The following is a 57,671-nucleotide window of genomic DNA, read 5'->3' as shown; positions in this document are numbered from 1 at the left end:
AAAAAAAGAGCCGCTTTACTGCGGCTCTTTTTTAATCATTATTCACCTTTATATGCTTCCATATAAATTTCTTTCAGCTCTGAAATAAGCGGTAACTTTGGATTAGCAGTTGTACATTGATCTTCAAAAGCTCTTTCTGCTAATACTCCAACAACCTCTTCAAATTGCTCTTTATCTACCCCTTGTCCTGCAATACTCATATTAATATTTAAGCTTTTTCCAAGCTCAATAATTGCTTTGACGAGTGATTCCACACCTTCTGCTACTGAGCTTGCTGGAAGCCCGAGCATTCTCGCAATATGTGCATAGCGTTCATCTGCTACAAAGTGCTCATATTTTGGGAACAATGCGTGTTTTCTTGGCTTAATAGCATTATAGCGGACTACATGCGGCATAAGAATTGCATTTGCACGTCCGTGCGGAATATGGAATTCTGGACCAATTTTATGTGCTAAGCTGTGATTAATACCTAGAAAAGCATTTGCAAATGCCATCCCTGCAATTGCAGAAGCGTTATGCATTTTTTCCCGTGCTTCTTCATCATTTCCATCTTTATATGCTCTCGGTAAATATTTGAATACGAGATCAATAGCTTTTAATGCTAATCCATCTGTATAGTCATTTGCCATAACAGACACATACGCCTCAATTGCATGTGTTAAAACATCCATACCAGTATCTGCTGTTACATGTGGTGGTACTGTCATTACAAATTGTGGATCAACAATTGCTACATCTGGTGTTAATTCATAATCTGCGAGCGGATACTTTATATTATTTTTCTTATCTGTAATAACCGCAAATGGTGTCACTTCTGATCCTGTTCCTGATGTTGTTGGAATCGCAACAAACTGCGCCTTATTTCCTAATTCCGGATATTTACATGTACGTTTTCTTATATCTAAAAACTTCTGTTTAATGCCATAGAATGTCGTTTCTGGATGCTCATAGAATAACCACATTCCTTTTGCTGCATCCATAGCTGAACCACCACCAAGTGCGATAATTACATCCGGCTTAAAGCTTCTCATCATTTCCGCACCTTTAAAGACAGTTTCATCTGATGGATCTGGTTCGACCTCAAAGAAAACTTCAATTTTCACATCATTTGCATGCTTGTTTAAATAGTGCGTGACTGTATCCACATAGCCATGTTCAACCATTCCAGGATCCGTTACAATAAATGCACGTGAAATGTTAGGCATATTTGCTAAATACGCTGTAGCATGTTTTTCAAAATAAATTTTTGGTGGCAATTTGAACCACTGCATATTCTTTTTTCTATTTGCCAGCCTTTTTATATTTAATAAATGAGTCGCTGTTACATTTTGGGAAACTGAATTTTTTCCGTAAGAACCACAACCAAGTGTAAGTGATGGAATAAATCCGTTATATATATCCCCTATTCCACCTTGTGATGAAGGTGCATTTACAATGAGACGGCAAGCTTTCATACGTAATCCAAATTGCTTTTGCACTTCTTTATTTGTAGAATGAATAACTGCTGAATGTCCTAAACCACCGAGGTTCAACATTTCTTCGCAATATGTAAATCCTTTTTCTAATGAATTCGCCTTCACACAGGCTAATACTGGGCTCAGTTTCTCACGAGATAACGGGTATGCTGCTCCGATACCTTGAATTTCAGCTACAAGCATTTTTGTATGTTCAGGAACAGTAATCCCAACTAATTCGGCAATATACTGTGCTGATTTCCCTACAATATCACTATTTACTGCACATGTATTTTCATTTATAACGAGCTTTTCTAATTTTTTTCTTTCTTCTTCTGTTACAAAGTAACAATTGTTTTCGATCATTTCTGTTTTAACATCATCATAGATTTCTTTATCGACAATGATTGCTTGTTCCGATGCACAAATCATACCGTTATCAAATGTTTTCGATAAAATTAAATCATTAACAGCTCGTTTTACATGTGCTGATTTTTCTATAAAACACGGTACATTACCAGGACCTACACCTAGCGCTGGTTTTCCAGTAGAGTAAGCTGATTTCACCATACCAGCGCCTCCAGTTGCTAGAACGAGTGCCACACCCTCATGGTTCATTAATTGTTTCGTCGCTTCGACAGACGGTCTTTCAATCCATTGAATACAATGTTTTGGTGCACCAGCTTTCATTGCTGCATCATATACGGTTTTCGCTGCTGCCACCGAACAATTTTGTGCAGAAGGATGAAATGCGAAAATAATTGGATTTCTCGTTTTTATCGCAATCAAAGCTTTAAACATTGTTGTCGACGTTGGATTCGTTACTGGTGTTACCCCAGCTACTACACCGACAGGTTCTGCAATTTCTATTATTTCTTCATGAGGATCTTCGTGAATAATTCCTACCGTTTTATCTTGCTTTATACTATGCCAAATATATTCAGTGGCAAAAATATTTTTAATGCATTTGTCTTCATAGACACCACGGCCTGTTTCTTCAACAGCCAATTTTGCAAGTGGCATATGTTGATCAACACCTGCTAATGCCATTTCATGAACAATGTTGTCAATCTGCTCTTGTGTAAAACTTTCTAATGCTTGTAAAGCTTGTTGACCGTTATTTACTAACGTATCAATCATCTCTTTTACCTCTTGCATTTCATTGACAACTTTCTCTTTGACTACCATGTAAATTTCCTCCTATTCTGTTATCACGGTCTTTATAAGTCCCTATAGGTCATGATAAGTCCCGATTAGCGAAAAAAAATAGAGTTACCGTCCTACATGAATCCCATTGTTTGTGAAACATTTCACAAATTTACTCGTGAATAACATTTCATGAATTCAATATACATGAAATCATTTCATTTGTGTATGTCTAATTTGTGAAATATTTCACAAATTAACATAATAAAAAATGCACTGCTCCACATTAGCAGTGCATTTTTTATTACGCTAGCGCTTGTGCTAAATCTTCAATTAAATCTTCACCATCTTCAATACCGACAGAAATACGAATTAATGTATCTGTAATTCCTAATTCTTTACGGCGATCTGCTGGGATTGATGCATGTGTCATTTGAGATGGGATAGAAATTAAACTTTCTACTGCTCCTAAGCTTTCAGCAAGTGTAAAGTATTGCAGTTTCTCAAGTACTTTATTTAATGTTTCCTCACTATCTACATCAAACGAAATAATAGCACCAAATCCATTTGCTTGTTCTGTTGCTAATTCGTGGTTTTGATGTGATTCAAGACCTGGGTAATATACTTTATTTACTTTTGGATGATTATTTAAGAATTCAGCAATAGCGCGTGAATTCGTTTCATGTTCTTCCATACGAATTCCTAATGTTTTTAAACCGCGAAGTAGTAAGAAGCTATCTTGTGGTCCAAGAATACCTCCTGTTGAGTTTTGTACAAAGTGAAGGTCTTCTGCTAGTTGTGGGCTATTTACCACTACTAGACCTGCAACTACGTCACTATGACCTCCTAAATATTTCGTTGCACTATGAAGTACAATGTCTGCTCCTAAAGAAATCGGCGACTGCCAATATGGCGTCATGAATGTATTATCAATAATTGTTAATAAATCTTTCTCTTTAGCAAGAGTAGATATTTTCTTAATATCAGTAATTTTTAGTAATGGGTTCGTTGGTGTTTCCACATAGATCGCTTTCGTATTTGGACGAATTGCTTCTACAACTTCCTCTAAGTTTGTTGTGTCTACAAATGTATGTTCAATACCGAAGCGGTTTAATACTTTCGTAATAACACGATACGTTCCACCATAAACATCATCTGTTAAAATAACGTGGTCACCTTTTGAGAACAACATAATTGTCGCTGTAATAGCAGCCATTCCAGAACCGAATGCAAATCCAGCATGACCATTTTCTAATACGGCAATCATTTCTTCTAAAGCTGCACGTGTTGGGTTGCCTGTACGTGAATATTCATATCCTTGATGCTTACCAACCGCTTCTTGTTTGTACGTACTTGTTTGATAGATCGGTACGTTTACAGATCCAGTTGAAGGTTCTCCTATGCGAATACCATGAATTAACTTTGTCTTTGCTCTCATTTTTTATTCCCATCCTTTGTATATGTCTTTACTTAAATAGCGCTCACTGCTATCAGGAAAAATGGTTACAATATTTGTACCTGGTGCTGCCTTCTCTGCCTCAAGTAAGCTCGCATGAAATGCTGCTCCTGAAGAGCTCCCAACGAGAAGTCCTTCTTTTTGCGCTAATTCTTTCACTCGTAAAAATGCATTCCGATCAGAAATCGTATGAATTTCATCAAAATAAGATGTCTTCAAAAATGGCGGGATAAATTCCAGTCCAATTCCTTCGGTCTCATGTGAACCAGCCTTACCACCATTTAAAATAGATCCTTCTGGCTCTACGATAACTGTTTTAATATCTATATTTTTTTCTTTCAAATAAGATGCAGTCCCCATAAACGTACCGCCAGTTCCTGCTCCAGCAACAAATATGTTAATCTCTCCATTCAGTGCATCCCAAAGTTCAGGACCTAGTGTTTTGAAATAAGCACGCGGGTTTGCTTCATTCGCAAACTGACTTGGAGAGTATGAATTCGGTATTTCATTTACTAATTCTTTTGCTTTTGCAATTGCACCGGTCATTCCTTGCTCAGTCGGTGTATGCACGACCGTTGCACCTAGTGCTTTCATTAATTCTTGTTTTTCAATACTAAATTTCTCTGGTACACAAACGATAACACGTAAATCATGTTCTAATGCTGCAAGTGCCAGTCCAATACCAGTATTCCCAGCAGTCGGTTCAATAATTGTTCCACCTTGGGTAACAAGCCCTTTTTCTAGCGCATCTTCGATTAATTCTCTTCCTAAACGATCCTTAACGCTTCCGCCTGGGTTATAAAATTCAAGCTTTGCAAATAAGCGGACCCCTTTCGGAAGTGAAAAACGAGTAATTTCTACAATTGGTGTATGACCAATTAACTCATGAACTCCACGATATACATTCATCGTGTTCTCCCCCTTGTTTGCCAATAAAGAAAAGGCAACTGTATGTATTTTCTTTATATGAGACAGTTGCCTTTTTGTTACATTACTTTAACTCTTCTAACACTTTTACGATAAAGTTTGTAGAATGAAGAGCTGCTTGATCTAAAAACTGATCAAATGAAACATTTGATTCTTTACCAGCAATATCAGAAAGTGCGCGAATGATAACAAACGGAACTTCATATTGGTGGCATACTTGTGCGACAGCTGCTGCTTCCATTTCTACCGCATAAAGATTTTCAAATTTATCACGGATGGCTGCAACGCGGTTCGGATCACTCATAAATGAATCGCCTGTTGCAATCATGCCTTTTACAACTTGAATATTTTCTTCAGTTTGCATACATTTCTCAGCTAATGCAACTAACGCCTCATCAGCTTTAAATCCAGGCGGCATTCCTGGTACTTGACCATATTCATAGTTAAATGCTGTTACATCTACGTCATGGTGACGAACTTCAGTGGAAATAACTACATCACCAACGTTTAGAGAATGATGGAATCCACCAGCTGAACCAGTATTAATTACTTTTTCAGGCTTATATTTTTCTAATAAAATTGTCGTTGACATCGCTGCGTTTACTTTACCAATACCAGACTTTAACAAGATTACTTCATGTCCTGCTAATAGTCCTTTCGTAAATTCACAACCTGCAACCGTTTCTGTCTCTGCTTGTTCTAATTTGTCACGTAAAATACGTACTTCTTCTTCCATTGCTCCAATTACAGCAATTCTCAATCTAATCCCTCTTTCTATTGCTTAGTTGCCTCCATTACCCAAACGAAATGATTTAATCTCGTAAACGTTACATGGAAGCCATTGTTTTCAAAAATAGTCTGCATAACTGGAATGCGTGTATAGTATTCCGTTTGCAAATCGTTTGCTAACTGGTGAAAACCTCTTTGTTTTGCTGTTTCAACAGTTTTATCATATGCATCTTGATCTGCAAATATCGTATCAGCAAACACTATTTTACCACCTTTGTTTAGCAATTGACTATACTTCGCAACCGCTACATTTTTTTCATCATCTGTTAAATGATGAAATGCATAGGTGCTTACAATGGTATCAATTGAATTTGGGACTTCAAACGAAAGAAAATCACCTTCTGTAATCGAAAATTCTTTTGGCAATTTCTCTTTTGCAATCATACGCATTTCACGCGACGGTTCTATACCGTAAACTGTGCGGCCAGCAAGTAATAATTTATTTGTTAAATTACCTGTACCGACACCAAATTCTAATACATTACCAAATGACTTGTTAACTACATCCTCTAGAATATCCTCATAATGGGCGAAAACTTCTTTATATTGTATATCTTCGCCTTGTACGAATGAGTCGTACGTATGAGCCCACTCATCAAATAAACCATTAAATTCTGTGCCCATAAAAATTCCCCTTTTTCTTATCGGTTTTATCAGTATGATATTCCCTCTTTCTAAAAATGTCAATTGAAATGTACATGGTATTTCCTTCTTTTCTTTGTTACACTATAGTTGATTACATAGGAGAGGGGCCGTCTTCATGTCATTTACCTTTGAAATGTTAGAAGATAAAGTAGAATTTTTTGAAGCGGGAGACTTAGCTTCTTTAGAACGAAAAATTAGTGAACAAATCGATAATAATAAAGCACTTATGCTTGAAGTTCATCACATCTCACATCAAATGGTTATGGATCCTGAAAGCAAAAGACCGTATTATAGCGCGGTTGTTCATTTTAAATTAAAGAAATTGCGTTAACTAAAAAAGAGAAGCTCCTAAGGAGCTTCTCTTTTTTAGTTTAGAGTTTGAACAAGTACTGGTTTCCAGCCCTCATTGTCTACCCAATCAATATTTACGTAATATCTTTTTCCACTTTGCTTATCTTGAACGTCACCATAAGCTTTACTCTTTCCAGTTTTGTCTCTTCCAACAAAATGGAATACTAATTGCTCCTTCGGTACTTCAATACCTGCAGCAATTGCACTTTGCATCTCATTCCAATCTGATGACCCCTGTTTAAACGTCATCGCTGGTGATGAACCTTGCTCTGTTCCTACAGCTTTCCAAGAAGGTTTTGTATAAGCCTCTTTTGCCTTGGATACAGTTTTTTCAGCTGATACTTTCTCGTTAGCTTTCGCTTCTTCTTCAGCTTTTTTCTTTTCTTCCTCAGCCTTTAACTTCTCTTCTTCAGCTTTTTGCTTAGCTTCTGCTTGCTCTTTTTCTTTTTCTTTTTTCTTAGCAGATTCTTTATCTTCTGATTTTCCAGCTTTCTCATTCTTTGTTGTTTGTTGAGAGACTTTCTTATCAGTAGAAGATGCTTGCTCTTTCGTACTAGGAACGAACAATTGATATGCTACAATAGCTACTAATAGTAATACAATAGCGATTGCAATATTTAAAACACCGTTTTGACGACGTTTTTGTTGTTTCTGTTGGAATCTTGATCCTCCTGCCATTCTCCAAACCTCCATGCAGTTTTTCCTAATTGCTATTGTAACATTAAATCTAGAAAGGTTGAACATTTACAATGATATTTTCATGAAATGAAAACAATTCACTATAAATTGCAAGATTACTTTTCATTCTCCAATTGATAGATTGCTCCTACCATATCTTTAAAAATAGGTGTGACTTTATTCACTTTGTTATCAGTCTCTAGATCAACAACAACTAAAGCATATCTTGGATTCTCATACGGAAAATAACCTGCAAACCAGCGATTCACCCTCGTCCCTTTCCCTGTTTGCGCTGTCCCGGATTTTCCAGCGACACTGAGCGGTAACGAGCGGAATGCCGTTCCTGTTCCTTTCTCCCTTGTTACAACGCCTCTTAATAACTCTTGTAATGTTTTCACTGTTTCATACGAAAGCTGTTTTCCATGTAACGTATGGTTCTCAAATGTAAAAAAATCCGCTCCATTTTTATATACTATTTTTTCAACAGCTTTCACTTCCATCTTTTCTCCATTCCTCGCAATCGTCGCCATCATATTAGCAATTGCTAGAGGTGATATACGTACATCTTTCTGTCCAATCGCTGTTTGCTCTACCGCTTTTTTACTATTTTTGTTTTCTTCATTCCCCCAAATAGTAGAGCCTTTTTCTTCTGGCATTTGCTCGAAATGAGGTGTATGAAATACAGAACCTTTCCATCCGACCTTTTCATTTGCTCCTAAAGCTGCTACGTATGTTTCTAGCACCGTCCTATCCTTTTGTAATAGCTCGTTACCTAACTCAGAAAATGTCCTGTTACAGCTCCTAGCAAAGCTCTCTTTGAAGTTAAGTGTACCCATCATAACTTGTGGGTCGTTTTCACCATATAAATCTTTATTACAATTAAATGTCCGATTAAACAAATTTACTTTTTGATCAATGACTGCAGCTGCAACTACTGTTTTAAAAACAGAGCCTGGAAAATGCGGCGTTAACATTTGATTTTCAAGTGTAGTCTTATATAAATTCTTATCTCTTACTTGTAAAGACGGCTTACTGACCATCGCTAATATTTCATTTGTCTTTACATCAAGTAATACTAATCCCCCCTTCTTTATTTCATTTGCTTCAATCACTTCTTCTGCTTTTTGCTGCAACCCTTTATGTAAAGTAGTTTGAATCCTAACGGGGTAAAATGGATTTCCTGGTGAAGTATATTTCGCTTGCTTTCCGAAAATCGGTTCTCCTTGCCGATCTACTTGATACAATACTTTTGCCTCTCCATCAGTCAATAAAAATTCATCAAATGATTGCTGTAATCCTGAAATACCTATCGGCGTTTGTTTTGAAATTTTTTTCACTTCTCCATATCGCTTTTGAAATTCTCTTTCGTTCTCCCCTACATCACCAATTAAATGATTTATCTCCCCAGTTTGTTTTAATCGCACTTCAGCTGCTACAATACCTAATACATGTAATTGATTCACCTTCTCCATCTGCTCTCTTGTCACTCGAAATGGAGCAGTTTCCCCTTGCAGTATAAATGCATTTTTTTTATTTTTCATTTGTCTTCTGATCTCTTGTCTCGACACACCAATGATATGCGCGATTTTCTCTAACATGTCATTTTTTATTTGTAAAAATGGAAAAACAATTAAAACAGGATACTTTTCCTCACCTATTTCTTTACCACTACGATCTATAAACTGCCCACGTCCATCGTCTACTGCAATGGATTGCGTACGTTGCGTAACACTTTTTTCAATTAAATTTATTTTGCGATCAGTAAATGATTCTGTATCTATAATTTGAATTTGAATTAAACGACAAAGCAATAAAAACATAATGCCCATAAAACAAATTAAAACAATTGTAATTCTCCGTTTTATTTTCATAAAAAAACACCTCGTCTATTATAGTTTGGACGGAGTGTTTCATCTTTTATACAAATAAAAAAATCACTCGTTTTTACACGAGTGATTTTTTTATTATTTTACAGAGACAATCTCTACTTGCATTTCTCCGCCTGGTGTTTGGATTGTTACTTTCTCACCAATTTGCTTACCTAATAAGCTTTTTGCGATTGGAGAATCGTTAGAAATTCTTCCTTCAAATGGATCAGCTTCCGCACTACCTACGATTGTGTACGCTTCTTCATCTCCATTTGGTAATTCTTTAAATGTTACTGTTTTACCTAATGTAACAACAGTAGATACTTCGCCATTATCTTTAATGATAACTGCGTTACGAATCATATTTTCTAATTGTGTAATACGTCCTTCTACGAACGCTTGCTCATCTTTTGCTGCATCGTACTCAGAGTTCTCAGAAAGGTCCCCGAAGCTACGTGCGATTTTAATACGTTCCACTACTTCTTTACGTCTTACTGTTTTTAATTGCTCAAGTTCGTTCTCTAGTTTTTGCTTACCCTCTTGCGTCATAGGGTATGTTTTTTCTGTTGACATATTTTCCACTCCTTTTATATACCAATCCCCCGAAAAAAAGAGGAGTTCCATATGAAAACTCCTCCGCTTCCATTGTTAGCGGAGGTTTCTAGTACCCTTGCACTAGCGGAGTTGTCACATACAACCCCGTATTTCCAATTCTTCTTTATATAAAGAAGATATGTATGGAAAGTTGATATAAATATGCCCTCACCTATATATAGATGAGGTTGCATGTTTCATTGTATTCGATGGGAAGGGAAAAAATCCCTTCCTACCGTATATCTTTTACTATGCTATTACAAATTTACTTTTTGTTCAAGAATTGTTGCAATTTTTGTCACCATAATATCAATTGCAACATGGTTTTGTCCACCTTCAGGGATAATAATATCCGCAAACTTCTTAGAAGGCTCAATAAATTGATTGTGCATTGGACGTACAACAGTTACGTACTGATCAATAACTGAATCCATCGTACGACCGCGCTCTTTAATATCACGCTGCATGCGGCGCAGAATACGAAGGTCAGCATCTGTATCAACGAATAACTTAATGTCCATCAACTCACAAAGACGTGGGTCTTCTAAAATAAGAATTCCTTCTAAAATAATTACATCTTTCGGCTCAACTGGAATAATTTCTTCTGAACGCGTATGCAATGTATAGTCATATACAGGCTTATCAATTTGCTCATATGCAAGCAACTGCTGCAAATGTTCAATTAACAGATCATTATCAAACGCAAGCGGATGATCATAATTTGTTTTTAAACGCTCTTCCATTGGTAAATGGCTTTGATCTTTGTAATAATAATCTTGCTCCAAGATTAAAATGGAATGACCTTTAAAATGGTCAAAAATCGCTTTCGTTACACTTGTTTTTCCTGATCCTGAACCACCAGCGATTCCAATTACAACAGGCTTATTCGTCCCCATTCGACTACCACTCTTTCTTATTGAAGTATGCTTTTGCGCATCATATTATTCACATACACTGGTTGATCCACTTTGAATTTCACGATTTGCAACGGATGTCTCGCTGCATCTAATTCGTTTCCATCCTCATCCCAAATTTTCTCCACCGTCTGCGTAAAGTTTTCTATTTCTGGTCCAAAGAACTCCACTTCATGTCCTGGTTTGAAATGATTACGTTGCTCAAGCGTTACGATGCCCGTTTCTTCATTATAATCTAACACTAAACCAGCAAAATCATACGTTGTTTTCTTACTATGATTTCCAAACATTTGCTCTTGATGTCCTGGAACCCCTTCAAAGAATGCAGGAGCTGTATCACGATTTGCACATTTATCAAGCTCATCTAACCATTCTTGTTTAAACTCAAAGTTATCCGGATCCGCACAATAAGCATCAATTACTTTACGATATACAGTTGCTACAGTCGCTACATAATGGATTGATTTCATACGTCCTTCTACCTTTAAACTATCGATTCCAATTTCAATCATTTTCGGAATTGATAAAATTAAATTTAAATCTTTTGGACTCATCGCAAAGTGAGCATCTTCTTCTTGGAATAGAGGAAGCTCTTTTGCATCTTTATGTTGTGATACTGTTTGAACTAAATCATAATCCCAGCGGCAAGATTGGCAACAACCGCCACGATTAGAGTCACGCGCTGTCATATGGTTACTTAGTGTACATCTTCCTGAATATGCGATACACATTGCACCATGGACGAATGCTTCAATTTCAATATCCACTTTGTCTTTAATTTCTTTCATTTCTTCATAGCTTGCTTCACGAGCTAATACAAGACGATGTAAACCTTCTTCTTTCCAATACTGTGCTGCTTTCCAGTTGGATAGTGATTGCTGTGTGCTTAAATGCACCTCAACAGAAGGCGCTACACGTTTACACGTCTCAATGATAAGCGGATCAGCAACGATAATTCCCGTTACGCCAGCTTTTTCAATCCCTTTTAAATATTCCTCTAGCCCGTCCATATTTTCATTATGTGCGAAAATATTTGTTGTTACATATATTTTCGCTCCATATTTCTTTGCAAATTCAACGCCTTCTGCCATATCTTCCAGCGTAAAGTTACCTGCATTCGAACGAAGACCAAATTCTTGTCCACCTAAATATACAGCATCTGCCCCATAATGGATAGCTACTTTTAATTTTTCTAAGTTACCCGCAGGGATTAACAGTTCAGGTTTCTTCACAATAACGCGCTTGCCATCGATCACTCGTGAAATTTCTTGTACAGTCATTTCCTACACCCTCCTCGTTTAGTAAACCGTTTCTTTAAAGAAGAATCCTGTGTCTAACGGACGATTTACTGGTTGCATTTCTTCTATTTCTTTATATAGAGCATCTTTCACGTCATAATACGCATCACGATCTTCTACGCATAAATCAATCGCTTGACGATATTTCTTCGTTACTTCAATAATGTATTCAGAACTTTTTAGTACACCATCGATTTTTAAGCTGTCAACTTCAGCTTCGATTAGTTCCTCTAATTCATCGATGAAACAAATATCGTTCGGACTCATAATATGAGTACCATTTTCATCTTCATAGATTGGATATTTATTATTACGCTCTGGGTCATATAAGAACATATTCTCTTCATATTTTTTCTTTTCAATGTCAAGATTACGTCCTTGATACTCAAAGTAGTTTCCTACTAATGAACGCTTCGATTGGAACATACAAGTCATACCGTGAATTTGTACTTCTAGTTCCACTTCAGCATTTTCTTTTAAATCAACAATTTCATCTAAGCTCAGCTCACGAGCTAATACAGCACGCTTCGCTCCTCTTTGGCCCCAGTAATTACAAGTGAACCAATTGGTTGCTGTCGTTTCTGTATTCCAGTGCAACTGCATATTTGGCGCTACTTCGCGAACAGCCATTAATACTGCTGGATCTCCGAAAACAATTGCATCTACATTTACTTCATTTAAAAATGAAACGTAATCTGTTAATTCTTCTACTTTATCGTTGTGGAACATAGCGTTCATTGCTACGTATACTTTCACACCATTTTCATGCGCAATCTTCACAGTTTGTTTTACATCTTCACGTGAAAACTCCCCTGCTAAACGTAAACCAAACTTTTGCTCACCGATCATTACCGCATCTGCTCCTGCTTTCGCAAGAAGTTCGATATCCGCCACCGCTCTTGGCGTTACTAACAATTCAGGTTTCTTCATACCTTGGTCACCCTCTCTTTTTACTAACAGCTACTCCATCACCAATTGGGAAAATCGTTGTATCATATCCTTCATGGTTCATAAGCCACTCATTGTACGTCTTAATACGACGGATTAAACCACGTGTACGTCTGTTTTCAATCTTCTCTTTTGTCGTTACAAGACCATGGTACATAACATTATCTGAAATAATTACGCCACCAGGATTTAATAACGGTTCATATAAGTCAAAAAAGCGACGATACTGTCCTTTTGCTGCATCAATAAAAATAACGTCAAATGTCCCGTGTTCTTTTACTTGTTCACCTGTTTCTAACGCATCACCGTAAATAACTGAAATACGATCTGTTACTGGGGAACGTTCTATATATTCAAGTGCTTTTTCATATCGCTCACGATTGCGCTCAACTGTCACAATACGTGAATTTGGAATAGCTTGCATCATACGAATACTAGAATAACCGATTGCTGTTCCAAGTTCTAAAATGCTTTTCGGTCCAATTAAACGTAAAAATTGCAGCATAAATTCCATTCCAAGTCGATCCATAATCGGCACATGATTTTCTGTTGCATATTCTTCCATTTCAAGAATTAATTTATCTTTCGGATCAATAAATGATAATAGGTACTCGTTAACTGCATCCTCCATAAATGGTCCTCCTTATTTACATGGAGAAGTGCCTCTATGACGTCTTTTCCCACATAGAATGCAATAAAAATACAAGCCAGCTTTACCCTTAGCTTGTACGTCCCGTTTTGATATTAAAAACGATTCTTCTGCCAGTTTTTAACCCGATATATTTTACCACAAAAAAGAGGGATGTGCGACTTTTTTCGCTATCCCTCCCCATTTCACTGTTTTTTCGTAATGTATTTTTGCTTTAATGCATTATGCTCTTCTAATGTTTTCGCATAGTACACTTCACCACTTGGTGCAGCTAAGAAATAATAATAATCTGTTTGCGCAGGTTCTAACGCAGCTTCCACTGAATGTTTACCAGAGTTTGCGATCGGCCCTACCGGCAATCCCTTTACAACATACGTATTGTACGGTGAGTTGACCTTTAAGTCTTCGTATAATACACGTTGTTTATGCTTTCCAAGTGCATATAATACCGTTGGATCCGTTTGAAGCGGCATACCTTTTGCTAAACGATTATAAAAGACACTAGCGATCTTTTGACGATCTGTAAAACCAGTTGCCTCTTCTTCAATAAGTGAAGATAATGTTAAAAGCTGATGAACATCCCAGTTCTTCGCTTTCATTTTCGCCTCATTTTGAACAATGATTGCATTTGTTTTCTCAAGCATCGGAATTACAATTTCTTCTAACGTTGTATCTTTCTTATAAAACGAATACGTTGCAGGATATAAATAACCTTCTAATGGGTATTTAATATTACTATCAAAGATTTTATCCGTTAATAACTTCGGATACTTTTGCTGCATTTTTTGAATAAATGCTTTATCGTTTAATTGACGCGTAACATCATCTTTATTCCACTTTAGTTCTGTCGCAATCGTTTCTGCAATTTCAGTTACTTGCGCCCCTTCTTTAATCGTCACTTTATAAAGAGCTGGACGATGCACGTTGCCAGATGACATTTGTTCGATCACATCTTCAGCATTCATTGAAGGGTTTAATAAATATGTACCTGCTTGTAAACTTTTCGATTTAGCCTTTGTATAAAAACTAAAAACTGTACCGTTTTTTACAGCGCCTTTTTCTTCTAAAATTTCTCCAATTTTACTTGTAGATGATCCTTTCGGAATTTCTACTTCAATCTCTTTTTTATTCCCGCTATCAACTGGTCCTAATGCGGATGAAATATACGCATAGACTGAACCACAAACTAAAAGCAGTGCAATAATCGAAAATAAAAAGATGCGTCTACGCTTCTTTTTCACTTGATTCTCTATCAAAACATTTCCTCCTTACTTAATTGTAGACCGTATGTACACCTTTCTATACAGCACGATGTAAAAACGCAACAAATTCACTTATCTTTTTTTAATAGACACTTTATTTTTCTACAATCCGTCTCATTATACTACAAAGACTTACACAGTTTCGACAAAAAATCTTTCATTTTACATATAAATACAAAAAAAGATGGACTGTATGTCGTCCATCTTTTCAGTACCTATTATTCAGCTTCTTGCTCATCAGCAAGAGTGTTGAACATTTCTTGTACCATTTCCCACTCTTCTTCAGATTCGATTGGAAGTAAGCTTCCGCCCTCTTCTTCATTTTGCTCATAAGCCATTGCATCATAAATTGGGTCTCCATCTTCGTCTACTTCACCGATTGGAGAGAAGACTACATATGATTTTTTACCAAATTTTTCAGCATCAAAAGTGAAAATAATTTCACATAAATGTTCGTTACCTTTTTCGTCTACAATTGTAATTTGATTTTCTTCCATTTTGGTCACCTCTTATTTACTATCTAAAAATCCTTGTAAGATTACGACTGCAGCCATCTTATCGATTACTTGTTTTCGCTTCTTACGACTTACATCAGCTGAAATGAGTAGACGTTCCGCTGCCATCGTTGACAAACGCTCGTCCCACATTACAACGTCTAATTGTAACAGCTCTCGTAGGTTTTCTGCAAATTGTTGGCACGCTTCACCACGTGGGCCAATGGTACCATTCATATTTTTAGGTAAACCTACTACTATTTTATCCACATTGTACTGCTTTACTAACTCAGAAATACGATCAAAACCAAAGTGACCTCGTTCTTCGTTAATCTTAATTGTTTCTAATCCTTGTGCTGTCCAGCCCATTTCGTCGCTAATTGCAACTCCGACTGTTTTTGTACCTACATCTAAACCTAATATCCGCATAAACTACTCCTCACGATGATGTTTCAAGTAAGACTTCACAAGCTCTTCAATAATCTCATCACGTTCAAGCTTGCGAACGATGCTACGTGCATCTTTATGGCGAGGTATGTATGCTGGGTCTCCACTTAATAAATAACCGACGATTTGGTTAATCGGATTATAGCCTTTTTCTTGAAGTGCATCATACACAGTTAAAAGTACATCATTTACATGGACACTCTGTTTTTCATCTTGAATGCTAAACTTCATTGTTTTATCAAAACCGTCCATTTCAAGCACCTCACTTATATAGTAAGTATAGGGAGAAGAACTTCTCCTCTCCCTACCATTGTACACTACTATCTCTTTATTTTGAAACAGATTTAACGTACTCTTTTACAAATGCTAAAGCTTCTTCGACTTGAGCTGGGTTTTTACCGCCTGCTTGTGCCATATCAGGACGGCCACCACCGCCACCGCCGCAACGAGAAGCTACTTCTTTCACAAGTTTACCAGCATGGTAACCTTGGCCAATTAAGTCTTTCGTTACACCTGCTAGGATGTTTACTTTATCGTCATTAACAGACGCTAATACAACAACTGCTGACTCTAATTTATTTTTTAGATCATCCATCATCGTACGTAAGTTGTTCATATCTGCAACATTTACTTTCGCTGCTAATACATTCACACCATCAACTGTCATTACAGAATCAGTTAAGTTTCCAGCTTCGATATTGCTTAATTTCGCAGCAAGAGATTCATTTTCTTTTTGCAGTTGTTTTACTTCGGCAAATAGACCATCAACTCTTGTTAAAATATCTTTCGGATTTGTTTTCATTTTTCCTGCTGCTTCTTTTAATAAACCTACTTGATCGTTCATTAATTCGTATGCAGACTTACCAGTTACTGCTTCAATACGACGAGTTCCTGCACCGATACCAGACTCAGCAACGATTTTGAAAATACCGATAGAAGCTGTATTATCAACGTGACAACCACCACAAAGCTCTAAGCTGTAATCGCCAACTTGTACAACGCGTACAACATCACCGTATTTTTCACCGAATAATGCCATTGCGCCCATTTCTTTCGCTTCTTCGATTGCTTTTTGAGAAATCTCAACATCAATACTTTCCCAAATTTTCTCGTTTACCATACGCTCAATTTTTTCTAATTCGTCAGCTTGTACTTGACCGAAGTGAGAGAAGTCAAAGCGTAAACGTTCAGAAGTTACAAGAGAACCTGCTTGGTTAACGTGTGTTCCAAGTACATCTTTTAATGCTTGGTGTAGTAAGTGAGTTGCTGTATGATTTTTCACAACGCTACTACGGTTTTTCGTATCGATAATAGCTTTCACAGCCGCATCTTTCGTTAATGTACCTTCTTCAACAACAACTTTGTGTAAGTTTTGACCATTTGGTGCTTTTTGCACGTCTTTTACAAGAACTTTCACGCCATCAGCAAGAAGGTAACCACGGTCTGCAATTTGTCCACCGCTCTCAGCATAGAATGGTGTTACATCAAGCATTAATTGTCCTTCTTCACCAGCTTGTAAGCTGTCTGTGTATTCGCCGTTTTTCACAAGTGCAACAACGTTACTTTCTGTTGCAACTGTACCGTAACCAACGAACTCACTCGCTACTTTAACTTCTCCAAGTACACCGCCTTGAACTTGCATTGAGTCAACGTCTTGACGAGCAGCACGTGCACGCTCACGTTGTTTTTCCATTTCATTTTCAAAACCTTCATGATCAACTGTCATGCCAGCTTCTTCTGCATATTCTTCTGTTAATTCAATTGGGAAACCGTATGTGTCATATAGACGGAACGCATCTACTCCAGAAATAACAGTTGTTTTTTCTTCTTTTGCTTTTGTAATAACTTCAGCTAAAATTGCTTCACCATCATGAAGTGTTTCATGAAAACGCTCTTCTTCGTTTTTCACAACTTTCGCAATGAAATCTTTCTTTTCAAGTACTTCTGGATAGAAGTCTTTCATTACTTCTCCAACAACCGGTACTAATTCAAACATGAATGGACGGTTAATGTTTAATTTCTTCGAATAACGAACAGCGCGGCGTAATAAACGACGTAATACATAACCACGGCCTTCGTTAGAAGGAAGAGCACCGTCACCAACAGCAAATGTTACTGTACGGATATGGTCAGCAATTACTTTAAACGCCATATCTTTTTCTAAATCGCCATTACGATATTTCTCACCAGAAATTGATTCTGTTGCACCAATCATCGGCATGAATAGATCTGTATCAAAGTTCGTAGGCACATCTTGAACGATAGATGTCATACGTTCTAGACCCATCCCTGTATCAATGTTTTTCTTAGGAAGTGGTGTATATGAACCATCTGGATTATGATTAAATTGAGAGAATACAAGGTTCCATACTTCTAAGTAACGCTCGTTTTCTCCGCCTGGATATAATTCTGGGTCACTAAAGTCATTACCGTAAGCTTCTCCGCGGTCATAGAAAATCTCTGTATTCGGTCCACTTGGTCCTTCACCGATATCCCAGAAATTTTCTTCTAAGCGGATAATACGCTCTTTTGGAACGCCCATTTTCTCATTCCAAATTGTGAATGCTTCTTCATCTTCTGGATGGATTGTAACTGATAGTAATTCTTTATCGAATCCGATCCATTTGTCGCTCGTTAAGAATTCCCAAGCCCATGTAATTGCTTCTTCTTTGAAGTAATCACCGATTGAGAAGTTTCCTAACATTTCAAAGAATGTATGGTGACGAGCTGTTTTCCCTACGTTTTCAATATCGTTTGTACGAATTGATTTTTGAGCATTTGTAATACGTGGATTTTGTGGGATTACACGTCCATCAAAATATTTTTTTAATGTTGCTACACCACTATTAATCCATAGAAGAGATGGATCTTCATGTGGAACTAGTGATGCACTAGGTTCTACTGCATGTCCTTTTTCTTGGAAAAAGTCTAAAAACATTTGACGAATTTGTGCGCCTGTTAGTTGTTTCATTGTATTTTCCTCCTTAAATATAAAAAACTCCCGTCCCTATAAAAGGGACGAGAGTTAACTCGCGATACCACCCTAATTATGAATTGATTACAATAACAATCAATTCATCACCTCATGGTGCCGTAACGTGGCAAGACGGCAGTGATTAGCTGCTCTCAGGATTAGCTTTCTGTTACCCTTCATTTAAAGCTTCTTTCAGCCATATGGAAGCTTCTCTCTATAAATGGACTGTAACGTACTTGTTCCGTCATTGATTTAATGTATTATATGACTAAATATAATAGAATTCTCTTAAGTTTGTCAATGTAGATAATCATTTATATTGTATGAATCGCTTATTAATCATAGGTATTCTACTATTCATTCTTAACAGCCTTTTCATATATTATGCGTTTATTAATAAATTGGAATCTCCTTACAATAATAATTTATAAAAATTTCTAAATATTACTTTTTTGCTATAATTAAATTATTGTTAATAAAATAAAGGAGCGATCACAATGACAACCTTACTTAACAAAGCTAAAAACATATTAGCAACTGACGAAACGATATTATTTTACGCAGCATGTTCATTAGACATATTTATTTATCGTTCCGTCGCAAGGCCAGGATTGCTAATTTTAACGAACAAAAGGCTATTCTTTTACGGGCCAGATGTAAGTAAGAATCCAATATTTGAAGAGTACTCTTTTGCAAAAATTTCTAATCTAAAAGAACAAAAGCGTCTTTTCAACAATCAAATTGTATTTATGTATGATAATGAATGGAAAAAAATAAAACATATTCAAACAAATGATGTGAGCTCCCTCGTTCAAAAGATACACGAGCAGCTTTCTAAATAAATATATGATTAGCCCTCTATTTCTTACATAGAGGGCTTCTATACTTACACATTTTCTTTTTTCAAGAGAGGTCTCACATGAACAATGACAGTACGAATAACTGCTAAAATCGGAACCGATATTAGTAATCCTACAATACCAGCTACTTCCCCCCCAACTAGTAATGCAAGCATAATAATAACAGGATGCATACGAAGTGACTTACCAACAATGTAAGGCGATAAAATGTTACTTTCCACAAATTGCAAAATAGCAATCGTAATCCCCGCCTTAATAAGTAAACTCGTTGATACTGTTGCTGCAATCATTAACGTCGGGATCGCTCCTAAAATAGGACCAAAGTACGGGATTATATCCGTTACCCCAATAATAATGCCAAGCAATAATGGATATTTCATACCGATAAACCAAAAAGAAAGAGCTGATACTCCCCCTAATACTAAACAAACAAATAACTGTCCTCGAATATAACTTCCAAGTGACTTATCAATTTCTTTCGCAAGCATTTGCCCCGTACCTCGCCATTTACTTGGGACTAGTTTCCAAAAGATATGATAAAACTCACCATAATCTTTTAATATGTAAAATACAATGAACGGTATTAAGAAAATAATGAGCAATGAATCGAGTACACCACGAGCTGTACTCATCACTTTATTTAAAAGCGCTTGAATCTTCGTTTCCACACCCACAAAAAGTTGTTTCACCTTTTCATGAATGAACGAAGGGAAATTCGCTGTTTGTTCTGTAACGCCATCCATCCACGAATCGTACATCTTTGTAAACTGCGGAAATTGTTCATTAATCTCTTGTAACTGTTTAATAACGACTGGTGTTCCTTTATAAATCCCATAACCAATTCCGCCGAAGAAAAGGATATAAATGAGCAAAATGGCAAGTGTACGGGGCATCCCTTCCTTATGAATTTTTTCAATTAAAGGGTGCAATAAATACGCAATAAAACAGGCGATAAGAAACGGCGTAATTGCTACTTTAAATACAAAAATAATCGGTGCCCATAGTGGCTTAATTTTTAAAAAGACGAGCAAACAAAGAAAAACAAGTAACAATAATCCTAAACGATATATCCAAATGATTTTAAGATTCTTCACATGAAAAACCTCCTCCACCTTTATTTTGAAAATAAATGGGTTAGGTTATGTGTGAAACTTTTAAAATCTTTTCATACGGACCATACTGTTTTTTAAAGACGTACATATAAATAACATAACAAGGACAACCACCCCTGAGAATACAGCATGAAATAATGTAATCAGGAGGGCTAATTATGGTTTTGTTTATGCTTGGATTATCAGCACTTTTTATGATTCTTGAATGGATTTGTATCGGCTTTGGTATTTGGAAGGGGTTCTTTATTCGTTCCTCACGTAAAGAAAAAGCGAAGCAATTATGGCAGTATGGAATACTTGGCGTCGGCTGTTACGGTCTATCTTATCTTTTCTCAGAAATTGGACTTTTTTATTTGCATATGAGTGCATAAAAAAACTCCCTTGTCTATAAGGGAGTTTTTCACTTTATCGAAATGATTATAAGTAAGACTTAATCATCTTACGTGCTTTTTTCATATTGCGTTTTGAAAATACATCTTGCTTACGAGCATATTGATATGCTGCAGCTCCAACACCTAATGCGATTAATGAATTGCGTAGATTCAAAGTAAATCCCCCTTTTCGTTATCCGATCGTTCTTTCATTCTCATCAAATAAATCATCAAGAGAGCTTAATGAACCATCTTCCTCAACTTGATGCGTATGGATTTTCCCCTTCGAAACCGATAATTCGATATAACAATTCCAGCAATAAAATTGGTTGACACCTATTTTCCCAATGTCTTTCCCTTTGCAATTTGGACAAATGAACATATGGCTTTCATCTCCTTACAGTCTCCCAGATTCTATTCGCCATTATGTCCAAACCGCATTCATTTATACATTGCTGGAGCCTTTCAACGCTATGCGTTTGAAAGTTTCACTATATAATTTCACCTTGTTACATGAAATCATACGGTGAAATGTTTTCCACGTCCATTTCCTCGCCATTAACTGTGACCATCTGTACTTCTCCTTGTGATTCCTGCAAGCGACTAGCTAAAGTTGTTTGACGCATTGCATCATCAAGGCGATTTACACCAGATTGGAAAGCTACTTCCTCCCCGCAAATAATAAGGAACTTCTTACTTCTTGTAATGCCCGTGTAAATTAAATTACGGCGTAACATACGGTTGTAACTTTTCACAATCGGCATAATAACAATCGGAAATTCACTACCTTGTGATTTATGAATCGAACAACAATATGCATGTGTAATTTGATTTAAATCCGGCTTTGTATACGTTACCTCAATTCCATCAAATGAAACGATAATCATATCTTGTTGCTCAACGTTTTCTTTCGCATAAAACACCGAAACAATTTCTCCGATATCCCCATTAAACACTTGGCTCTCCGGCTGATTAACGAGTTGCAGTACTTTATCGCCTCTTCGGTATACAACATCACCGTACTGGATTTCTTTACTCTTTTCCCTTTTCGGGTTAAATACTTGTTGCAGCGCTTCGTTTAATACATTAATACCAGCAGGCCCGCGGTACATCGGTGCTAATACTTGAACATCCCTTGCACTAAAGCCTTTTGTTTTAGCGTTTTCGCAAACTTTTTTCACAACCTCAACAATTTGAGCCCCTGTACAGCTGATAAACGAACGATCTTTTTTATTTTGCGCTAAATCTGGCGGGAGTGTGCCGTCTTTGATCGCATGGGCAAGTTGAATAACAGATGAGCCTTCTGCTTGACGATAAATTTCAGTAAGCTTCACTGTCGGAACTGCACCTGCATTTAATACATCTTTTAATACTTGTCCAGGTCCTACAGATGGCAACTGATCTTCATCACCTACAACGATAACTTGAATATTCGTTGGTAGCGACTTAAATAGCTGATTTGCGAGCCAAATATCAACCATTGAAAATTCATCGATAATAAGGAGCTTACCTTGGACAGGATCCGTTTCATTACGTTGGAAAGATCCTTCTGGCGTCCAGCCAAGCAAACGGTGAATTGTGCAAGCTGGAAGTCCTGTCGATTCACTCATCCGCTTCGCTGCTCTTCCTGTTGGAGCTGTTAATAGTATTGGAAATGGATTATCATCACTGTATTCATTCGGATTTAACGATAATCCGTGAAGTGACGCATACATTTCAACAATCCCTTTAATAACGGTTGTTTTTCCTGTTCCTGGTCCACCTGTTAATAACATCATCGGTTTATGAAGTGCCGTTTGAATCGCTTCTTGCTGAAATGGTGCATATTGTACATTCAACTGTTCTTCAATTTCACCTAATGTTTTTAACACTTCTGCTTCAGGAAATGAAGGTGTTTCCTCTTGATTCATCAATCGACGAATAGACTTTACAACACCTTTTTCAGAGTAGAATAAAGTTGCTAAATACACTCGTTCTTCTTCTATGATGACTTTCCCTTCACTTTGCATCGTTTCAATACAACCTATAATATCTTCTTCAGTCACTCTTCCTTCTTGATTGTTTAAAAGTGACATCGTTTCTCTTACAAGTTGATCTTTCCTCATATAAACGTGACCAAGTTGCAATGAGACATTCTCTAATGTGTAAAAACATCCCGCTCGTACACGGTCGTCGTGATTACCCGATATCCCTAACGCACGCCCTATATCATCCGCTCGTCCAAAACCAATCCCGTCCACTTCTTCAATAAGTTGATACGGATTATTACGAATCACTTCTAATGTCATCTCTTTATATTGCTGGTAAATCTTAATAGAAAGTTTCGTTCCAAAACCGTAACCATTTAAAAAGCTCATTACTTTCTCTAATCCTTGATGTTCAACAATTGTCTCATATATTTCCTGAGCCTTTTGTTTGTTAACAACACCATTTAACGCCTCAGGGTCATCCATAATTTTAGAAATAGCATGTTCCCCGAGATGATCCACAATTTTTTCCGCTGTACGCTTTCCTATCCCTTTAAATAAATCACTCGCTAAATATTGCACCATACCTGCTTTTGTTTGCGGCAATTCTTTTTTAAATGTTTCAACCATATATTGTTTTCCATACTTTGGATGGTCCTTAAAGTGACCTGTCAATGTAAACACTTCATCTTCATGCATGCGGGGAAAATGACCGTTTATCATTACTTTCTTTTCGTCATACGTTTCATTCGTTTCAATGACTTTCATACTGACAACGGAATAGAGGTTTTCTTCGTTGTGGAAAATGGTATGAAGAACTTGCGCTTTTATAAATTTTTTCTCTTCCTCAAACAAATCCATTGCATGTTGATTTCCCATCTTTCCTCTCCTTTCCGATATTTTCACTTTAATGAGCAGTACATCCCCAACCTTTTTAGATGAGGGATAACTACCCATTAAACTATATTTTTATCTTATTCAGCTTCTTGCTCTAATAAACGAACGCCATTACCAGCTAAAAAGTGATCTGGCTGAATTTCAGTTGCTTTCTTAAATAAAGCGAGAGCTTTCTCGTTATTTTCTTCAAATACGTAAGCAACACCTAAATTGTAATACGCATCTGCATGCTCTTCATCCATTTCTAATACCTTTTCAAAATAAGGTTTCGCCTCTTGAATATGTTCTAGTCGCGCAAAGCAAAGTCCGCACTGGAATACAGCTTCTACATCGTTTTCATCTAATTCTGTTGCTCTTTGTAAGAATGGTAGTGCAAGACGATCATTTCCAAGCTGTACATGTGTAATACCTAACATAAATGTTACATCAGCTGATTGTAATCCAGCTTGCATTGCTTGTTCGAATACAACTTTCGCCTCAGTAAATTGCTCTTGGCCATAATATACGTTTCCTAAGCCATAATAAGCAGCTGCAGATTTATCATCTAACTCTAATGCACGTTTATAAAATAAAATCGCTCGCTCACTATCTCCTAATACGTCTAATAAATTTGCAAAATTAATGTATCCAAGCGCATCTTTCGGATTTTCTTCAATTGCTTCTGTAAAATTTTTAGCTGCTTCTTCCCAATTTCCTTCTTGCATATATTGAATACCTGTTTCAAGTTTGTTTGACATGTCCTTCACCTCTACAACAAATTATAACAAAGAATGTATTTTCCAAGCGAACGAAAATTCGCTTTATGTAAAAGAAACCTCTAACCGCTAATCGGCAGAGGCTTCTCATTTATCCTAAATAATCCAATTTCTTACCACTACGGTATACTTCATCAATTGTAGCACCGCCTAAGCACTCATCTCCATCATAGAAAACGACTGCTTGTCCTGGTGTAATTGCACGAATTGGCTCATCACAAAGAATACGAACTGTATTTTCATCAACGATTTGAACCGTTACTTTATTGTCTTCTTGACGATAACGGAATTTCGCCGTGCACTTAAATTCTGTTTCTTTTTCTTTGTTACTTACCCATCCTACATTCGTAGCAATAACTTCATCACCATATAGAAGTTCGTTATGGAATCCTTGATCAACATATAAAATGTTTTCTTTTAGATTTTTTCCAACAGCAAACCATGGATCACCATTACCACCAATTCCAAGACCATGACGTTGTCCAATTGTATAATACATTAAACCGTCATGCTTCCCTTTCACTTCACCAGATAATGTTTGCATTACACCTGGTTGTGCTGGTAAGTAGTTACTTAAGAAATCTTTAAAGTTACGCTCACCAATGAAGCAAATACCTGTACTATCTTTTTTCGCCGCTGTCGCTAAGCCAGCTTCTTTCGCCATTTCACGAATTTGTGGTTTCTTCAGTTCACCTAACGGGAACATTGTTTTTGATAATTGCTCTTGGCTTAATTGATTTAAGAAGTATGTTTGATCTTTATTGTCATCAACGCCGCGAAGCATTTTATATTCGCCGTCCATATAAGCAACGCGTGCATAATGGCCTGTTGCTACATAATCGGCACCAAGCGCAATTGCATGCTCTAAAAATGCTTTAAATTTAATTTCTTTATTACACATTACATCTGGGTTTGGTGTACGACCAGCTCGGTACTCATCTAAGAAGTACGTAAATACTTTATCCCAGTATTGTTTTTCAAAATTTACTGCATAATACGGAATACCAATTTGGTTACACACTTCAATTACATCATTGTAATCTTCTGTTGCTGTGCAGACACCATTCTCATCTGTATCATCCCAGTTTTTCATAAAAATTCCGATTACATCATAACCTTGCTCTTTTAATAAAAGTGCTGCTACAGATGAATCGACGCCACCGGACATTCCGATGACAACGCGTGTTTCGTGAGGTAGTTTGTTCATCATGTCACCTCCCATGCTAATTTTGTGTTAATCGCTTCACGATTTTCACTGTTTCGTACGCCGCTTTTTCAATTTGCTCTTTCGTATTTCCAAGTCCAAAACTAAAGCGTACGGATGAACGTATTTGATCGGAGTCTTTTCCAAACATCGCTACTAATACATGTGATGGATCAATCGAACCAGCTGTACAAGCAGAACCACTTGATACTGCAATGCCAGCTAGGTCTAAGTTCACAAGAAACGGTTCAATGTTCATTCCTGTAAAACTTACATTAAGTACATGCGGTAAGCGATGTTCTAAGTTTCCGTTTACCTCGAAAGTAATGCCTTCATTTTTGAAGACAGATACCATTATATCTTTAAACTCTTCATATTGGGCATTTTTTTGCTCACGAGTTTTTTCAGCTATAAGAATTGCATGCTGAAGTCCAGCAATACTAGGCACATTTTCCGTACCAGCACGGCGTTTTCTTTCTTGCTCTCCGCCTATTAATAACGGCTCAAATTTCACATTTGCACCAGCGAATAAGAACCCTACACCTTTTGGCCCATTAATTTTATGAGCTGAAATTGATAATAAATCAATACCAAACTCTTTCACATTAATTTCTACTAAACCGTAAGCTTGTACCGCATCTGTATGGAAATAAGCTTGATGCTCTTTTAGCAGCTTTCCTATTTCCACAATTGGTTGCATTGTCCCTACTTCATTATTCCCAAACATAATAGATACAAGAATCGTCTCTTCTGTTAATGCCTTTTGTATGTCAGAAACTTGAATGCGTCCTGTTTCATCGACAGGTAAATATGTCACTTCAAACCCTTCACGCTCTAACAATTCGCACGTATGCAAAATCGCATGATGTTCAATTTGCGTCGTTATTATGTGGTTACCTTTATGACGGTTCGCACGTGCTACACCTATAAGCGCTAAATTATCAGCTTCTGTACCACCGCTCGTAAATATAATTTCATTCGGATTCGCATGAATGCTGCGTGCACACACTCGTCTCGCCTCATCTACTGTGTGACGAGTTTGACGTCCATAAAAGTGAATACTAGACGGGTTCCCGAATATTTCTGTCATATATGGAATCATCTTTTCGACCACTTCTGGGTGAGTCGGAGATGTCGCAGCATGATCTAAGTAAATGCGTTCCATTAAATCTCCTTCTTTCCAAATCGTTTCACAAGGAATTAAATGTAAAACATATAGCCCCCGTGATTTTCTTCCTCATAACGTACTAAATCTTCTAACGTTGTACTATCTAACACTTCTTGCACCGCATCACGAACACGCATCCATAACTGGCGCTGTGCTGGCTCTTCTTCTTCTATCATTTCTACAACACTAATCGGTCCCTCTAATACACGGATTACATCCCCAGCTGTAATGTTAGCCGGTTGATCAGATAATACATATCCGCCATATGCCCCGCGCGTACTCTTTACAAGACGAGCGTTACGAAGTGGTGAAATTAATTGCTCTAAGTAATGCTCGGATAAGTCATGCGCCTGCGCAATTGATTTTAATGAAATCGGACCTTCACCAAACTTTTTTGCAAGATCAATCATAATTGTTAAGCCATAGCGGCCTTTTGTTGAAATCTTCATCTATTTTGCACCTCTTTTCAAATTTTCACTTCTATTGGTTATATCTTATTTATAAAAAGAACACAATTTAAAATCCTATGAAATTATAGCATAATATAGTATTATAAGAAATTTCAACTTGTGTATCAAAATGATAACATAAAATCACATTGAAAAACTCGGAAATTATTACAATTGAAAGAAAAATGAAAATATTCTTCTTCATTTTTCCCATAAAACAGCATCCTATTTCAAATTTCGTAGAAAAAAATGATACGATAGAACGAGATTATATATTAAGGGAGACGGTCTAAATGAAACAACCACTCGCACATCGAATGCGCCCTACAAATATTCAAGAAATTATTGGGCAACAACATTTAGTTGGTGAAGGAAAGATTTTATGGCGAATGGTCCAAGCAAATCATTTTCAATCTATGATTTTATACGGTCCTCCAGGTACAGGAAAAACATCCATTGCCAGTGCAATTGCAGGAAGTACCGGTACCCCGTTTCGTCTATTAAACGCTGTTACTCACAATAAAAAAGATATGGAAGTTGTCGTACAAGAAGCAAAGATGCATCGACACCTCGTTTTAATTCTAGATGAAGTTCACCGTCTAGATAAAGCAAAGCAAGACTTTCTATTACCTCACTTAGAAAGTGGACTTCTTACTTTAATTGGTGCAACGACAAGTAATCCATTCCATGCAATAAACTCCGCTATTCGAAGCAGGTGTCAAATTTTCGAATTACACGCACTAACAGAAGATGATATTTTAATTGGGTTAAAAAGAGCTTTAGAAGATAAAGAAAAAGGCCTTGGAGAATATGCTGTAACGGTAACAGATGAAGCACTACATCATTTTGCAAATGCCTCTGGTGGTGATATGCGTTCCGCTTATAACGCACTTGAACTTGCTGTATTATCTAGCTTTACTACAGACGATCAAGCGGCTGAAATCACACTCGAGATTGCAGAAGAATGCTTACAAAAGAAGAGCTTCGTTCACGACAAAGGCGGCGATGCTCATTATGACGTATTATCAGCATTTCAAAAATCAGTACGCGGAAGTGATGTAAATGCAGCGCTCCATTATTTAGCACGCCTTATTGAAGCAGGTGATTTACAAAGTATTGGCAGACGCCTTCTTATTATGGCTTATGAAGATATTGGACTTGCTAGCCCACAAGCTGGACCGCGTACACTAGCTGCAATTGAATCAGCTGAACGAGTTGGATTCCCAGAAGCACGCATCCCACTTGCAAATGCCGTTATAGAGCTATGCTTATCACCAAAATCAAATTCAGCTTATAAAGCACTTGATGCTGCATTACACGATTTACGCAACGGTCAAACAGGTGACATTCCAATCCATTTAAAAGATAGTCATTACAAAGGCGCAGAATCACTCGGAAGAGGCATTGGATATTTATATCCACACGACCATCCAAATGGCTGGGTAAGGCAACAATACTTACCTGATAAAATAAAAAACAAGCAATATTATAAACCGAAAACGACAGGGAAATTTGAGCAAGCACTTTCTACTGTTTATGAAAGATTACAAACTTCGAATAAAACGAAAAATAAAGGGTAACATAAACGAAAACGTCACCATTATGGAGGCTTCGCTTATGAAAACACGTCAAGATGCATGGACAAAAGAAGATGATCTCCTTTTAGCAGAAACTGTTTTGCGACATATTCGCAGCGGAAGTACACAAATAAAAGCGTTTGATGAAGTTGGCGACGCTTTAAACCGCACTTCCGCAGCTTGTGGTTTTAGATGGAATGCTGAAGTAAGACCGAATTACGAAGATGCGGTGCAGCTTGCAAAAAAACAACGTAAAGAATTAAAACGTTCTGAAGCTAATATAGAAAAAGATCGGTTCACGAAAACGAAACAACTCGTAATTGACGCCGATTTTTCAGAAGATATTACGCCAAGTAAACAAGATCTTACAATGCAAAATGTCATCTCATTTTTACAAAATTTAGAACATAACAATCCTTCACTTGCAAAGTTGCAAACTGAAAATGATGTATTACAAGCTCAGCTCACTTCTCTGCAAAAAACGAATCATGAACTTGAAACGAAATTAGCGGTACTCACAAAAAAACAACAAGCAATCGAAGAAGATTACGCGATGCTTGTTCGAATTATGGATCGCGCTCGAAAACTTGTTTCGGTTGAAGAACAAGAAGAACAGATTGCTCCCATTTTCAAAACAGATCAAAATGGAAATTTAGATATTATATATTCTGCAGAGAATTAAAAATAAGGATGTCACTTTTTTGACTAAGTGACATCCTTGTTTGTTTTCGGTAAACCATATATATACATGTCGGTAAATGAATTTATATCAACGATTTTTCGAATATATCTATCGTAACTTGCAATATATCAACGGTTTTTTGAATATATCTATCACAACTTGCAATATATCAACGATTTTTCAAATATATCTATCACAACTTACAATATATCAACGATTCAATAAAGGAGATCGATTTAATGACAAAGATTTACAATAACATTACTCCCTGTCATACAAGAAAACTCCTAAAACATATTGGATAATTTTTACTAAAATGTTATTATAACCATATACCTTTAAAGGGAGATGGTTGCTATTTCATTAATAATCTTCAAAATAACTCTTGGCCTTCTCGTCCTGACTTTAGCTCTTTTCACCATTAACAGTCTAAAAAAGACATCCGCCTATAAATCAGATAAATATGATTATTACTTACTAACCTTACTTACATTTGAACTAGTAGTGATGCAAATATCCATATTTCTTTAATACATATAAAAAAGCATATATCCAAAATGGATATATGCTTTTCTTTTATTCTTGCCCTACACGTTTCACTTCTACATTTTTAATACGTTCACGTACAACGTGACTTGCCATAATTAAGCCTGCCACAGATGGTACGAATGCATTTGATGAAGGCGGTAATTTCGCTTTACGAATTTTTGCATTCTCGTCTGGTACAATTTCTTTACGTACTTCTTCACGAATTACGATTGGGTTTTCGTCAGAGAAGACAACTTTTACACCTTTTTTAATACCCTCTTTACGAAGCTTCGTACGAATTACTTTCGCAATTGGATCTGTATGTGTTTTAGAAATGTCCGCAATACGGAAACGAGTTGGGTCCATTTTATTTGCTGCACCCATACATGAGATAATTTTAATTTTACGACGTAAACATTGTTTAATTAAATGGATTTTGAACGTAATCGTATCAGATGCATCCACTACGAAATCTAAACCGTGTTTAAAGAACTCTTCATATGTTTCATCTGTATAAAACATTTCTAATCCAATTACTTCACATTCCGGATTAATGTCTGCAATACGCTCTTTCATTAATTCTACTTTTGAACGTCCTACAGTAGATACTAAAGCGTGAATTTGACGGTTTACGTTTGTAATATCTACAACGTCTTTATCAACTAATACGAGACGTCCTACTCCAGAACGCGCTAACGCTTCAGCTGAAAATGAACCTACGCCGCCAATTCCTAAAATACCGACTGTACTATTTTTTAATATTTCAAGTCCTTCTTTACCGAAGGCTAATTCATTACGTGAAAATTGATGTAACATTCAGCTCTACACTCCTATTACAAAAATGGTCTACCATGTATTCTAGCGTTTTTCCGACTATTTGTATAGAAAAAGTTATAGAATTCCTAAAAATACATATTTCGATAATGAAAACATAGTGTAAACCGGGATTTTGTTTCTTCTTTTAATTATCCATTAAAAAAGTCTAGATGGTTATAGTATAACCATCTAGACCCTATTCTTACTTCTCTTCTTTTAAGCTTAATTTTAAGTTTAACTCTTCAAGCTGTGCTTCTGCAACTGGGCTTGGAGCTTCTGTTAATAAACAGCTTGCGCTTGCTGTTTTTGGGAATGCAATTGTATCACGAAGGTTCGTACGGCCTGCAAGTAACATAACAAGACGATCTAAACCTAATGCGATTCCGCCGTGTGGTGGTGTACCGTATTCGAATGCTTCTAATAAGAATCCGAATTGCTCTTGCGCTTCTTCTTGTGAGAATCCAAGTGCTTTGAACATTTTTTCTTGTACGTCACGCTCATAAATACGAAGTGATCCACCACCAAGCTCATAACCGTTTAATACAAGGTCATATGCTTGTGCACGTGCTTTTTCTGGTGCTGTTTCTAGTAGCTCAACGTCTTCACGGAATGGCATTGTGAATGGATGGTGAGCTGCGAAATAACGATCTGCATCTTCATCGTACTCAAGAAGTGGCCAATCAGTTACCCATAGGAAGTTAAATTTACTTTCGTCAATTAACTCAAGCTCTTTACCTAGACGTAAACGAAGTGCGCCTAAGCTATCTGCAACAACGCTCTTCTTATCTGCTACGAATAGTAATAAGTCGCCAGCAGTAGCTTCTAATGTGCTCATTAACACATTTGCATCTTCTTCACCGAAGAATTTCGCAATCGGTCCTTTTAGGCCGTCTTCTTCAACTTTAAGCCAAGCTAGACCTTTTGCACCGTATACTTTCACGAATTCAGTTAATGCATCGATGTCTTTACGAGAATATTTACTTGCAGCACCTTTTGCATTGATTGCTTTTACTTGTCCGCCGCTTTCTACAGCACTTGTAAACACTTTAAAGCCACAACCTGCTGCAAATTCAGATAAGTCTGTTAGTTCCATTTCAAAGCGTGTATCTGGCTTATCAGAACCGTAGCGAGCCATTGCATCAGCATATTTCATACGAGGGAATGGTGCACTAACTTCTACACCTTTTGCATCCTTCATAACTTTCGTCATCATACGCTCCATCATTTCTAAAATCTCATCTTGTGTTAAGAATGAAGCTTCAATATCGATTTGCGTGAATTCTGGTTGACGATCTGCACGTAAATCTTCGTCACGGAAACAACGTGCTACTTGATAGTAACGCTCAAATCCGCCGACCATAAGAAGCTGTTTAAATAACTGTGGTGACTGTGGTAATGCATAGAATTCACCGTCATGTACACGACTTGGTACTAAATAGTCACGAGCTCCTTCTGGCGTACTTTTCGTTAAAATTGGTGTTTCTACTTCTAAGAACTCTTCTGTATCTAAGAAGTTACGAATTGTTTTTGTTACGTCGTGACGCATTTTGAATGTGTTGAACATTACAGGACGACGTAAGTCTAAATAACGATATTTTAAACGCACATCTTCTGATGCATCTGTATCATCAGCAATAATAATTGGTGTTGTTTTCGCTGCATTTAGTACATTTACTTTTGTTGCTTGTACTTCAATACGACCAGTTGCCATATTGTCATTAATTGCGCCTTCACCACGTTCAACAACTGTACCTTCTATGTGTAATACGTATTCGCTACGAATTGTTTCTGCTACTTCTAACGCTTCTTTTGATGTTTCTGGGTTAAATACAACTTGTACGATACCTGTACGGTCACGTAAATCGATAAAGATTAATCCACCTAAGTCACGGCGTTTTTGTACCCAACCTTTTAATTGAACTGTTTGTCCAACAGCTTCTACTGTTACTTTTCCACATGCATGTGTTCTTTCAGCCACTGTAAGTTCCCCCTATATTAATTTCTCTGCTACGTATGAAGCAAATACATCTAACGCTACTTCTTCTTGTTCACCTGTTGCCATATCTTTTAAGTTAATGATGCCTTTATCTAGCTCATCTTCTCCTAATACAGCTACAAATTTCGCCTTTAGACGATCTGCTGATTTAAATTGTGCTTTCATTTTGCGATCTAAATAATCTTTTTCAACCGACAATCCAGCTTTACGAAGATCGAATGCCACTTTTGCAGCATGGTCTTTCGCTTTTTCACCAAGCGCTACAACGTAACAATCAATGCTATGTTCAAGTGGTAATTCAATGTTTTCAGCTTTTAGCGCCATAATTAAACGTTCAATACTCATTGCAAAACCGATACCTGGCATTTCTGGTCCACCGATTTCTTGTACAAGTCCGTTATAACGGCCACCACCGCTTAATGTAGTGATCGCACCGAAACCTTCTGCCTCACTCATAATTTCAAAAACAGTGTGTTGGTAGTAGTCTAAACCACGCACTAAGTTCGGATCTTTTTCAAATGGAACATCCATCATCGTTAATAGTTCTTGAACTTTGTCGTAGTATACTGCTGAATCTTCGTTTAAGTATTCTGTAATAGATGGAGCTGTTGCCATTAATTCATGGTTACGGTCCTTCTTACAGTCTAAAATTCGAAGTGGGTTCTTTTCTAAGCGAGATTGACAGTCAGAGCAGAATTCGCCGATACGTGGCTCAAAGTGTGCGATTAATGCATCACGGTGTGCTTGACGACTCGCTGCGTCACCTAAACTGTTTAATACAACTTTAATATTTTTTAAGCCCATGCCGCGGTAAAATTCAACAGCAAGTGCAATTACTTCTGCATCAATTGCAGGGTCATTACTGCCGATTGCTTCGATACCGAATTGTACGAATTGACGATAGCGACCTGCTTGTGGTCTTTCATAACGGAACATTTGACCGATATAGTATAATTTCGTTGGTTGTGTTGCATCACCAAACATTTTATTTTCAACGTAAGAACGTACAACAGGTGCAGTACCTTCTGGACGTAATGTTAAGCTGCGCTCTCCACGATCTTGGAATGAGTACATTTCTTTTTGTACGATATCTGTCGTATCACCAACACCGCGTAAAAATAGCTCAGTGTGCTCAAAAATTGGTGTACGAATTTCTTTATAATTGTAACGACGGCAAATTTCGCGTGCTTGCCCTTCGATATACTGCCATAACTCAACAGTGCCTGGAAGAATATCTTGCGTTCCGCGTGGGATTTGAATAGACATATTCAGTTCCTCCTCAAATTGTTTTAATCTTAATAAAAATAAAAAAACTCCCGCCTCTACTGTTTAAACAGTAGGGACGAGAGTATTATACCCGTGGTGCCACCCTAATTGAAGCACGTATGCTTCCACTTTTTTAATAACGCTTAAATATGCGTTCATCCCTACTAAGCATATATGCCGTTCAAGTTGAAACCTCTAGAGTGTCATTCAATCAGTCATCATGCAGAAATGTTTTCAGCCTAAGACATTCCTTCTCTTTCCATGTGTATCTCATTTACTCTTCTCTATCAACGGTTATATTCATATGTAAATATAAAATTACTATACGTTTGTTAAGTAGGATTGTCAAGTGCTCTAAGAACGTTCAATCTGCTTCTTTAAACGCTTTACATCTTGAAGAGAAATCCCAAACTCGGAAGCAAGCTCCATTGAAGTATTATTTTGCTCTTTTGAAATGAAATCATGAAAATTCACGTTAAACAGTTGATTTGCACCATTTGTAACAGAATGCCCTTTTTCATTCATACGCATACGTATATCCCTCACATTCAATATGGATGTTTTACTTTTTATTGTTCCATATTGATGAGAGAGTTATACATAACCGAAACTGCTATTGATTCCAAATAAATGAACAAAACATACAACAATGTATAAAAAAGAGAGGATTATATAACCCTCTCTTTTTTATCAACACTATTTACTTTCTACAATTAAGGTCACCGGACCATCATTGATTAAAGAAACGTCCATCATTGCTCCGAACTTCCCTGTTTCCACATGCAATCCTTGTTTGCGAACTTCTTCATTAAAGAAATCGTATAAACGCTCTGCGTAGTCAGGTTTCGCAGCATCCATAAAGTTTGGACGTCTTCCCTTGCGACAATCTCCGTATAATGTAAATTGCGAAATAGATAGAACTTGTCCTTCTACATCAAGTACAGAATGATTCATCTTTCCGCTCTCATCTTCAAAAATACGTAAGTTTGCAATTTTTTCCGCAATATAAGTTGCATCTTTTTCTGTATCTTCATGCGTAATGCCAACTAGTAATGTTAAACCGAACGGAATTTGTCCTACGATCTCACCGTCTACTGTGACAGACGCTTTCTTTGATCGTTGTAAAACAACTCTCATCTTTCTACACTCCCTATTAATGCATCATGCGTCGTACTGCATAAATTTCTGGAACGCGTTTAATGCGTTCTACTACTTTTTTCAAGTGTTGTAAGTTACGAATCGAGATTGACATATTAATTGTTGCCATTTTATTACGGTCACTTCTACCAGAAACAGCTGAAATGTACGTTTTCGTCTCTGTAACAGCTTGCAGTACTTCATTTAATAAACCACGGCGATCGTAACCCGAAATTTCAATATCAACGTTATACTCAATTTCTTTTTCAGGGCTACCTTCCCACTCTACTTCTAATAAACGTTCTACAGCTTCTTCTGTATGAACGTTTACACAATCACGGCGGTGAATCGATACACCTCGGCCTTTCGTAATATATCCAACGATATCATCGCCTGGAACTGGGTTACAGCATTTCGATAAACGGATTAATAAATTATCAGCACCGCTTACCTTTACACCAGAATCCCATTTTCGAATTTTCATCGGTTTACGAACTTCTTTAACTTCAACAATTTCTTCTTCTTCGCGTTGTTTGCGGAACTTGTCCGTTAGTCGCGTAACAATTTGCGAAGCTGTAATTCCGCTATATCCAACTGCTGCAAACATATCTTCTTCATTTGCAAAGTTAAATTTCTCAGCGACGCGTTTTAAGTTATCAGGCGCTAATACTTCTTTCATCTCATACTCTAGACCACGTACTTCCTTTTCAACAAGTTCACGGCCTTTTTCAATATTTTCGTCTCTACGTTGTTTCTTAAAGAATTGACGAATTTTATTTTTCGCATGAGATGTTTGAGCAAGTTTTACCCAATCTTGACTTGGGCCATATGAATGTTTCGACGTTAAAATTTCAATGATGTCGCCTGTTTTTAATTTATAATCCAACGTCACCATTTTACCGTTTACTTTTGCACCAATTGTTTTATTCCCAATTTCCGAATGGACACGATACGCGAAATCAATCGGAACCGATCCAAGTGGTAATTCCATTACATCGCCTTTCGGTGTAAAGACGAATACCATGTCAGAAAATAAATCAATTTTTAATGACTCCATAAATTCTTCTGCATTAGAAGCTTCATTTTGCCATTCTAGTATTTGACGGAACCATGTGAGTTTCTTCTCTAATGTACCTGTTGTTTCTGCTGTTTTTCCTTCTTTGTACGCCCAGTGTGCCGCGATCCCGAATTCTGCAATTTCGTGCATTTCTTTCGTACGAATTTGCACTTCAAGTGGATCACCTTTTGGTCCAATTACAGTCGTATGAAGAGATTGATATAGATTTGCTTTTGGCATTGCAATATAATCTTTAAAACGACCTGGCATCGGCTTCCAGCACGTATGAATAATTCCAAGCACCGCATAACAATCTTTAATACTATTTACAACGACACGTACAGCTAATAAATCGTAAATTTCATTGAACTGCTTATTTTGCAGTGCCATTTTACGATAAATACTGTAAATATGTTTCGGTCTTCCAGAAATCTCAGGTTGAATTGCAACTTCTTTTAATTTCTCACGAATACCAGTCATTACTTCGTCTAAGTATTCTTCACGTTCTGCACGTTTACGCTTCATTAAATTTACAATACGATAATATTGTTGGGGATTTAAATAGCGAAGTGACGTATCCTCTAGCTCCCATTTAATAGTACTAATTCCGAGTCTATGTGCTAAAGGTGCAAAGATTTCTAACGTTTCATTCGCTATGCGACGCTGCTTCTCTTGAGGCAAATGTTTCAATGTACGCATGTTATGAAGACGATCAGCTAGTTTAATTAAAATAACTCGAATGTCTTGAGCCATTGCAATAAACATTTTGCGATGGTTTTCTGCTTGTTGTTGTTCGTGAGATTTATATTTAATCTTCCCAAGTTTTGTAACACCATCAACAAGCATAGCAATTTCTTTGTTAAATTCCCGTTCAATATCTTCTAACGTAATCTCTGTATCTTCCACTACATCATGTAAGAAACCTGCTGATACCGTAGCTGGATCCATGTGTAAATCAACTAAAATACCTGCAACTTGAATCGGATGAATAATATACGGTTCACCCGATTTTCTATATTGTTCGCTATGCGCATCACGTGCATATTCATAGGCACGCGCCACTAGCTCAATATCTTCATCCGCTAAATATTGACTTGCTTTCTCGAGTACCTGTTCAGCTGTTAGTACCTGCTCATTTGCCATCGAATCACCTTTTATTGAAAATTGACTTTATCTTTATTTAATAGAATAAATTATATTCTATCATTATAACCCAATGATTGTGAATTGTGAAAAGGAAAAGATTTTACTGACATTTCACCATGATTTTTTGTTCAATTATACAAAAGTACCCGCTCCTCTCCAAGAGATTCACGGGTACTTTTTATCACCGTAGTTTTACCTATATAGTGATTAGTATTTTTCTAATACTAATACATCGTAACCATCTAACATTTTACGACCATCTAAGTAAGTAAGCTCTACTAAGAATGCAATCCCTGCTACAACTCCGCCTAGCTCTTCAACTAACTTAATTGTCGCTTCGATTGTTCCACCTGTAGCTAATAGATCATCTGTAATTAATACGCGTTGACCTGGCTTAATTGCATCTTTATGGATTGTTAAAACATCTTTACCATATTCTTTACCGTAGTCAACTGTAATTACTTCACGTGGTAATTTTCCTAATTTACGAACTGGCGCAAATCCTACTTCTAACGCATAAGAAACTGGGCAACCGATAATGAAACCACGAGCTTCTGGTCCTACTACAACATCGATATCTCTTTCTTTTGCGTACTCAACGATTGCATCTGTTGCTGCTTTGTATGCTTTACCGTCATTCATTAAAGGTGTAATGTCCTTAAACACAATACCTTCTTTCGGATAATCCGGTACAATTGCGATATGTTGCTTGAAATCCATATTTCTGAATCCTCCTCAGATCTAAAAGGTTTGTAAATACAAATCCTTTACCCTAACTGTTCTACTTCTTTATGATTACGAATCGTTTCAAACCATGTATATAGTTGCTGATATGTGCTATAAACCAATTCTTTTTCTAATTGTAAGTGGTTCATTTTCTCACGATATGTGTTCGATTCAATTAAATCACGCTTTTGTTTTTTGTCTGCCATAAAAATGACGCCATCTTTTATTGTAACAAATTCTAACTCAAAAAACACCTGTGTCATGAAATTTACTGTATCTTTTGACCAGCCTTTATGGCGACATAGTTGTTCTCCATATTGTCTTAAAGAAAATGGTGTTTTTTGGCTTAAGAAAGAATAGTACCATTTAAAGTGTTCTCTCGTAGGAACTGTACTAAATAGATGGTTATTTTCTTGATAAAACAGCGTATAAATTCGCGCTGGGAATCCTACTTTAAATAGCTCACTTAATTCATCTGTTCCTTTTGGTAAATCAAGTAACACGATATATTGATCATCTAAATGCGTTACTTCTGAAGCATGCATGAGCTTCTCTTTATAGCTCTCTAAAGAAAATTTATTCAATACCTCTTCAGAAAAATACACCATTGTTATTTTTTCTTTCGGAAGTTCTGCTAAATTTGCTTCTGCATTACGCATACTACGCCAATCAAATAATTGCCACGCCTCTACAGCAATATCTTGTACCATTAATTGTGGCTTCTTAAAATTATTCCATTCATTGATGGATGCTTCTCCTATTACAGATACTTTTGCAACTGGAGAGATTTCTTTCGCATATGCACCAAAACCAAATCCAATTGTATCCAGTGTTGCTTGTCCATCACGAAGAGCCATTTTTAAATGAGAGCCATCTGATCCGATTGCGCGAATACTTTCTAACTCTGCATCTTTCACTGCAATACGTGGTTTCGGATTTCCAACACCAAATGGTGCTAACTTCTGCATATCTTCAATTGCCGCTAGTGTTACATCCTCTACTTTGCAAAAAACATCAACTGCTGTAATTGGAATAAAATCTTCTTCTGTTAAAATTGCATCTGCTTGTTCATTTAAGCGGCGACGTAATTCATCTACATCATTCATATGTAGCGTCATTCCCGCTGCCATCGGATGCCCTCCGAAGTGTGGCAATAACTCTCTACAATCTGATAAATTTGCAAACAAATCAAATCCTGCAATACTACGCGCTGAGCCTTTTGCTGTTTCTTTTATAGGATCAATGCATAATACAATAGTCGGACGATAAAAACGTTCAACTAATTTAGAAGCGACAATCCCAATTACACCCGGATTCCAACCTTCTTTTGCAAGTACTAACACTTTGTTTTCTTCTGGCGGAAAGTTATTTTCAACTTCAGCGATAGCCTCTTCTGTAATTTGCTTTACAATATCTTTTCGCAGTTTGTTCAGCTCATCAATTTCTTCGGCTAACTCTTTTGCTTCCTCAGGATCATCTGATAATAAAAGGTGTACAGCCGGCGTTGCATCTTCTAAACGCCCGACCGCATTAATACGCGGTGCAATTGAGAAGCCAATACTCTCTTCTGTAATTTCACTTTGCGAAACGTTAGCAACTTTAAACAATGCCTTTAAACCAATATTTTTCGTCATACGCATATGTTTTAAACCGCGTTTCACTAGCAACCTATTTTCACCATGAAGTGACACTAAATCGGCTACTGTACCGATTACTGCAATCTCTAATAAATGTTCTGGTACACGGCCTAATAGTGCATGCGCAACTTTAAACGCAACACCTACACCAGCTAAATAGTGAAACGGATATACACCGCCATCTAATTTCGGATGTATAATCGCAAGTGCTTCTGGCAATTCTGGCGGTGGCTCATGGTGATCTGTAATAATTAGATCTATTCCAAGCTCTTTCGCTACATTCGCTTCATGTACTGCTGCGATGCCAGTGTCGACAGTAATAATCAGTGAGAACCCTGCGCTATGCGCCCAACGAAACGCTTCTTCGTTCGGCCCATACCCTTCTGTAAAACGATTTGGAATATAAAATTCTACTTCTGCACCTAATTCTTGAAGAGCAAGATATAACACAGTTGTACTACTTACTCCGTCTGCATCGTAATCACCAAATATTAATATTTGTTCTCCATTTTGAATCGCCTTATTTACACGTTCTACCGTTCTATCCATTCCTTCTAATAAAAATGGATCATGAAATTCTTGATTTTCTGTATTTAAAAAATCTAAAATCTTATCTTCTGTATCTAGTCCTCTACCGAGGAATAATGAAACGACAAGTGGCGATAACTGTAATTTACTTGCTAATTCACTCACTCGTTCGTCATTATATTCTTTTTCTTTCCAACGCGTCTTCGGTTGTAACACGAAATCACCCCTTAACCTGTTCATTATACAAGACAGATTAAGGGGTGACAATATAATGCAAACTACGATGCAATATCTATATACTAAAATGTTAATGATGTTTAATTTGGAGAATACGGATTTATATGTACGAATACATTTTGTACATTATCTTGTTTCATAAGTATTTCTTTCACATGTTTTCCAATACGGTGTCCTTCTTCTACAGTAATGTATGGATCTACAGACACTTTAATATCGACAATAACATAATGACCATGCTCCCGTGCATATAAAGAACCAATTTTTTTCACACCATCTACTTGAAGAACTGCTTCTCTAAGCGGAATAACATCCTCCTCATGAAGAACATGGTCAAGCGTTGCATGAATTGCTTCCGCTCCAATGCTCCATGCCATTTTTACAACAAGAAGCGAAACAACTAATCCTGCAATCGGATCAGCATATACAAGCCAGTCTATACCAAGCTTACCACCGAGTATAGCTGCACAAATACCGATTAAAGCTGCAATTGAAGAAAATACATCCGAACGGTGCTCATATGCATTTGCAATAATTGCATCACTATTTACCCTTTTCCCTAATCGGAATTTATATTGAAACATTCCTTCTTTCACGACGATTGAAAGAACAACAGCAAAAATCGTAATTCCTTTCGGCGGTTCTAGTTCTTGCGAAAAAGCTTTTATAGATGAAATCGCGATTTCAAGTCCCACAATAAATAATAATACCGCAACAATAATCGCTGAAATCGATTCCGCTTTACCATGACCATACGGATGATCTTCATCAGGTGGCTGCTTTGCCGCTCGCAATCCAAAAAGTACAGCTAGCGAACCAATTACATCTGATGCAGAATGCACCGCATCTGCTAGCAGTGCTTTACTGTTCCCAATATAACCAATTACCGCCTTTACAATTGCTAATATAATATTACCAACGATCCCGACAATAGCACCAAACTCGGCCTGTTTAAAACGTTCATCTTTTTCCATAATTAAAATCCCTTCTTTTCTTAACCTATCTTTTTATTTTAACAAAAACAGCGATAACACCACCACTTTCTTCCATCTTCTTCCCATCAAAAAGTTGCTATCTTATTGTATCCACAAACGAAAAAAGAGATGCCTCATAATAAGGCATCATCTTTTCTATACTTGCGGTTCAGATTCTACTTTCTCAACCTTCTTCTTGTTTTTCCCCTTTTTCAAACGACGGTTTTCAAGCATTAACCAAATTTGAGAGGCAACGAAAACAGAAGAGTACGTACCTACAATTAATCCAACAAGTAACGCAAACGAGAAGTTACGTAGTGACTCACTACCGAAGATAAGCAGTGCAATTACTGGGAATAACACTGTTAATACGGTGTTAATCGAACGACCAAGCGTTTGGCGGATACTTGCATTTACAATCTCTTCTAGGTCTTTTATATCGCGCACTCGTTTTTTCTGCTTGTATAATTCACGGTTTCTATCAAATGTAACAATTGAGTCATTAATAGAATAACCGATGATTGTTAGTACTGCAGCGATAAACGTTAAGTCTACCTCTAATTGGAAAATACTAAACATAACAACCATAACGAATGCGTCATGTAGTAACGCAAGCACTGCAGATAACGCATACGTAAATCGGAATCGAATACTTACGTATAAAATGATAACTGCAGAAGCAATCAGTACAGCGATAAATGCATTTCGTGCAATTTCTTTACCGATTGTCGGTGAAACTGTACTTATGTTTGGATCTGTACCATATTTATCGTGGAAGAATGTTTTTGTTTTGGCAATTTCATCTTTTGATAAAACACCTAATGTACGAACTGCGAAACCTTTATTGTCATCTCCAGTCGGTACAATATTTTCTTCCTTCACATCAATGTTCAATTCTTTAAAATCTTTATGAACATCAGATACCGTAACGGCTTGTTTTGATTGCAAGTCAATACGTGTACCACTCGCAAAGTCAATCCCAAGATTCAATTTGAAAATTGGTAAGATAATTGCACCCGCAATTACAACTACAATTGAGAAGATAAGGAATTTATGACCGATATTCACGAAGTTAATACGATCAAATCTCGTTGGCGGATGCACTACACCTTTTGTTAATGGAATAATATCCTTTTGTTTCACACCAAAATATCCTGGTTTTTTATCGAAGTAACGGCTCTTTACAAGTAAACCTAGTAAGAAACGAGTACCGAATACGTTCGTAATAAAACCAACTAAAATACTTACGATTAAACTTGTTGCGAATCCTTTTACAGAGCTATTACCATAAACGAATAACACACCAGCTGCTGCAAGAGTCGTAACGTTTGCATCTAAAATTGTTGCTAATGAACGATGGTTACCAGCTCGAAATGCCGACATCATGGACTTACCAATTTTCAGCTCTTCTTTCAGTCTCTCGTACGTAATAATATTCGCATCAACTGCGATACCTACTCCGAGCACTAACGCCGCAATACCTGGCAACGTAAGAACTGCATGCATCCAGTTAAAGACAAGTAATGTAACGAAAATGTATAAACCTAACATAATAACCGCTACAAGTCCTGGTAAACGGTAGAATACAAGCATAAATAAGAAAATAAGAGCGATACCAATCGCACTAGCGAAAATCGTTTGCTCTAACGCTTGTTGACCAAATTTCGCTCCAACAGATGTTGAATACATTTCTTTTAAATCAACAGGAAGTGCACCTGCATTTAATAAAGATGAAAGTTGTTTCGCACTTTCAACTGTGAAGTTTCCACCTACGATAGATACTTCAGCTTGGTTAAATACTTGGTTTACTGTTGCTGCTGATAAGAACTTTGGATTCGGTTTTGCAGATTCTGCTTTATACGAATCTTTTCCTTCTTCAAAATCAAGCCAAATTACCATTAAATTCGTTGGTGGTGGCATTTTAGAAATTTTTTCAGTTACTTCACGGAATTTTTCAGCGCTTTTTAGTGTAAGACCTACGCTCGCACGGCCTTGCTCATCAAATGTTTGCTTCGCTCCGCCGCCTTTTAAATCCGTTCCATCCATAAGAAGGTTATCATCCACATCACGGAATGTTAATTTCGCTTGTGTTGATAACATTTCACGTGCTTTTTGCTGATCTTGTACACCAGCAAGCTGTACACGAATTCGATCTTGCCCTTCGATTTGAATGTTCGGCTCACTTACACCGAGAACATTGACACGATTTTCAAGAGCACCTACTGTACTTACAAGTACGTCTCGATCGATTTTATCACCTTTTTTGGCTGGTTTTACTTCATATAGAATTTCAAAACCACCGCGAAGGTCTAGTCCTAGACTAATTCCTTTTGCTATGTCTTTTCCTGCCGCACCAATTACTCCACCGATTAATAAGACGATGAGGAAAAAGGCGGCAATTCTCGTACCACGCTTTGCCATATGTACCCTCTTTCTGCTACTAACACTTTCAATAAATCTTTTACGATTCACTGCTATACGTGTGCATACGCCTAGTTAGTAGACTTCCTTTCTATAATTTTTGCTAGCTCATCACTAGCTGTATAGGTAAGCTTTTACACTCCCTACACTTTCATCATTTATTTTCCTCTTCACTACCTCCTTTATATATAATCTTAGACACAATTATTTCCTCTTTATCAATACATATCATTATACTGCAAAAGGAAGAACAAACCAATTGCAGTCGGTTATTTATTTTCGTACTCATCAAATGACCAAAGCGGTGCTTGGTAAGCTTCAACAGTTAAATATGTCATATATTCATTAGTACTTACTGTTAATACGTCATTAACTAATTCATACAATCTAACATCGCTGTCTATCTTCTTCCACTTTTTCACTTTGAGAAACTTCCAAATGTCATCATCTGTTACTCGGTCGTAACCGAACATTTGAAACTCTTCTACTTTACTTTCTAAAACGACTTGTAACTGTCCGCGGTATGATTCTACCAAAGCCTCTCTATCTAACATTTATAACATCTCCTTCTTATTTCAGCACGAAAAAGTCGCTTTAATCCCGCTCTAATGGACAGCAATAACTACTTTCAAGAGCACTATCATACTTCACTCTCTTAAATGCTTGTCATTCTTGTCTCGTACGTGCATATAAATTATTGTAAATCATTCCATTGATTTTGAGAAGGTAGGAGAAGAACATGACGAGACAAAGCTTTTTAAAAGGCGCATTTATTTTAATGATAGCCGGCTTTATTACAAAAATACTTGGCTTTATCAACCGCATAGTAATGGCACGTATTTTAGGAGAAGAAGGCGTTGGTCTTTATATGATGGCCGTTCCTACATTCATTTTAGCAATTACATTGACACAAATTGGTCTTCCTGTCGCAATCGCAAAGTTTGTAGCAGAAGCGGAAGCTGTAAACGATAAACAAAGAGTTAAAAAAATATTAACCGTATCACTAGCTGTTACATCCGTTATTAGTATCATTTTAACAATCGGAATTATGTTCCTCACGCCTATTTTAGCAAAAACATTATTAACCGACGAAAGAACGTACTATCCATTAATGGCCATTTTGCCCGTTGTCCCGGTTATTGCTGTTTCTTCTGTTTTGCGTGGTTACTTTCAAGGGAAACAAAACATGAAACCTAGCGCTTATGCGCAAGTTCTAGAACAAGTCGTCCGCATTACCATTATCGCTATATGCATCCAGTTATTTTTACCTTACGGCATAGAATACGCTGCAGCCGGCGCTATGTTATCAGCTGTTCTCGGTGAAGTTGCATCCTTATTATTTTTACTCACGTTATTTCAGCGAGAAAAACATTTATCAATACGCTCTGGATTTTTCACTACTGTAAAGGAAAGCAAAGGGACATTTTATTCTCTGATGGATATTGCCCTTCCAACTACAGGAAGTCGTTTAATCGGCTCCGTTTCATATTTTTTTGAACCTATTGTCGTTATGCAAAGCTTAGCAATCGCTGGTGTCGCTGCTTCTGTTGCAACCCAGCAATACGGTATATTAAACGGTTATGCATTCCCGCTTCTATCACTACCCGCCTTTATTACATACGCTCTTTCTACAGCGCTCGTCCCTTCTATTAGTGAAGCAATGGCAAAAAGACAACATAAATTAGTGGAGCACCGTTTACAACAAGCACTTCGAATTTCATTAATTACCGGCGGATGGTCTGTCGTTATATTATACGTATTCGCTTCTCCTGTTTTAACTCTTATGTATGGATCAGACAGCGCAACAGCATTCATTCAACTTCTTGCGCCTTGCTTTTTATTTCATTATTTCCAAAGTCCACTTACCTCTGTTTTGCAAGCTTTAAACTTAGCAAGGGCTGCAATGATGAATACATTTATTGGTGCCATCGTGAAATTAATCGTTATTTTTGTACTAGCATCAAGGCCAGAATTTCAAATGATGGGGGTTGCACTTGCTATCGCTGCAAATATTGTAACAGTAACATTTCTTCACTACGCTACTGTTTTAAAAAAGATTACATTTACCATTTACGCAAAAGACTATATTTTCGGCGGACTTGCCATCGGTATCTCAGGCGCCTTCGGTTTTTATCTCCATAAATATATTATTTTCTCTCATTCCCTTGGCATACAAACATTATGGGAAATCACTTTAACAACAATTGTTTATATCGTACTTCTCTTCACTTTCAAACTCATTCGAAAAGAAGAGTTAAGTCGTCTCCCTATCATTCGTAAACTTTCATTTTTGAAATAAGATGAAACTTTAATCAGTGGGGTAATCTCCACTGATTATTAGTTAAACCAATCATTCTTACTCTTTCAAAGGATAAATCTCTAATTTTCTTTTACATCAACAAAAAATTGTCCGTTTTGAAAACTACAGTATAAAATTTGTGTTACATCGTTATAACCTAAGTTTTTTAATTTCTCAATAAGCCATTCATCTGTATGCTCAATCATTTGTAAATGACTAGATTGAATTTCTCCATCAATAATAAGAGGAAGCGTAAACTGTAATGTATCTTGTTTATTTTTTTGTTTTTGAAAGACAGATAACTTCCCAGACGGTTCCAAAATAGCATATTCTACATCCCGAATATCTCCAACTCCTTGTTCCCTTAATTGCATCATTAAATCATCTATATTATACCGTTGCTTTCTCATCTTCTTTTCATCAATCTTCCCCGCGTTTACAAGAATAGCTGGCTCACCTTCTATTAAATGCCGAAAGCGTTGATACTTTAGGGAAATGACTGACAAAATAATTTGGATGCACATAAGAAAAGTCATCGGAACTAATTGATGCCAAAGTGATTTATCGGTATTTTCAATTGCCACTACGGCCATTTCTCCAAGCATAATAAATACGACTAAATCTAATACACTTAGCTCTCCTATCTCACGTTTACCCATAAGACGAAAAATAATTAAGATGATGATATACAAAAGCATTGTCCGTCCAATTATTGATATCCATTCCATTTCTACATCTCCTTTTTTACGTATAGACTCCCCTATAAAAAAGAAACTAGTCTAACTTGGGCAAAAGGAAAATATGCTTGTATTAAAAAGGGGGAATGCATAAATGGATGGAACGAAAAAATTATCAACTGCAATTGGCTTCGGTATTGTTACACTACTAATTCTCGCATCTATTACTAGTATGATTATGGCTCTTTTATTAAAGTTTACAAATATAAATGAAGGGACATTAACCGTTACTATTTTTATACTCGCTCTTTTATCTATGCTTATGTCTGGATTTACTGCCGGCAAAAAGGCTCAAGGAAAAGGTTGGCTAGTAGGTTTCACAACAGGGCTCACATTCACTATACTCGTCTTTCTAGTTAACTATTTAGGCTTTTCTCAAACCTTATCGAACTCACAATTACTTTATCAATTAGCATTAATGGGGGCGAGTACACTAGGTGGTATTTTCGGTGTAAATATGTCAAAGCAAAGTAACTAAAAAAAGGCCCTGCACATTTCATGCAGGGCCTTCCACATTAGTTTTTCACAACTTCACGAATCGCATTGCGATCGAAAGTTAAGTGTGAACCACCAGATTTAATAACGATTTTCGTCTCATCTACTGATTCGATTGTACCGTGTAAACCACCGATTGTTACGATAGCATCACCTTTTGCTAACTCACTTTGCATTTGAGCAACTGCTTTTTGACGTTTTTGTTGCGGGCGAATTAATAAGAAATAGAAAATCGCAAACATCGCAACGATCATAACGATATTCATCATACCTGCATTCATCTTTTGTTCCTCCTTTTAAATTATGTATTAGAAGTTTTTAGCATTCGGTTTATTAAAGCCATACTGTTCAAAGAACTCTTCGCGGAAATCGCCAAGACGGTCTTCACGAATAGCTTGTCTCACCTGCTCCATTAAGTTTAACAGAAAATGAAGGTTGTGATAAGACGTTAAACGAATTCCGAACGTTTCATCACATTTCATTAAGTGACGAATATACGCACGTGAGTAGTTTTTACATGTGTAGCAATCACAGTTTGGATCAAGCGGACCGAAGTCTCTTGCGAATTTCGCATTTTTTACAACGAGTCGACCTTCACTTGTCATACATGTACCATTTCGAGCGATACGAGTTGGAAGTACGCAGTCAAACATATCAATACCACGAATTGCACCATCGATTAATGAGTCAGGAGAACCTACACCCATTAAGTAACGAGGCTTATTATCTGGAAGAAGTGGTGTTGTAAACTCAAGTACACGGTTCATAATATCTTTCGGTTCACCAACAGATAAACCGCCTACAGCGTAACCAGGGAAGTCCATTGAAACAAGGTCTTTCGCACTTTGACGACGAAGCTCTTCGTACTCCCCGCCCTGTACAATACCGAATAAACCTTGATCTTGCGGACGTTCATGCGCTTTTAAGCAACGTTCTGCCCAGCGGCTCGTACGCTCTACAGATTTCTTCATATATTCAAAAGTAGCCGGGAATGGCGGACACTCATCAAATGCCATCATAATATCCGAACCTAATGCATTTTGGATTTCCATCGCTTTTTCTGGTGATAAGAATAATTTATCTCCATTTAAGTGATTACGGAAGTGAACGCCTTCCTCTTCAATACGACGGAAGTCACTTAAACTGAATACTTGGAAACCACCAGAGTCTGTTAAGATTGCACGATCCCAGTTCATAAATTTATGCAAGCCGCCTGCTTCACGAATAATTTCATGACCTGGACGTAGCCATAAATGATACGTATTACTTAAAATAATGCCAGAATCCATTGCTTTTAATTCTTCCGGTGACATTGTCTTAACTGTCGCAAGTGTACCAACTGGCATAAATGTTGGTGTATCAAATGAACCGTGCGGTGTATGCACACGACCTAAACGGGCACCCGTTTGTTTACATGTCTTAATAAATTCATAACGAATTGCTGTCATAACTTACTCCTTTTATTTGTTTCTCATTTTAGCGTGAGATGCAACGAACATTGCATCACCGAAGCTAAAGAAACGATATTTTTCTTTTACTGCTTCATTATAAGCATGAAGTACATTATCTCTATTTGCAAATGCACTTACAAGCATGATTAATGTTGATTTCGGCAAGTGGAAGTTTGTAATTAAACCATCAATTGCTTTAAATTCATATCCCGGATACATGAAAATATCTGTCCATCCAGAAGCGGCGCAAAGCTTACCGTCATGATCTGTTGCAATTGTTTCTAACGTACGAGTTGATGTCGTACCTACAGTAATAATACGTCCACCATTCTCTTTCACACGATTTAATAATGCCGCTGTCTCTTCAGACATATGGTAATATTCTGCGTGCATATGGTGTTCTTCAATCGTGTCTGCAGAAACTGGTCTAAATGTTCCAAGCCCTACGTGAAGTGTAATGAATGCCAACTGAACGCCTTTTTGCTTTAACTTCTCAAGTAACTCTTCTGTAAAGTGAAGTCCCGCAGTCGGCGCTGCTGCTGAACCGATTTCTTTCGCATATACTGTTTGATAGCGATCGCGATCTTCTAGCGTCTCTTTAATATATGGAGGAAGTGGCATTTCCCCAAGTTCATCTAAAATTTCATAGAAGATGCCGTCATATGAAAATTCAAGCTGACGTCCACCTTGATCTGCAGTTCCTGTGCAAGTTGCTTTTAATTTCCCTTCGCCAAAAGAGATAACAGTTCCTTCTTTTACACGTTTCGCTGGCTTTACAAGCGTTTCCCACTTATCGCCTTCTTCTTGTTTTAAAAGAAGTACTTCAATGTGCGCGCCTGTATCTTCTTTCACACCGTGCAAACGAGCAGGCATAACTTTCGTTTCATTTAAAACTAAGCAATCCCCCTCATGTAAGTAAGAAAGAATGTCCGTAAAATGTTTATGCTCAATATCACCTGTTTCACGGTCTAACACCATTAATCTTGATGTTTCACGATCTTCTAACGGGACTTGTGCAATAAGTTCTTCTGGTAAATGAAAATCAAACAGATTTATATCCATAGCTATATCCACCTATTTCTTATTTAAATCGATTTATTATATACATAATAAAAGATAGTACAATACTTAACACAATACATGTAATGATAGGAAAATAAAAGGTAACGTTTCCTTTTTTCACAAAAATATCGCCTGGAAGCCTGCCAATGAACTTCCAAGCTAATCCAACAACGATGAGTAAGATTCCCGCTGTAATAAGCATTTTGGGCATCTCCATCATACTTTTGGCATCTCCATTCCGAAATGTTCATACGCAAGCGGCGTTACAATTCGGCCCCTTGGCGTTCGTTGTAAAAAGCCAATTTGTAATAAATACGGCTCATACACATCTTCAATCGTATGAGATTCTTCTCCAATTGTTGCTGAAACCGTTTCTAATCCAACTGGACCACCACGGAATTTCTCAATAATACCAAGCAGTAATTTATGATCAATATGATCTAGACCTAATTTATCTACTTGCAGTAGCTCTAATGCCATTTGCGTAATTTCCATCGTAACCGTTCCGTTACCACGAACTTGCGCGAAATCACGTACACGTCTTAAAAGACGATTCGCAATACGAGGTGTACCACGAGCACGTCTTGCAATTTCTAATGCAGCTAACGAATCGATTTCAACTTCAAACACTTCTGCTGTACGTTCAACAATCGCAGAAAGCTGATCTACTGTGTAGTACTCTAACCTTGAAAGTACACCGAAGCGGTCACGAAGCGGTGCCGATAATGCTCCGGCGCGTGTCGTTGCTCCAACTAATGTAAATGGCGGTAAATCTAGGCGTACAGAACGTGCTGAAGGCCCTTTTCCAATTACGATATCAAGGCAAAAGTCTTCCATCGCAGGATACAATACTTCTTCAATTGATCTATGCAAACGATGAATTTCATCAATAAATAATACATCCCCTGGCTGAAGCGCTGTTAATACAGCAGCTAAATCTCCTGGTCTTTCAATAGCGGGACCTGAAGTTGTTCTAACATTAACGCCCATTTCATTTGCAATAATATTCGCAAGCGTCGTTTTACCAAGACCTGGCGGTCCATATAAAAGCACGTGATCTAACGTTTCTTCACGCATTTTCGCTGCTTCAATAAATACTTCTAAATTATGTTTCGCTTTATCTTGGCCAATATACTGACGGAGCGTCTGTGGCCGTAATGAATATTCTAAATCCGCATCTTCATATGCAGATTCCCCTGAAAGGAGACGTTCGTCCATTATACTCACCTCTTACCATTTAGTAAAAGACTAAGTGCCTTTTTAATATACTGATCCGTCGTTAATGATTCTTTTAATAACTCTGGTACAACGCGAGAAACTTCGCGTTCTGCGTATCCAAGTGCGCGCAGAGCTTCCAGTGCCTCATCAAGCTCAGCTGATGAACCTTTCTTCTCATCAAAACGTTCTGTGTCTGAGAATAAATCCACAAATGCATCTGGTACGACATCTGCTAGTTTTCCTTTTAAATCTAAAATCATTTGGCGTGCTGTTTTCTTTCCGACGCCTGGGAATTTCACTAAAAACTTCTCATCTTCATGCTCAATCGCTTGAACGACCTGTCCTGTTTGACCAGAAGCTAAAATTGCAAGAGCGCCTTTTGGCCCAATGCCAGACACGCCTAACAACTTTGTAAATAATAAACGCTCTTCACGTGTTTTAAACCCGTAAAGTGCCATAATATCTTCTCTCACATAATGATATGTATAGACACGGATTTCTTGCTTACTTCTTTGAAATACATACGGATTCGGTGTGAAAATTTGATAACCAATTCCATTATGGTCAATTACGACATATTCCGGCCCTACATACTCCACGTAACCTGTAACATATTCAAACAAAATACGATCTCTCCCTCTTAAATCATGTATTCCATTTTAACATATTTAATGATAGAAAAGCGAGACTGCCCCAACAAATGTTCTCCACTTGAAACTTCTGTTATTTTCCATTGACAGAAAGGTTAAAGCACCTTAATATACAGAGGTCGATAATGATTATCAATACTAATTAAAGGGGTTACATCAGGATGAAACGTAAGCTATTTATTTTATTTACTATTATGCTTGTTGTTCTTTCTATCGTTGGCTGTTCTTCTCAAAAAGAAGAATCAAAAGCAAAAGAACAACCGAAAACAAAAGTTATAAAACATGCTAAAGGTGAAGCTACAATTCCAGTAAATCCAAAGAGAATTGTTGACTTATCTGGATCAACAGAAGAACTATTACTTCTTGGACACAAACCTGTTGGTACAGCAAATACATATAAAGATAAAATCCAAAATCACTTAACAGACAAATTAGATGGAGTAAAAGCAGTTGGTTGGTACTGGGCACCTAAAGTTGATTTAGAAGCTGTTACTGCTTTAAAACCAGACTTAATTATTTTAAACAACCGTCAATTAAAAATTTATGATCAACTAGAAAAGGTTGCACCTACAGTTGTTCTAGAAACAAACTTAGAAGACTGGCGTGGTAAGTTTAAAGAAGTAGGTAAGCTATTTGACGAAGAGAAGAAAGCAGACAAATGGATTGCAGACTACGATAAGAAAGCAGACTCTTTATCTAAAAAAATTAAAGAGAAAACAAAAGATGAGAACTTTATGTTCGTTGCAGTTACACCACAAAACTTCCGTGTATATGGTAGCTTCGGATACGGTGACATCATCTTTAATGACTTAAAACTTCCAGCAACAAAAGGTACGGATTTAAAACAAACGATGGCGCAAGTATCACTAGAAGGTCTAGTTGCATTCCAGCCTGACCAAATGTTTATTGTAAACTTCGGCGGCGAAGCTGATAAAGTTTACGAAGACTACAAAAACAGTGCCGTTTGGAAAGACAATAAAGCAGTTAAAAATAATCACGTATATGAAGTATCAAATGAAGTCTTCAATACGAAAGCATTCAATCCAATCGGAAAAGATATGCTAATTGATGAAATCGCAAAAGAAATTTTAGCTAAAAACAAATAAGAAAAAAAAGCAGCTCACCATGAGCTGCTTTTTTTCTTATTTTGCACTGCGTATTGTTTCATTTTTTCAATCGTCTTTACAAAACCTTCTTTTGATTTAATCCGAATACCACGCTTCAATTTCGCACGCTCATAACTCTCAAGCTTTTTCATATCAATTTGAAAGAAAGAATGGATCGCATTATCACTTTTTGGCACACCTTTGAAAATTTGTAATATCCCTTCCTCTGAAACACCAAAATACCCGCTCGTTTTCAATAACGGAGAAATATCATCAACTTTCTTTTGTAATACGATTTGTACATCATCACGATCAACAAGTTGCCATTCTTTATATTGCTGTAAAAACTTTTCTAAATCCGCTACTTTTTCTGTAAGTATTTCCTCACTTACTTCTCCATCAACATACATACGCTCTAATAAAATTGTAACCTCAGGTTCTTTTTCCGTTACTTCTGATACTGGCCCTTCCGCCTTCACATTCGTTTCATAAACGAAACAAAACATCATAACGAAAGCTTGCATCGCAATCAGTATCCATTTCATTTCCGTTCACCTCTTTTAGGCAAGATCATACTTTCATTAGTAGTTTTTCCGGAAATGGTGGTTTTATCCCTAATTCATAGAATGCCATCATTAAGAATTATAGTGTTCAATTACTTTTATCTATTTCGAAATACATTGATTATGCGAAAGCTTCTTTATATCTTTATTTGATTGTACTGTTACTATATAAACCCCCATTAGTATAATTATCATTCCAACTATTTGTTGCCACGTAACAATCGCTTCATATAATACAACTGATATACCAGTAGCCACAATAGGAGTTAGATTTAAATACATACTAGCTTTACTTGCGCCTAACTCTTCAACCCCCTTATTAAACACGATATACCCAATTAACGTCCCACATACGACCATGTACAACATTTCTATCCAACCTTGTAAAGAAAGCGTTAAAACCTTTCCCCATCCATCCTCATGTAGAGAAAATCCTGCTAAAAAAACAGTTCCTAATATCGTCATACTCATTGTAGTTAACAAGGGTGATACACCACGCATAACTTTTTTCCCAGTTAAGCTATATAGCACCCCACAGATTAAAGCAGCTATAAATAAAAGATCTCCTTTATTAAAGGATAAAGACATAAGTTTATGTATGGAACCACTCGTAATAACAACTATTACGCCAAGCAGGGATAAGATTACACTTATTCCTATTTTTAAACTCCAAGACTCTTTAAAAAATAATATTGCCCCTAATGTCACAAAAACTGGCATTGTAGCAATGATAAGTGAGCCATTCATAGTAGAAGTATAATGAAGTCCCATAAAGAAAAAAACGTTGTAGCCAAAAATACCTGTTAACGATACAAATAACAGCCCTTTCCAATTCTTTAATAACAAACTTGTATCCCACTCAGATTTCATAAAAACTATGCCTATTAAAATAAAACTAGCTAAGCCAAAACGAATTGTTGCTGCAGTAATTGGTGGAATCTCCGTAATAATATGCTCCGCTGTCGCAAAAGAGCCACCCCAAAACAAAGGAACAAGTAACATAATCACGTACATACGATTTATACTATTCATTTTCATTACCCCTTTTCCACAAAACGCGTTTATAAGTTTAAACTCGTTTACTTATCAATCAAAAAAAATTAATAATTTGACTCTATCGCTTGAATTAAATCTTTTACCTGTTTTAAAAACTCTCCAGCCACTATAGAATAAAAAATCTCTTTTCCATTTCGATCGGCTTCAACTAGTTCTGCTTGTTTTAAAATTTTTAAATGATGCGAAACAGCCGGTCTAGAAATTCCCATTTCATCTGTTATTTGCGTTACATTCATCTTTTTATTTTCTAATAACAGCATAATAATTTGCTGACGATTCTCATCTCCCAACGCCTGAAATATAGGGGTTACGACCTGAAATTTCTCTAATACAACTTCTGTATTTCTACATTCAAAGTTCTCCATATCCTATTCATCCCAACCTTTTATATCTAAAAAACATGTAATATATTACCATTAAATAGTAACCCTTTCATATACACTTGTAAATAACTTTATTTTCCGACTTTTATTTCAACAAAAAAGGGAAGATTGGATTCCTCCATTCTTCCCATTACATTCATATAAAATGAAAGACGCCTGCAAAGCAGGCGTCTTGATGCGTTTACGGCGAGAGACCAGGCGACCACATTCGCGTGTTTAGCACTTAAGCATATCTCTCGTCTTACGTAAATTAGCTCATCGCTTTGTTAATATAACATTAATAAAGTATAAGTGCAACATGTTTATAAAAATATTTTATTCCCTCTTTTATCCAACTGAATAGTATGTAAATTATAAATTGATAAAAGTAATATATATGTTACAATTAATATAACAGCGAAATCATAATAAACAGGAGATGGATATTGTGAAAAAAATAAAGGATGAACGTCTCATTCTGAAAACATTAAAAAACATACGTATTGCCTTTCTTTTTCAATCGCTTGGTATAATTGGCATTTTAGGCTATATCGGATTCACTGAAGGAATGGATCAAATTACGAAATCTCCATTATGGCTATTATTTATTCTTACAAGTATCGTCCTTAGTTATTTACAGTTAAGTGTTTCAATCGATGTAGAAGAAAGTGAAAAGGAAATAAAGTTAACTCCTTATTATAAACTTGTCTTCCGCTCCCTTATTGTAGGAATCGTTATGGCTATTATTTATATTATTTTCAGTCCAGAAAGACCACTGTTTGAAGCTATTTTAACAGGTAGTATTCTTTTCATATGCTTTTTAGTTTCTTACTCCGTTAGTTATTTTATTAAAAAACGTCGTTTACAAGACAACGATGAATAAAGAGGAAGGGCTACCCCTTCCTCTTTTGTTTTGCTATCGTACTGTACCAGTTAAACCGTAACGAATGTCTCGGAACATATTCACTATGTCACGATTAAAATCGTTTGTAACTGTACCGTTACGTAGACGAGTACTCATTGCATCGACACGAGTAAACATATCATTTCTTACAGAAACATATACGTTTCTGTTTCCAACTTCATTTGCAACAGCTTGACGAACTTCATTTGCAAGCGCTGTTTCATTCGATACTGGATTACGTGGTTTTACCGCAATCGCTACATCGTTTCCATATACAACTGTAGACACACGGTCTACGTTATTCATACGTTTCACACGATTTGTAATTCTTTCTGCTGTTTTACCATCATTGTTAATGTATGAATTGTTCATTGTAATATTACGTGTTGGATGTGGATTAGCAATTTGGCCATTATAATTTACATCGCGGTAATAATTATTATATCCTGTATCGTTACGACCATTTCTATATGTTACATAATCTGTATAACGATCATTACGCGTTACATTATCACGATACTGGTGTGTATCATTATAAGATGTACGCTCGTAATTGTAGTTACGTCCATCCATTGCATTGTTATCTTTTGGTGTACCACATGCAGCTAATGCACTGGTAACTAACAAAGAAGCAGCAATCACTTTTACTTTCGTATTCAATACAAAAACCCCCTCTGTTAGAATGAGCTTCTCTACTGAAAAGCTCCCTCTTATGATGAGTAACAGAGAAGGTTTTTACACTGTTAATATTTCACTGGGAATTTTCTAGCACCTCATAAAAAAACTTCATTTTCTTAATTAACACGCATGCAAAAAAGGCGGGAATACTCCCGCCTTTTTAAACTTCTTCTTCGTCCTCTTCTTCTGAAACGGGCTCTCCAAATACATTTGGTGGATCTGGTTGATAATACATCGTTCCTGGCTGTGGTGCATATGCAGACTGAGTTGGTTGATAATATAAAGGATTCGCATATTGCGGACCACCTGGTTGTGGACTATATAGTCTACTTTCTCCTCCGCATCCACAATCTTCCTCACCCTGCACAAGCGGCGGCATATTATTATCCATTGGCATCATATTCGGATTTGGCATAGACGTATATTGTGGTCCAAACGGCGCTCCTTGCTGATATGGCATTTGATATGGATTTGGTTGTTGATAATACGGATTCGGCGGCATCATGGGCTGTTGATACGGCATTTGATATGGCATCATATTCGGTGGTTGATTGTTATCCATTATCGGCATTATATTCGGCATTTGATTGTTATCCATTATCGGCATCATATTCGGCATTTGATTGTTATCCATTATCGGCATCATATTCGGCATTTGATTGTTATCCATTATCGGCATCATATT

At 36.9% G+C, this 57,671-nt stretch carries 56 protein-coding genes, 1 pseudogene and 2 other annotated features; of the genes and pseudogenes, 9 read left to right on the top strand and 48 right to left on the bottom strand.

What is annotated here, in order from left to right; all coding sequences use genetic code 11:
* Nucleotides 1-38 precede the first annotated feature (38 nt).
* The 5 genes from adhE to MRP26_RS04965 form a co-directional block, all read right to left on the bottom strand.
* Entirely contained in the window at nucleotides 39-2,642 is a 2,604-nt protein-coding gene (adhE, locus tag MRP26_RS04985; RefSeq protein ID WP_197242768.1) for a bifunctional acetaldehyde-CoA/alcohol dehydrogenase, read from the bottom strand.
* A 262-nt stretch (nucleotides 2,643-2,904) separates the two neighbouring features.
* A complete protein-coding gene (locus tag MRP26_RS04980) occupies nucleotides 2,905-4,038 on the bottom strand; it encodes a bifunctional cystathionine gamma-lyase/homocysteine desulfhydrase (protein ID WP_001201921.1) in 1,134 nt (377 codons plus the stop codon).
* Nucleotides 4,039-4,041: 3 nt separating this feature from the next.
* Nucleotides 4,042-4,965, bottom strand: coding sequence for an O-acetylserine dependent cystathionine beta-synthase (locus MRP26_RS04975; RefSeq protein ID WP_001103877.1), 924 nt, complete (start codon nucleotides 4,963-4,965; stop codon nucleotides 4,042-4,044).
* Nucleotides 4,966-5,047: 82 nt separating this feature from the next.
* Entirely contained in the window at nucleotides 5,048-5,743 is a 696-nt protein-coding gene (mtnN, locus tag MRP26_RS04970; RefSeq protein ID WP_001217027.1) for a 5'-methylthioadenosine/S-adenosylhomocysteine nucleosidase, read from the bottom strand.
* 14 nt (nucleotides 5,744-5,757) lie between these two features.
* Nucleotides 5,758-6,396 carry a class I SAM-dependent DNA methyltransferase gene (locus MRP26_RS04965; RefSeq protein ID WP_000536323.1) on the bottom strand — a complete coding sequence of 213 codons (639 nt, stop codon included), beginning with the start codon at nucleotides 6,394-6,396 and terminating at the stop codon, nucleotides 5,758-5,760.
* A gap of 136 nt (nucleotides 6,397-6,532) precedes the next feature.
* Here MRP26_RS04965 and MRP26_RS04960 point away from each other — a divergent pair, with 136 nt between their 5' ends.
* Nucleotides 6,533-6,748 carry a YrzA family protein gene (locus MRP26_RS04960; RefSeq protein ID WP_000010984.1) on the top strand — a complete coding sequence of 72 codons (216 nt, stop codon included), beginning with the start codon at nucleotides 6,533-6,535 and terminating at the stop codon, nucleotides 6,746-6,748.
* A 35-nt stretch (nucleotides 6,749-6,783) separates the two neighbouring features.
* On the opposite strand, the gene MRP26_RS04955 is transcribed toward MRP26_RS04960, so the two are convergent.
* The 12 genes from MRP26_RS04955 to alaS form a co-directional block, all read right to left on the bottom strand.
* Nucleotides 6,784-7,446 carry a YrrS family protein gene (locus MRP26_RS04955; protein WP_000897094.1) on the bottom strand — a complete coding sequence of 221 codons (663 nt, stop codon included), beginning with the start codon at nucleotides 7,444-7,446 and terminating at the stop codon, nucleotides 6,784-6,786.
* Between the two features lie 116 nt (nucleotides 7,447-7,562).
* Nucleotides 7,563-9,317, bottom strand: coding sequence for a peptidoglycan D,D-transpeptidase FtsI family protein (locus MRP26_RS04950; RefSeq protein WP_071729611.1), 1,755 nt, complete (start codon nucleotides 9,315-9,317; stop codon nucleotides 7,563-7,565).
* Nucleotides 9,318-9,410: 93 nt separating this feature from the next.
* A complete protein-coding gene (greA, locus tag MRP26_RS04945; protein ID WP_014894880.1) occupies nucleotides 9,411-9,887 on the bottom strand; it encodes a transcription elongation factor GreA in 477 nt (158 codons plus the stop codon).
* Between the two features lie 278 nt (nucleotides 9,888-10,165).
* The gene (gene udk, locus MRP26_RS04940) at nucleotides 10,166-10,804 is read right to left on the bottom strand and encodes a uridine kinase (protein WP_000537080.1); all 639 of its coding nucleotides are present in this window, start codon (nucleotides 10,802-10,804) and stop codon (nucleotides 10,166-10,168) included.
* A 17-nt stretch (nucleotides 10,805-10,821) separates the two neighbouring features.
* Complete coding sequence (locus MRP26_RS04935; RefSeq protein WP_000217961.1) at nucleotides 10,822-12,102, bottom strand: peptidase U32 family protein; 1,281 nt, start codon at nucleotides 12,100-12,102, stop codon at nucleotides 10,822-10,824.
* Between the two features lie 18 nt (nucleotides 12,103-12,120).
* A complete protein-coding gene (locus MRP26_RS04930) occupies nucleotides 12,121-13,050 on the bottom strand; it encodes a peptidase U32 family protein (RefSeq protein WP_000742793.1) in 930 nt (309 codons plus the stop codon).
* Between the two features lie 7 nt (nucleotides 13,051-13,057).
* Complete coding sequence (locus MRP26_RS04925; protein ID WP_000389102.1) at nucleotides 13,058-13,699, bottom strand: O-methyltransferase; 642 nt, start codon at nucleotides 13,697-13,699, stop codon at nucleotides 13,058-13,060.
* Nucleotides 13,700-13,902: 203 nt separating this feature from the next.
* Nucleotides 13,903-14,973 carry an endolytic transglycosylase MltG gene (gene mltG / locus MRP26_RS04920; protein ID WP_000572135.1) on the bottom strand — a complete coding sequence of 357 codons (1,071 nt, stop codon included), beginning with the start codon at nucleotides 14,971-14,973 and terminating at the stop codon, nucleotides 13,903-13,905.
* Nucleotides 14,974-15,197: 224 nt separating this feature from the next.
* Complete coding sequence (locus MRP26_RS04915; RefSeq protein ID WP_000392245.1) at nucleotides 15,198-15,476, bottom strand: DUF1292 domain-containing protein; 279 nt, start codon at nucleotides 15,474-15,476, stop codon at nucleotides 15,198-15,200.
* A 12-nt stretch (nucleotides 15,477-15,488) separates the two neighbouring features.
* Nucleotides 15,489-15,902 carry a Holliday junction resolvase RuvX gene (gene ruvX, locus MRP26_RS04910; protein WP_001221193.1) on the bottom strand — a complete coding sequence of 138 codons (414 nt, stop codon included), beginning with the start codon at nucleotides 15,900-15,902 and terminating at the stop codon, nucleotides 15,489-15,491.
* A gap of 3 nt (nucleotides 15,903-15,905) precedes the next feature.
* The gene (locus MRP26_RS04905) at nucleotides 15,906-16,172 is read right to left on the bottom strand and encodes an IreB family regulatory phosphoprotein (protein WP_000348591.1); all 267 of its coding nucleotides are present in this window, start codon (nucleotides 16,170-16,172) and stop codon (nucleotides 15,906-15,908) included.
* Nucleotides 16,173-16,248: 76 nt separating this feature from the next.
* Nucleotides 16,249-18,891, bottom strand: a complete 2,643-nt coding sequence (gene alaS / locus MRP26_RS04900; protein WP_075716650.1) for an alanine--tRNA ligase — start codon at nucleotides 18,889-18,891, stop codon at nucleotides 16,249-16,251.
* Nucleotides 18,892-18,931: 40 nt separating this feature from the next.
* Nucleotides 18,932-19,151: a binding site (T-box leader), on the bottom strand.
* 240 nt (nucleotides 19,152-19,391) lie between these two features.
* On the opposite strand from alaS, the gene MRP26_RS04895 reads away from it, so the two are divergent.
* Nucleotides 19,392-19,736, top strand: a complete 345-nt coding sequence (locus MRP26_RS04895) for a PH domain-containing protein (protein WP_000209466.1) — start codon at nucleotides 19,392-19,394, stop codon at nucleotides 19,734-19,736.
* Nucleotides 19,737-19,780: 44 nt separating this feature from the next.
* On the opposite strand, the gene MRP26_RS04890 is transcribed toward MRP26_RS04895, so the two are convergent.
* Entirely contained in the window at nucleotides 19,781-20,848 is a 1,068-nt protein-coding gene (locus MRP26_RS04890; RefSeq protein WP_000793129.1) for an AI-2E family transporter, read from the bottom strand.
* Nucleotides 20,849-21,024: 176 nt separating this feature from the next.
* On the opposite strand from MRP26_RS04890, the gene MRP26_RS04885 reads away from it, so the two are divergent.
* Entirely contained in the window at nucleotides 21,025-21,237 is a 213-nt protein-coding gene (locus tag MRP26_RS04885) for a hypothetical protein (protein WP_000242539.1), read from the top strand.
* A gap of 46 nt (nucleotides 21,238-21,283) precedes the next feature.
* On the opposite strand, the gene MRP26_RS04880 is transcribed toward MRP26_RS04885, so the two are convergent.
* The 7 genes from MRP26_RS04880 to cymR all read right to left on the bottom strand — a co-directional run bounded on the left by MRP26_RS04880 (nucleotide 21,284) and on the right by cymR (nucleotide 27,677).
* The gene (locus MRP26_RS04880) at nucleotides 21,284-21,412 is read right to left on the bottom strand and encodes a YrzQ family protein (RefSeq protein ID WP_001053553.1); all 129 of its coding nucleotides are present in this window, start codon (nucleotides 21,410-21,412) and stop codon (nucleotides 21,284-21,286) included.
* An 18-nt stretch (nucleotides 21,413-21,430) separates the two neighbouring features.
* Complete coding sequence (locus MRP26_RS04875) at nucleotides 21,431-21,619, bottom strand: hypothetical protein (protein WP_000469281.1); 189 nt, start codon at nucleotides 21,617-21,619, stop codon at nucleotides 21,431-21,433.
* A 127-nt stretch (nucleotides 21,620-21,746) separates the two neighbouring features.
* On the bottom strand, nucleotides 21,747-24,083 hold the full coding sequence (gene recD2 / locus MRP26_RS04870) for an SF1B family DNA helicase RecD2 (protein WP_197242772.1): 2,337 nt from the start codon (nucleotides 24,081-24,083) through the stop codon (nucleotides 21,747-21,749).
* A 95-nt stretch (nucleotides 24,084-24,178) separates the two neighbouring features.
* Nucleotides 24,179-24,838, bottom strand: coding sequence for a tetratricopeptide repeat protein (locus MRP26_RS04865; protein ID WP_000066411.1), 660 nt, complete (start codon nucleotides 24,836-24,838; stop codon nucleotides 24,179-24,181).
* Nucleotides 24,839-24,947: 109 nt separating this feature from the next.
* Nucleotides 24,948-26,063: a tRNA 2-thiouridine(34) synthase MnmA gene (mnmA, locus tag MRP26_RS04860; RefSeq protein ID WP_001038010.1), complete on the bottom strand. Its 1,116-nt coding sequence runs from the start codon at nucleotides 26,061-26,063 to the stop codon at nucleotides 24,948-24,950.
* A gap of 16 nt (nucleotides 26,064-26,079) precedes the next feature.
* Complete coding sequence (locus tag MRP26_RS04855; protein ID WP_078400283.1) at nucleotides 26,080-27,225, bottom strand: cysteine desulfurase family protein; 1,146 nt, start codon at nucleotides 27,223-27,225, stop codon at nucleotides 26,080-26,082.
* 35 nt (nucleotides 27,226-27,260) lie between these two features.
* Nucleotides 27,261-27,677 carry a cysteine metabolism transcriptional regulator CymR gene (cymR, locus tag MRP26_RS04850; RefSeq protein WP_000704116.1) on the bottom strand — a complete coding sequence of 139 codons (417 nt, stop codon included), beginning with the start codon at nucleotides 27,675-27,677 and terminating at the stop codon, nucleotides 27,261-27,263.
* Nucleotides 27,678-27,970: 293 nt separating this feature from the next.
* Here cymR and MRP26_RS04845 point away from each other — a divergent pair, with 293 nt between their 5' ends.
* Together MRP26_RS04845 and MRP26_RS04840 are read left to right on the top strand one after the other, a co-directional pair.
* On the top strand, nucleotides 27,971-29,257 hold the full coding sequence (locus MRP26_RS04845; protein WP_161114732.1) for a replication-associated recombination protein A: 1,287 nt from the start codon (nucleotides 27,971-27,973) through the stop codon (nucleotides 29,255-29,257).
* A 37-nt stretch (nucleotides 29,258-29,294) separates the two neighbouring features.
* Nucleotides 29,295-29,936 carry an RsfA family transcriptional regulator gene (locus tag MRP26_RS04840; RefSeq protein WP_000857709.1) on the top strand — a complete coding sequence of 214 codons (642 nt, stop codon included), beginning with the start codon at nucleotides 29,295-29,297 and terminating at the stop codon, nucleotides 29,934-29,936.
* A gap of 576 nt (nucleotides 29,937-30,512) precedes the next feature.
* Here MRP26_RS04840 and MRP26_RS04835 read toward each other — a convergent pair.
* The 11 genes from MRP26_RS04835 to MRP26_RS04785 all read right to left on the bottom strand — a co-directional run bounded on the left by MRP26_RS04835 (nucleotide 30,513) and on the right by MRP26_RS04785 (nucleotide 44,959).
* A complete protein-coding gene (locus MRP26_RS04835) occupies nucleotides 30,513-31,280 on the bottom strand; it encodes a tRNA threonylcarbamoyladenosine dehydratase (protein ID WP_000903182.1) in 768 nt (255 codons plus the stop codon).
* A gap of 202 nt (nucleotides 31,281-31,482) precedes the next feature.
* Nucleotides 31,483-33,258 carry an aspartate--tRNA ligase gene (aspS, locus tag MRP26_RS04830; protein WP_000840885.1) on the bottom strand — a complete coding sequence of 592 codons (1,776 nt, stop codon included), beginning with the start codon at nucleotides 33,256-33,258 and terminating at the stop codon, nucleotides 31,483-31,485.
* A 12-nt stretch (nucleotides 33,259-33,270) separates the two neighbouring features.
* Nucleotides 33,271-34,542: a histidine--tRNA ligase gene (gene hisS / locus MRP26_RS04825; protein ID WP_000027079.1), complete on the bottom strand. Its 1,272-nt coding sequence runs from the start codon at nucleotides 34,540-34,542 to the stop codon at nucleotides 33,271-33,273.
* A gap of 69 nt (nucleotides 34,543-34,611) precedes the next feature.
* Nucleotides 34,612-34,842, bottom strand: a binding site (T-box leader).
* Nucleotides 34,843-34,896: 54 nt separating this feature from the next.
* Nucleotides 34,897-35,073 (bottom strand): hypothetical protein, encoded by a 177-nt coding sequence (locus MRP26_RS04820; protein WP_001242605.1) that lies wholly within the window; start codon nucleotides 35,071-35,073, stop codon nucleotides 34,897-34,899.
* 165 nt (nucleotides 35,074-35,238) lie between these two features.
* Entirely contained in the window at nucleotides 35,239-35,679 is a 441-nt protein-coding gene (locus MRP26_RS04815) for a D-tyrosyl-tRNA(Tyr) deacylase (protein WP_001266965.1), read from the bottom strand.
* Between the two features lie 16 nt (nucleotides 35,680-35,695).
* Nucleotides 35,696-37,879, bottom strand: a complete 2,184-nt coding sequence (relA, locus tag MRP26_RS04810) for a GTP diphosphokinase (protein ID WP_001262795.1) — start codon at nucleotides 37,877-37,879, stop codon at nucleotides 35,696-35,698.
* 210 nt (nucleotides 37,880-38,089) lie between these two features.
* Complete coding sequence (locus MRP26_RS04805; protein ID WP_000346215.1) at nucleotides 38,090-38,602, bottom strand: adenine phosphoribosyltransferase; 513 nt, start codon at nucleotides 38,600-38,602, stop codon at nucleotides 38,090-38,092.
* A gap of 47 nt (nucleotides 38,603-38,649) precedes the next feature.
* Nucleotides 38,650-40,989: a single-stranded-DNA-specific exonuclease RecJ gene (recJ, locus tag MRP26_RS04800; RefSeq protein WP_000941225.1), complete on the bottom strand. Its 2,340-nt coding sequence runs from the start codon at nucleotides 40,987-40,989 to the stop codon at nucleotides 38,650-38,652.
* A 101-nt stretch (nucleotides 40,990-41,090) separates the two neighbouring features.
* Complete coding sequence (locus tag MRP26_RS04795) at nucleotides 41,091-41,984, bottom strand: cation diffusion facilitator family transporter (RefSeq protein ID WP_000409746.1); 894 nt, start codon at nucleotides 41,982-41,984, stop codon at nucleotides 41,091-41,093.
* Between the two features lie 156 nt (nucleotides 41,985-42,140).
* Nucleotides 42,141-44,405, bottom strand: coding sequence for a protein translocase subunit SecDF (gene secDF / locus MRP26_RS04790; RefSeq protein ID WP_001119065.1), 2,265 nt, complete (start codon nucleotides 44,403-44,405; stop codon nucleotides 42,141-42,143).
* A 269-nt stretch (nucleotides 44,406-44,674) separates the two neighbouring features.
* Nucleotides 44,675-44,959 (bottom strand): post-transcriptional regulator, encoded by a 285-nt coding sequence (locus MRP26_RS04785; protein ID WP_000886979.1) that lies wholly within the window; start codon nucleotides 44,957-44,959, stop codon nucleotides 44,675-44,677.
* Nucleotides 44,960-45,144: 185 nt separating this feature from the next.
* Here MRP26_RS04785 and spoVB point away from each other — a divergent pair, with 185 nt between their 5' ends.
* Nucleotides 45,145-46,704: a stage V sporulation protein B gene (gene spoVB, locus MRP26_RS04780; protein ID WP_089171792.1), complete on the top strand. Its 1,560-nt coding sequence runs from the start codon at nucleotides 45,145-45,147 to the stop codon at nucleotides 46,702-46,704.
* Nucleotides 46,705-46,784: 80 nt separating this feature from the next.
* Here the strand turns inward: spoVB and MRP26_RS04775 are convergent, their stop codons facing one another.
* Nucleotides 46,785-47,432, bottom strand: coding sequence for a DUF421 domain-containing protein (locus tag MRP26_RS04775; protein WP_000454821.1), 648 nt, complete (start codon nucleotides 47,430-47,432; stop codon nucleotides 46,785-46,787).
* A 103-nt stretch (nucleotides 47,433-47,535) separates the two neighbouring features.
* On the opposite strand from MRP26_RS04775, the gene MRP26_RS04770 reads away from it, so the two are divergent.
* Nucleotides 47,536-47,919, top strand: coding sequence for a TIGR04086 family membrane protein (locus MRP26_RS04770; RefSeq protein WP_000349148.1), 384 nt, complete (start codon nucleotides 47,536-47,538; stop codon nucleotides 47,917-47,919).
* Nucleotides 47,920-47,956: 37 nt separating this feature from the next.
* Here MRP26_RS04770 and yajC read toward each other — a convergent pair whose 3' ends face one another.
* From yajC to ruvA, 6 genes are read right to left on the bottom strand one after another with little or no spacing between them, the layout of a single operon-like run.
* On the bottom strand, nucleotides 47,957-48,217 hold the full coding sequence (yajC, locus tag MRP26_RS04765) for a preprotein translocase subunit YajC (protein ID WP_000991115.1): 261 nt from the start codon (nucleotides 48,215-48,217) through the stop codon (nucleotides 47,957-47,959).
* A gap of 27 nt (nucleotides 48,218-48,244) precedes the next feature.
* Complete coding sequence (tgt, locus tag MRP26_RS04760) at nucleotides 48,245-49,384, bottom strand: tRNA guanosine(34) transglycosylase Tgt (RefSeq protein ID WP_000125365.1); 1,140 nt, start codon at nucleotides 49,382-49,384, stop codon at nucleotides 48,245-48,247.
* Between the two features lie 12 nt (nucleotides 49,385-49,396).
* Nucleotides 49,397-50,449: a tRNA preQ1(34) S-adenosylmethionine ribosyltransferase-isomerase QueA gene (gene queA / locus MRP26_RS04755; protein ID WP_000354014.1), complete on the bottom strand. Its 1,053-nt coding sequence runs from the start codon at nucleotides 50,447-50,449 to the stop codon at nucleotides 49,397-49,399.
* Nucleotides 50,450-50,468: 19 nt separating this feature from the next.
* Nucleotides 50,469-50,669 carry a DUF2905 domain-containing protein gene (locus MRP26_RS04750; RefSeq protein ID WP_000970410.1) on the bottom strand — a complete coding sequence of 67 codons (201 nt, stop codon included), beginning with the start codon at nucleotides 50,667-50,669 and terminating at the stop codon, nucleotides 50,469-50,471.
* A complete protein-coding gene (gene ruvB / locus MRP26_RS04745) occupies nucleotides 50,666-51,667 on the bottom strand; it encodes a Holliday junction branch migration DNA helicase RuvB (protein WP_000344450.1) in 1,002 nt (333 codons plus the stop codon). Before ruvB ends, MRP26_RS04750 begins: the two co-directional genes overlap by 4 nt.
* 5 nt (nucleotides 51,668-51,672) lie before the next feature.
* On the bottom strand, nucleotides 51,673-52,290 hold the full coding sequence (gene ruvA, locus MRP26_RS04740) for a Holliday junction DNA helicase RuvA (protein WP_000464511.1): 618 nt from the start codon (nucleotides 52,288-52,290) through the stop codon (nucleotides 51,673-51,675).
* A 188-nt stretch (nucleotides 52,291-52,478) separates the two neighbouring features.
* Here ruvA and MRP26_RS04735 point away from each other — a divergent pair, with 188 nt between their 5' ends.
* Nucleotides 52,479-53,423 carry an iron-hydroxamate ABC transporter substrate-binding protein gene (locus tag MRP26_RS04735; protein ID WP_197242774.1) on the top strand — a complete coding sequence of 315 codons (945 nt, stop codon included), beginning with the start codon at nucleotides 52,479-52,481 and terminating at the stop codon, nucleotides 53,421-53,423.
* Between the two features lie 14 nt (nucleotides 53,424-53,437).
* Here MRP26_RS04735 and MRP26_RS04730 read toward each other — a convergent pair whose 3' ends face one another.
* The 3 genes from MRP26_RS04730 to MRP26_RS04720 form a co-directional block, all read right to left on the bottom strand.
* Nucleotides 53,438-53,968, bottom strand: a complete 531-nt coding sequence (locus tag MRP26_RS04730) for a BofC C-terminal domain-containing protein (RefSeq protein ID WP_197242775.1) — start codon at nucleotides 53,966-53,968, stop codon at nucleotides 53,438-53,440.
* 120 nt (nucleotides 53,969-54,088) lie between these two features.
* Nucleotides 54,089-55,018, bottom strand: coding sequence for a DMT family transporter (locus MRP26_RS04725; protein WP_088025469.1), 930 nt, complete (start codon nucleotides 55,016-55,018; stop codon nucleotides 54,089-54,091).
* Nucleotides 55,019-55,086: 68 nt separating this feature from the next.
* Nucleotides 55,087-55,407 (bottom strand): ArsR/SmtB family transcription factor, encoded by a 321-nt coding sequence (locus MRP26_RS04720; protein ID WP_088025470.1) that lies wholly within the window; start codon nucleotides 55,405-55,407, stop codon nucleotides 55,087-55,089.
* Nucleotides 55,408-55,852: 445 nt separating this feature from the next.
* Between MRP26_RS04720 and MRP26_RS04715 the strand changes: the two genes are divergently transcribed.
* Nucleotides 55,853-56,287, top strand: coding sequence for a hypothetical protein (locus MRP26_RS04715; RefSeq protein WP_023523099.1), 435 nt, complete (start codon nucleotides 55,853-55,855; stop codon nucleotides 56,285-56,287).
* Nucleotides 56,288-56,320: 33 nt separating this feature from the next.
* Here the strand turns inward: MRP26_RS04715 and MRP26_RS04710 are convergent, their stop codons facing one another.
* Together MRP26_RS04710 and exsA are read right to left on the bottom strand one after the other, a co-directional pair.
* A complete protein-coding gene (locus tag MRP26_RS04710) occupies nucleotides 56,321-56,968 on the bottom strand; it encodes a YhcN/YlaJ family sporulation lipoprotein (protein ID WP_016080194.1) in 648 nt (215 codons plus the stop codon).
* 178 nt (nucleotides 56,969-57,146) lie between these two features.
* Nucleotides 57,147-57,671 (bottom strand): annotated as a pseudogene (exsA, locus tag MRP26_RS04705) (spore coat assembly protein ExsA); the annotation flags it as partial.

Source organism: Bacillus sp. CCB-MMP212, assembly GCF_022748145.1.
Lineage (GTDB): Bacteria > Bacillota > Bacilli > Bacillales > Bacillaceae_G > Bacillus_A > Bacillus_A cereus.
This window is presented reverse-complemented; position numbering and strand designations above follow the sequence as displayed.

What these genes read in the sequence shown, in the direction of transcription:
- MRP26_RS04975 (WP_001103877.1), bottom strand. Translation starts at nt 4,965, where the DNA reads ATGAATGTATATCGTGGAGTTCATGAGTTAATTGGTCATACACCAATT.
- MRP26_RS04735 (WP_197242774.1), top strand. Translation starts at nt 52,479, where the DNA reads ATGAAACGTAAGCTATTTATTTTATTTACTATTATGCTTGTTGTTCTT.
- MRP26_RS04785 (WP_000886979.1), bottom strand. Translation starts at nt 44,959, where the DNA reads ATGTTAGATAGAGAGGCTTTGGTAGAATCATACCGCGGACAGTTACAA.
- MRP26_RS04955 (WP_000897094.1), bottom strand. Translation starts at nt 7,446, where the DNA reads ATGGCAGGAGGATCAAGATTCCAACAGAAACAACAAAAACGTCGTCAA.
- recD2 (WP_197242772.1), bottom strand. Translation starts at nt 24,083, where the DNA reads ATGGGAAATCAACATGCAATGGATTTGTTTGAGGAAGAGAAAAAATTT.
- MRP26_RS04915 (WP_000392245.1), bottom strand. Translation starts at nt 15,476, where the DNA reads ATGGAAGAAAATCAAATTACAATTGTAGACGAAAAAGGTAACGAACAT.
- ruvB (WP_000344450.1), bottom strand. Translation starts at nt 51,667, where the DNA reads ATGGACGAACGTCTCCTTTCAGGGGAATCTGCATATGAAGATGCGGAT.
- MRP26_RS04840 (WP_000857709.1), top strand. Translation starts at nt 29,295, where the DNA reads ATGAAAACACGTCAAGATGCATGGACAAAAGAAGATGATCTCCTTTTA.
- MRP26_RS04950 (WP_071729611.1), bottom strand. Translation starts at nt 9,317, where the DNA reads ATGAAAATAAAACGGAGAATTACAATTGTTTTAATTTGTTTTATGGGC.
- MRP26_RS04905 (WP_000348591.1), bottom strand. Translation starts at nt 16,172, where the DNA reads ATGGACGGTTTTGATAAAACAATGAAGTTTAGCATTCAAGATGAAAAA.
- MRP26_RS04980 (WP_001201921.1), bottom strand. Translation starts at nt 4,038, where the DNA reads ATGAGAGCAAAGACAAAGTTAATTCATGGTATTCGCATAGGAGAACCT.
- MRP26_RS04855 (WP_078400283.1), bottom strand. Translation starts at nt 27,225, where the DNA reads ATGGAACGCATTTACTTAGATCATGCTGCGACATCTCCGACTCACCCA.
- MRP26_RS04960 (WP_000010984.1), top strand. Translation starts at nt 6,533, where the DNA reads ATGTCATTTACCTTTGAAATGTTAGAAGATAAAGTAGAATTTTTTGAA.
- secDF (WP_001119065.1), bottom strand. Translation starts at nt 44,405, where the DNA reads ATGGCAAAGCGTGGTACGAGAATTGCCGCCTTTTTCCTCATCGTCTTA.
- tgt (WP_000125365.1), bottom strand. Translation starts at nt 49,384, where the DNA reads ATGACAGCAATTCGTTATGAATTTATTAAGACATGTAAACAAACGGGT.
- MRP26_RS04795 (WP_000409746.1), bottom strand. Translation starts at nt 41,984, where the DNA reads ATGGAAAAAGATGAACGTTTTAAACAGGCCGAGTTTGGTGCTATTGTC.
- udk (WP_000537080.1), bottom strand. Translation starts at nt 10,804, where the DNA reads ATGGGGACGAATAAGCCTGTTGTAATTGGAATCGCTGGTGGTTCAGGA.
- spoVB (WP_089171792.1), top strand. Translation starts at nt 45,145, where the DNA reads ATGACGAGACAAAGCTTTTTAAAAGGCGCATTTATTTTAATGATAGCC.
- relA (WP_001262795.1), bottom strand. Translation starts at nt 37,879, where the DNA reads ATGGCAAATGAGCAGGTACTAACAGCTGAACAGGTACTCGAGAAAGCA.
- MRP26_RS04875 (WP_000469281.1), bottom strand. Translation starts at nt 21,619, where the DNA reads ATGTTCATTTGTCCAAATTGCAAAGGGAAAGACATTGGGAAAATAGGT.
- MRP26_RS04885 (WP_000242539.1), top strand. Translation starts at nt 21,025, where the DNA reads ATGGTTTTGTTTATGCTTGGATTATCAGCACTTTTTATGATTCTTGAA.
- MRP26_RS04720 (WP_088025470.1), bottom strand. Translation starts at nt 55,407, where the DNA reads ATGGAGAACTTTGAATGTAGAAATACAGAAGTTGTATTAGAGAAATTT.
- MRP26_RS04725 (WP_088025469.1), bottom strand. Translation starts at nt 55,018, where the DNA reads ATGAATAGTATAAATCGTATGTACGTGATTATGTTACTTGTTCCTTTG.
- queA (WP_000354014.1), bottom strand. Translation starts at nt 50,449, where the DNA reads ATGGATATAAATCTGTTTGATTTTCATTTACCAGAAGAACTTATTGCA.
- cymR (WP_000704116.1), bottom strand. Translation starts at nt 27,677, where the DNA reads ATGAAGATTTCAACAAAAGGCCGCTATGGCTTAACAATTATGATTGAT.
- mnmA (WP_001038010.1), bottom strand. Translation starts at nt 26,063, where the DNA reads ATGAACAAACTACCTCACGAAACACGCGTTGTCATCGGAATGTCCGGT.
- MRP26_RS04935 (WP_000217961.1), bottom strand. Translation starts at nt 12,102, where the DNA reads ATGACTGTACAAGAAATTTCACGAGTGATCGATGGCAAGCGCGTTATT.
- MRP26_RS04775 (WP_000454821.1), bottom strand. Translation starts at nt 47,432, where the DNA reads ATGGAATGGATATCAATAATTGGACGGACAATGCTTTTGTATATCATC.
- MRP26_RS04865 (WP_000066411.1), bottom strand. Translation starts at nt 24,838, where the DNA reads ATGTCAAACAAACTTGAAACAGGTATTCAATATATGCAAGAAGGAAAT.
- MRP26_RS04805 (WP_000346215.1), bottom strand. Translation starts at nt 38,602, where the DNA reads ATGGATTTCAAGCAACATATCGCAATTGTACCGGATTATCCGAAAGAA.
- MRP26_RS04770 (WP_000349148.1), top strand. Translation starts at nt 47,536, where the DNA reads ATGGATGGAACGAAAAAATTATCAACTGCAATTGGCTTCGGTATTGTT.
- MRP26_RS04930 (WP_000742793.1), bottom strand. Translation starts at nt 13,050, where the DNA reads ATGAAGAAACCTGAATTGTTAGTAACGCCAAGAGCGGTGGCGGATATC.
- MRP26_RS04925 (WP_000389102.1), bottom strand. Translation starts at nt 13,699, where the DNA reads ATGGAGGATGCAGTTAACGAGTACCTATTATCATTTATTGATCCGAAA.
- alaS (WP_075716650.1), bottom strand. Translation starts at nt 18,891, where the DNA reads ATGAAACAACTAACAGGCGCACAAATTCGTCAAATGTTTTTAGACTTT.
- MRP26_RS04820 (WP_001242605.1), bottom strand. Translation starts at nt 35,073, where the DNA reads ATGCGTATGAATGAAAAAGGGCATTCTGTTACAAATGGTGCAAATCAA.
- MRP26_RS04845 (WP_161114732.1), top strand. Translation starts at nt 27,971, where the DNA reads ATGAAACAACCACTCGCACATCGAATGCGCCCTACAAATATTCAAGAA.
- MRP26_RS04815 (WP_001266965.1), bottom strand. Translation starts at nt 35,679, where the DNA reads ATGAGAGTTGTTTTACAACGATCAAAGAAAGCGTCTGTCACAGTAGAC.
- MRP26_RS04750 (WP_000970410.1), bottom strand. Translation starts at nt 50,669, where the DNA reads ATGATGGAGATGCCCAAAATGCTTATTACAGCGGGAATCTTACTCATC.
- MRP26_RS04730 (WP_197242775.1), bottom strand. Translation starts at nt 53,968, where the DNA reads ATGAAATGGATACTGATTGCGATGCAAGCTTTCGTTATGATGTTTTGT.
- yajC (WP_000991115.1), bottom strand. Translation starts at nt 48,217, where the DNA reads ATGAATGCAGGTATGATGAATATCGTTATGATCGTTGCGATGTTTGCG.
- MRP26_RS04895 (WP_000209466.1), top strand. Translation starts at nt 19,392, where the DNA reads ATGACAACCTTACTTAACAAAGCTAAAAACATATTAGCAACTGACGAA.
- greA (WP_014894880.1), bottom strand. Translation starts at nt 9,887, where the DNA reads ATGTCAACAGAAAAAACATACCCTATGACGCAAGAGGGTAAGCAAAAA.
- adhE (WP_197242768.1), bottom strand. Translation starts at nt 2,642, where the DNA reads ATGGTAGTCAAAGAGAAAGTTGTCAATGAAATGCAAGAGGTAAAAGAG.
- MRP26_RS04965 (WP_000536323.1), bottom strand. Translation starts at nt 6,396, where the DNA reads ATGGGCACAGAATTTAATGGTTTATTTGATGAGTGGGCTCATACGTAC.
- hisS (WP_000027079.1), bottom strand. Translation starts at nt 34,542, where the DNA reads ATGTCTATTCAAATCCCACGCGGAACGCAAGATATTCTTCCAGGCACT.
- MRP26_RS04835 (WP_000903182.1), bottom strand. Translation starts at nt 31,280, where the DNA reads ATGTTACATCAATTTTCACGTAATGAATTAGCCTTCGGTAAAGAAGGA.
- ruvX (WP_001221193.1), bottom strand. Translation starts at nt 15,902, where the DNA reads ATGCGGATATTAGGTTTAGATGTAGGTACAAAAACAGTCGGAGTTGCA.